A 57328-nucleotide genomic window follows, 5' to 3' on the forward strand; every position below is an offset into this window, starting at 1 on the left:
GGGGGATAGATCACGCCGAAAACCGTGTCGACGCCCTGGTCGCCGAGATTGGTGACCGTGATCGATGGGTCCGACATCTCTGAACTGCGAAGGGACCCGGCGCGGGCGCGCGCGACCAAATCGGTGAGATCACCCATCAGTTCGTCGAGATTCTTCTCCGGGACGTCGTGGATCGCCGGCGCGACAAGACCGCCGCCACGCAAGGAGATCGCCACACCGACATGAACCCCAGCCGCCGGTTCGAATCCTTCGCCACGCCAGAAACCGTTGAATTCGCTAAAGCGTTGAGTCGCAGCCGCGACGGCTTTCAATTGCAGCACGGCCGGCAGCACCCGCTCGGTGATCGACCGCTCCGCGTTGCGTTCGGCCAGCCAGCCCAGCGCCTTGTCCATGGGCATCTCGTCGGCCAGGTAGTAGTGCGGTATCTCGCGCTTGGACCGGCTCATCGCCGCGGCTATCGACTTGCGCATCTCGGTGGCTCGGTCCGCCGCGGTGCGCTTGGGCTCCCGCTTCTTCGCCGGTTCCTTCGCCGAAGCCGCGGCGTGTTCGACATCACTGATCGTGACCGCGCCCTGCGGCCCGGTGCCGGTGACCATTTCCACGTCGATGCCCAGCGACGTCGCGAGACGGCGCGCAGCAGGCGATATCCACCTGCGGTGGTGGGGCCCGAGTTTGGGGCCCGCGGCCGGAGCCGGCTGGTTCGTCGCCTCCCCTTTTGGCTCGACAGCCGCGGGTGTCTCGGATGGTCTGGGTTGTTTCTTGCGGGGTGGTTCTGCGCTCTCGCCCGGCGCCAGCAACGTCGCTAGAGCCGTTCCGACCTGTACGGTTTCGCCGATCGGCACGAGCAGCTCGTGGACGGTGCCCTCGTGCCAGCATTCGATCTCGACCGCGGCCTTGGTGGTCTCGACAACCGCGACCACCTGGCCCCGGGTTACCGGGTCACCCGGTTTGACCAGCCATTCGTCCAGCGTTCCCTCGTCCATGTCGGAGCCGAGGGCGGGCATCTTGAATTCGATCATGACTTCTCGCCCAACAGGTTTCGCACAGCTGAAACGATCTTGTCCGGCTGCGGCAATGCCGCCTGTTCGAGGTGTTTGGCATACGGCATCGGTACCTCAGCGCTACAGACGCGGGCAATCGGTGCGTCAAGTTCGAAAAACGCATTCTCGACGATTCGTGCGGCGATCTCGGCCGCGAGACTGCCTGTGCGCCAAGCCTCATCGATGACTACGGCGCGATGGGTCCTGCCAATCGATTCGATGATCGTGTCGGTGTCCAACGGCCGTAGCACGCGTAGATCGATGACTTCGGCGTCGATGCCCACCAGCGACAGCTCGTTGGCCGCGTCAAGTGCCTTCGGCAGACAGCCTCCATAGGTAATCAACGTGACATCGGAGCCGCTGCGGCGAACGGCAGCGTGCGAAATGTCCGTCGACGTCAGCGAATCAGCGTCGCTCGAGGTGTTGTACAGCTGGACGTGCTCAAAGACGATGACCGGATCGGGGTCGGCCAGCGCGGTGCTCAACATTCCGTACGCGTCCTCTACGGTTGCGGGTGCGACCACCTTGATGCCAGGAATATGGGCGTACCAGCACTCCAGGCTGTGTGAGTGTTGAGCAGCGAGTTGTCGCCCGGCGCCGGTGGCCATTCGCACGACCAGTGGGACGGAGAACTGACCACCCGACATATGCCGCAGTGCCGCAGCGGTATTGACGATCTGGTCGAGTGCAAGCAGGCTGAAGTTCACCGTCATGACTTCGACGATGGGACGCAGGCCGCCCAGCGCAGCGCCAATGCCAACACCGACGAAGCCCAGCTCCGACAGCGGGGTGTCGCGCACCCGCTCTGGGCCGAACTCCTCCAGCAGTCCCTTGGATGCCGCATACGTTCCGCCATAGCGGCCGACGTCCTCGCCCATGAGGACAACTCGCGGGTCATCTCGAAGCGCGTCGCGCATGGCATCGTGAACAGCGGTACGGTAGCTCGTCTTCATCGGGCATCTCCTGATACGGGCGTGAGCACGTCGCGTTCGAGATCCTCAACGCTTTCCCAGGTTCCAGCCTCGGCGAAGGCGACTGCATCGCTCAGTTCCTGGTCGGCCGACGACTCAATCGACGCGATGTCGGCTTCGGTGAGAAGCCCGTCGTTCAGACATTGTTCGCTGAACAGTCGGATCGGGTCGCGTTTGCGCCACTCTTCCACTTCGACCTTTTCGCGATACAACTCCGGGTCGAACATCGAATGTGCGCGGAAGCGGTAGGTGCGGAACTCGATGAAAAATGGTCCGCCGCTGGTTCGGACATGCTCGGCAGCCTGCTTGGCAGCGTCGTGACACGCAACCACGTCCATCCCGTCCACCGCGAGGGTCGGCACCTTGTACGCCGCCGCCTTGACGGTCAGGTCGGTCTGCGATTGAGCGCGCTCCAGCGCGGTACCCATTGCGTACAGGTTGTTCTCACAGCAGAACAGCACCGGCAGTTGCCACAGCGCAGCCATATTCAACGATTCGTGGAAGGCACCTTCGGCTACGGCACCGTCGCCGAAATAGCATGCCGTGACCCGGTTTCGGTGCTGCATCGCGTCGGCCAGCCCCAAACCGACCGCGAGCGGCAAGCCACCGGCAACAATTGCATTGCCGCCGTAAAACCGGGTCGTTGCGTCGAACAAGTGCATCGACCCGCCCCTGCCACGCGAGCAGCCTTCTTGCTTACCGAACATCTCCGCCATGATCGACGTCATGGGTATACCGCGCAGCAGCGCATGCGCGTGCTCGCGGTAAGTGGCCACCACCGCGTCGCCCGGAGTAAGCGCACGTAACGACCCGGCAGCCACCGCCTCCTCGCCGACATACAGATGCAGGAAGCCACGAATCTTGGCCTCCCCGTACAGTTCTGCACATTTTTCTTCCATGTGCCGCACGCGGACCATGTCCGACAGCAGCGCATAAGCGAGGTCATGGTCAATCATGACGGAACCGCCTCTACGCCGCGGTCGCCCGTCGTCTCCACGGTCGAGATGTCACCCTCGGGCAGACCGAGCTCACGCGCCTTCAACAGGCGCCGCATGATCTTCCCGCTGCGCGTGTGCGGCAACGACTCAACCAACTCAATCTCTTTCGGGGCGACGGCCGCACCCAACCGCTTCCGCGCGTGGCCGAGCAGCTCTAAACGCAGATCGTCGTCGGGTGTGAATCCGTCCTTGAGCGTGACGAACGCCTTCACCAGCTCGCCGACGGTAGGGTCGGGCTTGCCGATCACCGCCGCTTCGGCCACCGCCGGGTGATCGGTGAGCGCGTTTTCCACTTCGAACGGTCCGATGAGATGCCCAGCCGACTTGATCACGTCGTCGGCGCGGCCGACGAACCAGAAGTAGCCGTCCGAGTCGCGCTTGACCAGGTCGCCCGTCAGGTAAAGACCGTTGGCGAACGACCTGCGATAGCGCTCTTCTTGATGCAGATACTCCCGGAACATCGAGGGCCAGCCTGGCTTGAGCGCCAATTCTCCCTCGACATCCGGCTCATCGATCACCGAAACGGTGCCATCGTCACGCCGGTGCACCACGTACGCGTCGACGCCCGGCAGCGGCCGCCCCATCGAGCCCGGTTTGATGTCGAACGCCGGCGTGTTCGCGACCATGATGCCGCCAGTTTCGGTCTGCCACCAATTGTCGTGAATCGGCAAGCCCAGCACCCGCTTTCCCCACCACACCGCTTCAGCATTGAGCGGTTCGCCGACGCTGGCGATGAACCGCAGCCGCGGGAAACGGAACCGAGCCGCAAGCTCCGGGCCGGCCTTGATCAGCATGCGGATTGCGGTCGGCGCGGTATACCAGACGGATACTTCCTCGGTTTGCAGGATGCGGTACCACCGTTCGGCGTCAAACTCGGCTTCATCGACGATGGACGTTACACCGTGCAGCAGCGGCGAGATCACGCCATAGGACATCCCGGTGACCCAGCCCGGATCGGCTGTGCACCAGTAGATGTCGTCGGCGTGGAGGTCGAGCGCATACAAACCGGTGAGGTAGTGCATTTGCACGGCGCCGTGGACGTGAAGGGCGCCCTTCGGTGTCCCCGTGGTTCCGCTGGTGAAGTGAAGCAGCGCAGGGTCCTCGGCCGTGGTGGGTTCGATTGGCGCCGTCTCGTCGGCCCCGTCCATCCAGTGCCAGAAGTTCAACGTATCGCGGGAGTCGTCATTGTCCTTGTGATCATCGACGACGAAGATGTACCGAGCCGTCTTCAGCTGCTTGCGAATCTTGGCAATCTTCTTCTGGTAGAGCGTCGCCGTGGTGATGAGCACGTCGGCGTCGCCGAGGTTCATTCGCGTGGCGATCGGTTCCGGGCCGAAGGCCGAGAACAATGGAGATAGCACGCTGCCGTTGCGCAGTGTGCCCAGGATGCTGATGTACAACTCGGGTGATCGACCCATGAGGGTGAAGACCCGGTCGCCCTTGTTGATCCCCAGTGAGCGCAGCACATTGGTGAACCGCCTCGACAATCTCCCGAGTTCCGCGTAGCTGAGATCGCGGGTGGTCACCGCACCGTCCCGGCTCAGGGCTGACACGAATCTCAGTGCGGGGTGTGACCGCTTAGCCCCGTCGGCGTGCCGGTCGACGGCGGCGTACGCGATATTGCATACCCCAGGCCCCATGCCGATGCAGGGGTTGGGCGCAGTCGACCAATCGAATGTCGCGCGGGTTCTTTCGTAGTCAACGAGATTCGGTGCCACGCGCCACTCGTCGGCCGTCTTGTGGATCACCGTCATAGTGGGCTCCTAGTTGTTCGGCGGCGACAGGGTTCCGTCGCGCAGCGCGGGCCCGATGTTCGCCATGATCCGTTCCAGCAGCGCGTTGTACGCAGATCCGTCGTTCATGAGCTCGACTGGCCCGTGATGGAGGAGAAAGGCGTCGACACGCCGGTCGATCGGCCAGTCGGAGTAGGTCTGTTCGGTGAACTCCGAGCGGAGAAACCTCCATGCGACGATCTCGAGTTCCGCCTGGTCCAGCTCCTGACGGTAGGTCGGCGGCATGGTCGCCCCTTTCGGTCAACTGCGATGCCCTCATCGTTTTCCAGCTGGGGCGGGGTCGATAGAGACGAAAGTCACCTACCCGGCCGGCGGTCGTCCCGAGGAGGAGCGCAGCTGCCGTAAGGCCCTTGCTTTGTGGTCGCCTGGCCCTGCCTGAGTACTTCGCCGCGAGCAGGATCAAGACATGACCAATGACACTTTGGCGCCGGTTCGGGACGCCGTGCGCTCGTTCAACAAGCACGTACTCAACCCCGCGATGTTGCACTTCGCTGGACGCAAGCACTTCTACGCGGGGATCGTTCGACACATGGGGCGCCGATCCGGAACGGCTTACGCCACCCCGGCCGTCATCGACCGCGTGACAGATGGGTTCATCCTGCCGCTGCCGTACGGCACACGGGTCGATTGGTTGCGCAACGTGCTCGCTGCGGGCGAGGCGGCGGTGACGGTGGGCGGAGAAAGCTTCGATGTCGTCGAGCCCGAAATCATCGATGCGGCAGCCGCGCTGCCCCAGCTGTCGGAGCGGCGGCGCCGCGCCTTTGCCCGATTCCGCATTGACAACTTTCTCAAAGTGAGGTTGGCGAAATGACTTTCGGCGTCGTGCTCGGTGGTACGGAACGCTTCCGGACGCTTACAACCAAGCAGGGTCCGTTTCTGTCGGTGTATTTCGACGACTCGCGCCAACTGCGCGGATCCTCAAGGGCAGCTTGAGGCGATTTGGCGTGATTTGCGCAAGCAGCTCGAGGACACTGGCGCCGATGAGGACATGATCGCCATGGCACGGAAGGCCGACATCGGGCCCGGCGAGCGAACCCGACGCCCGGGCGTAAAACGCCCCGTTGACTTCTGCGGCATCCGAAGTGACTTGAGACCCTAGGACGCGTCGTCGAGAGGGTGTGCTGTGGGTAGTACGGCGGAAGCAGAAAGGAGGCTGTCGTGCTAACGGTGGAATCAGAAATGACGGTGGACGGCCTGACTGGCCGGGAGGTCACCGATTTCCTGTTGAACTGTGATGACGAGACCTACCACACATGGTGGCCGGGCACGCATCTCGAACTGCATGTGATCAAGCCAGGGCCCGCAGAAGATCATGTCGGCGACGTCGTGCTGATGGATGAATACATCGGATCCCGCCGCGTACGGCTGGTCGGTGAGGTGATCGAGGCGGTGCCGGGCGAAAAGGTCGTATGGCACTTCCGCCTCGGCGGACTGCGGATACCGGTTCTCCTGACCCTCGCGCTGAGGGCCCGCGAGAATGGTGTTCGGCTGCGCCACACCATCACCGCGGGATGGCCAGGCCGGGCGCGTGTGCTTGATCCACTGTGGCGGTTGTACTTCTCCAAGTCGTTCGCGGGCGCGATGGACAGGCATGTGCACACCGAATTCCCATTGATGCGCGACCTGTTGCATCGGGCAGCTGGCGGTGGAACGACCGCGCCTGCCTCAACCGAGACCTCGACCATTACGCCATTGTCATAACGAAAGGGAAAACAACATGAACCGCGAAGTGTGCAAATTCTTCTCCGGGTCGTTCGCCGCGCTCGCCTACGCCCACGCCGCATATGCGGTGGCTACCTCCAGCGGCATCATCGACGAGCCTGTGTTCCTCGGCAGGAGGTGGGGAGTCGGATACATGTGGACGGAAGCCGTTGTCTACTCCGCGGTCAGTGTGGCACTCGGATACATTGGCTGGGCCACGAAACCTCAAGAGCGGCTACAGAAGCCGGTGGTGCCCGCCACGGACGGACAAAGCCCGCAATATGTGGTGGCGGGTGAACAACCTGAGCCCGTATCCGGCTGACTGGTGTCGAATTCCCGAGGGTCAGCGCGGCTGCTGCTCGACCAGCTGCGTGACGAACGCAATCGCCGCGTCATTCTCGTATCGCACTGCTTGTTGAACGAGAACACCCGGTACGCGGGCGGAGCTACCCGTCCCGGGGCAGTGATCGAGATCGTCGATCAACTGATGGCTGCTGGCTATGGCATCCATCAGCTGCCGTGCCCCGAACGGCTGGCCTGGGGTGGCGTGCTCAAGCGCCACAGCCTGTGCCTCTACCATTCCAAGGGCAGTCCACTCTATGCGTTGCGGGGTGTTCTGTTGAGTGCCTTTGTCTGGTGGACCAGGGTCATCTACAGGCGTCTCGCACGGCAGGTCGCACGCGAAGTATCGGACTACGAACAGGCGGGTATCACGGTCGCGGGCATCGTCGGGATTGGTTCGTCGCCGTCGTGCGGGGTTATCACGACGCTTGACCTGCGTGCCTCCCTGGACGTGGTGGCGCCCTGTCCAGCGGCGGCTCTAACTCGCGATGTCATGAATGAGCAGGCGGTCTTGGGTTGCCGCCGCTCGGGTGAGGGTTTGTTCATCAAGGCGCTCGACCGGGAGCTGAAGCGTCGCCGACTTACAGTGCCGGCGCTCGAGCACGACCTCGCCGCCGAACTGCGCGGGCAGCGGCAGGCGGTTCTCGACGCGGGAACGCTCCGAACACTGGGAAAGCGCTCGTGACGACGCGGGCCAGAACCGTGGAGTATTTCGCGATCGCGTGGGACACGTGCCGAACGGCGCAGGAGGGGCAGGCGGGTGTTGCTCGCCGCCAGCAGGCGCGTCTACGCGACATCGTCACCTACGCACGCGCACACTCGCCGTACTACCGCATGCTCTATCGCAATGTGCCCCAGCCGTTTGCGGAGATACGGCAATTGCCGGTCGTCACCAAACCCGAACTGATGAGCCATTTCGATGACTGGGTGACTGACTCCAGGGTGACCAAGGCGGGCGTGGATGCTTTTCTTGCCGATCCACGCAACATCGGACGCGATTATCTCGAGCGCTACGTGGTCTGTACGACCTCTGGAGCGACCGGTACTCCGGCGATCCTGCTGCACGACCACGCCGCATTGGTCATCTACAACGTGTTGGGCTACATCCGTTCCTTACCAGTCGCGCTGCTGTCGCCACGACGCATGTGGGCGATGGTGCGCGGAAAGGCAAGACTGGCCGCAGTTTTCGTCACCGGAGGCCATTTCCTTGGCAACACCATGATGGCCCGACGTATCCGGAAGCTGCCCTGGCGTGCTAAATCCCAGCGCCTCTTCTCCGCCTTGGCGCCGCTAGTCGAACTCGTCGCAGACCTCAACGACTTTCAGCCCGTCGTGCTTGGCGGATATCCGAGCATTCTGGAAACGTTGGCCCATGAGCAGAATGCCGGCCGGCTACATATCCGTCCTGTGCTGATCAACGCCGCCGGGGAAACCCTCACACCTCAGAAGCGTCGGTTAATCGCCACGGCGTTTGGGTGTCGAGTCGGCAACTACTACGGATCTTCCGAAGCCGTTGGCCTAACCTTCGAATGCGCCGCACAGCGGCTGCACGTCAACAGCGACTGGTACATACTCGAGCCGGTGGACGAACATGACCGTCCCGTTGCACCTGGGCGGCTGTCCGACGGTGTGCTACTGACGAACTTGGTCAACAGGATTCAACCGATCATTCGCTACCAGATGGGGGATCGAGTTGCCATCGTCGCCGGGCCCTGTGCGTGTGGGACCCCATTCCCGCAGATCCACGTCGTCGGTCGTACGGACGACGTCCTGACGTTGGCCACACCACTTGGTGAGCCGATACGCATCCTGCCGCTGGCGATCGCCACGGTGGCTGAGGAGACCCAGGGCGTTGGGAGCTGCCAAATCATTCAGCGCACGCCAGCCAGTCTCACCGTTCGCCTCAGCGTCGAGAACGGCAGCGAAGAGCGGCCTGTGTGGGCTGCACTAAGCAAGCGGCTCACGGACTTTCTGTCAACACACGGAATAACCACGGTCACGATCGACAAGGCGGACGAACCGCCCGCGCCACATTCGCGCAGCGGAAAGTTTCGGCAGGTTTACACGGAGCCCACCGCACCACACCAGTGGGCCGACGGGCCATTAGAACCGACCCGCGAACTCGGCTCCTGACCTCGAGCGCATCGTCCCGGCCGATGTGTTAGTCGCGTCACGCCGTGCTACGTCGGAGTCTTCGAGGGAGGAAAGCGCGGAGATAGTCCACTGGCTGATTGCTCGGTGGTTGAGGTACCCAATCCGATGACCGTTACCTCCATGAAGTCTGGTGGCAGCTCGCCGGGCGGTCCCGGCTCGATCGGTAGTAAGCATCAGATGACCATCGTTGTCAGCAAGTCGATCGACGTCACACTGGACTACTCTGGGGATATTCGGCCGTTTAGCCCGATTGCGATTTATCTTCGGTAAGCGTGAAGTAGTTCTCTTCCTCCTGTAGGAAGTGCAGGCGCAGGACTGCGTAGAGCCCATACAGGCACGCCAGCAGATCCTCTACCTGGTCCTGCTGTAATCCGTTGCTGGCCTTTGCAAGGGCGATGTGGGTGGCGATGCGATCCGACAGTCGCTGGATCTCAGCATGGGTGCGGCTCATCGTTGCCGTCGCTTCACCGCTGCCGAGCGGGCGGGCCAACGCGGGATAGAGCTGCGTTTCCTCGGCCTTTTCGTGCGGCAGGATCTGATCAGTCAGAAATGTGTTCGCGCGTGTCAACGCCTCCAGTGCGGCAGGGTCGGGGCCGTCGACCAGCCGATCGGCGGCATCGCGCAGCAGTGCGATGGTGTCGCGTAGTTCATCGTGTTCGGATGCGAAACGCCGCAACATGTCTTCGGTTTCGACGGGCAGCCGAATTTCGACGTCCGGATTGCCTTTCAACGCGCGTAGCGCGTTGAGTATCACGGCGACGTCGATGCCCTCCTGTAGCAATGCACCTGCGGCTGGTGGCAGCCAGCCCAGCGCCGCGATCACCATCGCGATCAACGACAACGTCATACCGATCGTCGCACTCTGCACGGCAATACGCCGCGACCATCGTGCGATGTCCATTGCGTCCGCAAGCCGGTCCAGGCGATCGGTGGTCAACACGATGTCGGCGGCTTCCGACGACGCCGTCGTGCCGCGCGCACCCATCGCGACACCGACCGTTGCCGCGGCCAGCGCGGGCGCGTCGTTGACTCCGTCACCGACCATCACGGTGGTCGCGCTATTGCGTTCCGTACGTACCGCCGCCACCTTGTCCGCGGGGCTTTGTTGGGCATACACCTCGTCCAGCCCGAGCACAGCGGCCACCTCGTGCGCAGGCTCGGCGCGGTCGCCGGTCAGCATCACGATCCGGTTCAGCCCTGCTGTTCGTAATCGGCGGATGGTGCGAGGAGCATGGCGGCGCAACGGGTCTCGAAGCAATATGGCACCGACTGGCTCATTGTCGATCGCTACCCACGCGATCGCGGCCGAGTCGAGGCTCGCTCGGTTCATCGCCGCACGGGCCCAGTCGGCGTCGATCTGAGGGGCGACGAACTTGCCGACCTGAACCCGGTGATCCTCGATCGAGGCGGTGACGCCCCGGCCCGCTTCCTCGCTGACGTCCGTCGGCAGGGACAACCCCAACCCCCGCGTGAGTGCCTCGGTGACAATCGCTTCAGCCAGCACATGTGGGGATATCTGGTCCACCGACGCGGCAAGCCGCAGTATTTCGGTCCCGTCATACCGTGGTGCGGCCAGGATCTCGACCACGATCGGACGTCCCATTGTGAGCGTGCCGGTCTTGTCCATCACGAGAGTCGTTGCGTGACCGAGGTTCTCCAACGCCCCGCCGCTGCGGATCACTACACCCTGACGCGACGCGCGGGACAACCCGGAAACGATCGCCACTGGAGCAGCCAGCAGTAGGGGACAGGGAGTGGCCACTACGAGTACCGCAACCGCTCGCACGGGGGAACCACTTGCCAGCCATGCGCCACCCGCGATCAGAAGCGCCAACGGCAAGAACCACGCGGCATAGCGGTCCGCCAGTCGGACGATCGGGGCGCTCTCCGCGCCCGCTTGCTCGGCCAGGCGCACGATGCCGGCATACGTGCTGTCTTCTGCGGTTGCCGTAGCGCGCAGCTCGAAAGCGTTGCCTGCGTTGACCACACCGCTGCGGACCGGCTCGCCGGTGGCGCGCTCCACCTGAAGCGGTTCGCCGGTGAGCACCGATTCGTCCAGCACCGCGACAGAATCGTCGATGCGCCCGTCGACGGGAACCACCTCGCCCGGACCGACGATCAGCAGATCGCCCACAGCGACCTGATCGAGAGGTATGACGCTTATGTCTTCACCGGCGCGCCGACGAGCGAATCGTGGCGCGTGCTCGAGCAGAGCGCGCAGGTCATGGCTGGCTCGGCGTTCGGCCGCCGCTTCGAGCGCGCGCCCACCCGCGAGCATCACCGCGATCAAGGCGCCTGCCAAGTACTCACCGACGAGCAGCGTCCCAACGAGAGACAGGACCGCGATGAGGTCCACTCCCGCCCGGCCGCGCCGCAGTGCCGTAAAAACCCACAGCACGGCGGGCGCCAGCGCCAGCAATGTGCCGGCTATCCAGCACCAGTCGGCCACCCCGTGCCATCCGGCGAGCCACGCGATCCCACCCGCTGCCAGTGCACCCACCGTGAGCGCGACCAGCGCTGGCTCGGCCATCGATCGCCAGTGAACCGGCTCAGACATTTCACTCCTCAGGTAGGTGATGGCAGGCGGCCGGGGTGACTGAACCGGGCCGCGCGGCGGTGGACGCGATGCTCGCGTCCACGTGTGCGGTGCGGCTGGCCTGCCACTCGCATCGGTTCGGCATAGAACACTGTCTTGGTCACCTCCACCAGCACCAGATAGGCAATTGTGAGACCCACCAGAGCAGCGAAGAATTCCCAGGGCAGCGGTGTGAAACCGAGCCCGCGGGATAGCGGTGACACCGTCAGTACGATGCCGACCGCGACGACCGCGAGGGTTGCCAGGGTCAGCACAATGCCGGGCCTGCTGCGAAGGAACGGCACCCGGCGCGTCCGGATCGCGAAAATGATCAGTGTCTGTGTAGCAAGCGATTCCACGAACCACCCGGTACGAAACTGGATGGGACCCGCGTGCAGGACGCCGAGCATCAGACCGAAGGTGAGAAAGTCGAACAGTGAACTGATCGGGCCGAAGGTCAGCATGAAGCGTCGAATGAAGGCGATGTTCCAATGCGATGGGGCGTGGAGCTGTTCATCGTCGACGCGGTCGGTCGGAATCGACAGCTGGGAGCTGTCGTACAGCAGGTTGTTCAGGAGAATCTGGCTGGGCAGCATCGGTAGGAAGGTGAGAACCGCTGACGCGGCCGCCGCGCTGAACATGTTGCCGAAGTTGCTTGAGGTGCCCATCAATACGTACTTGATGGTGTTGGCGAAGATGCGTCGTCCCTCGGCAACACCGGTCGCGAGCACACCCAGATCTTTCTCGAGCAGCACGACGTCGGCGGCATCCTTGGCGACATCTGTCGCGGTATCCACCGAGATTCCAACGTCTGCTGAGTGCAGTGCCAATGCATCGTTAACACCGTCGCCGAGAAAGCCGACCGATCGGCCGGTCCGACGCAGGGACGAGATCAACCGCGCCTTCTGCTCGGGTGAGATCCGGGCGAATATCGTCCGGTCACGTGCCGCGGCGTCGAGCTCCGCGTCGTCCATTCGCTCCAGCTCAGCGCCGGTCAGGGTTCCTTTCGAAGCCAAACCTATGTCGTTGCAGACCTTCTCGGCGACCGTAGGGTTGTCGCCAGTGGCGACCTTCACCTCGATACCCAGGGCGGCTAGCTGGGCAAGCGAATCGCGTGCTGCCTTCTTCGGGTTGTCAGCGAACACCAGGAAGCCGTCGAGTGTCAGCCCACATTCGTCGCTGGCCGTGAGTTCCGTCAGATCGGCTGCCGGCCTGCTGGCCACGGCGACGACGCGCCTGCCGTCGGCGAACAACGTTGCAAGCATGCGCCGAGCACCGCTGGGTAACGCGCTGCAGCGGGCCATCACTTGCTCGGGTGCGCCCTTGACAATCAGAGATCTGCCACCGGGTTGGTCGACGACCACGGAGGTGGCCCTGCGGGTGTGGTCGAACGGCAACATCGCGACCCGGGTAACACCCTCGATGCTCGGTCGACCCTCCCACAGTGCCGAGTCCATCTCATTGGCGCTCGTACCACCGGTCGCCGGGTCAACGTCGGTTGCCAGGAGGCCGCACCGGAGCACCGACTCCGAGTGGTGGCCGGCTGGGTCGATCGCGTCGATGAGCCTGATCTGTCCCTCAGTCAAAGTGCCGGTCTTGTCGGTGATCAAGATGTCGATATCGCCGAGATCCTCGATGCACACCAGCCGCTTCACCAGCACCTTTAGCCGCGCGAGCCGCCGTGAGCCCGCGGCCAGGCTGGCGCTCACGACCGCAGGAAGAAGCTGAGGGGTGATACCCACGGCGATGGCCAGGCCGAACAACGCGGAATCGATGACGGGCCTTCCCAACAGCAGGTTGATGGCGATGATGACGACCGTCAGGGTGAGGGCCACGCGCAGCAGCAGATACGAGAAGCGGCGAAGCCCTGCCTGAAACTCCGTCTCCGGTTGGCGCTCACCCAATCCGGCGGCGATACGGCCGAACTCGGCGTTGGCGCCGGTCGCGTAGACGACTGCGGTCGCTTCACCAGCGCTGACCACGGTGCCCATGAACGCCAAGTTGTCTGCGTCGGCAAGGGCAACATCACCCGGTGCCGGTTCGGCCGATTTCTCGCTGGCAGTCGACTCGCCGGTCAGAATGCTCTCGTTGCACTCGAGGCCGTTGACGTCGATCAGCCGAACATCGGCGGGTATCAGTTGGCCCAGTTCGAGTTGGATGACGTCGCCCGGCACCAGGGCGTTGACATCCACCTTGGTCGGGCGTCCGTCACGGCGCACAACCACGTTGTGGTGCACCCGTGAATGCAAGGCCGCGGTCGCACGTTCCGCGCGGTATTCGTTGACGAAGCTCAGTGCGACGCTGACCAACAAAATGATGCAGATGATGATGGCCTGCGTGCTATCGCCGAGGAAGAATGACAGCACCGCGGTCACCGCGAGCAGCCCGAGCACCGCGTTGTTGAGTTGGCGAAGTAGCACTGCCGCGGCGCTGACCCTATGGCTACGAAGGGAATTCGGACCGACGCGTGCGAACCGCGCATCAGCCTCAGCAGTCGAAAGCCCCTCCACCGTAGTGTTCAGCCAGCCCATCACATCGGCAAGCGGGGCGCCGGCGACGTGCTGTTGGTCCAGTGTCTTGTCGTCGAGGATCGTAGTCACGGTGAGTTACCGCGCCGATTCCAACAGCACGCGCCGTTCGGCGGCTGCGATAGTGCGCCGGGCTGCTCCGAGCGCGTCAGGGTTCACCGAGACCGACGTGATGCCCATCCGGACCAGATGCTCAGCGAACGCCGGATTGGTCGACGGCGCCTGCCCGCACAGCGATGACGTGATACCGAATTTCCGCGCGGTGCTGATTATCTGGCCAATCGCGTCGAGCACGGCGGGGTCGGACTCCTCGAACAGTTCGGCGCAGATGTCGGAATCGCGATCGACACCGAGCACCAGCTGCGTCAGGTCGTTGCTGCCGATGGAGACACCGTCGATACCCATGCCGATGTACTCCGGCAGCCAATGCACCACCGAGGGCACTTCGGCCATCACCCAGCGATGCAGTCCGCGTTGGCGGCCCAGCGGGCTCGCGTCGATCAACGACAGGCATTCCTCGAGTTCCCATCGGGTCCGCACAAACGGGATCATCACGTGCACGTTCGGTGATTGTTCGCGTACGCGGGCCAGGGCTTGCAATTCGAGGGCGAACAAGTCGGGTTCTTTGATGTATCGGTAGCAGCCGCGATAGCCGATCATGGGGTTGTGTTCGATCGGCTCGTATGCCTCGCCGCCCGCCAAACCGCGAAACTCGTTGGTGCGGAAGTCTGTTGCGCGGTAGATGACGGGGCGGGGAGCGAAGGCCGCACCGATCCGGCCGACCGTCGCGACCATGCCGTCAACGAGCTTGCTCTGCTCGCCGTGTGCGATCAGGTCACGAGGATGGCGCCCACCGAGCGCTTCGGTCAGCATGAATTCGGCGCGCAACAGGCCGACCCCATCCGGTCCCTGGGCGGCGACGGTTTCCGCGGTGTCTGCCATGGCCAGGTTCACGTAGACCTTGGTGCCCGTTACTTCCGGCGCCGGCTCAAAGGGTGTCTGTCGTTCTGTCACGGCCACCGTGGGCGTAGGTTCAACAACGCCCGCAAGGACGCGACCGTGAGTGCCATCGACAGTCACGGTCGTGCCGTCGTGCAAATCATCAGTGGCACTGCGTGTTCCAACGACACACGGGACGCCCAACTCGCGAGCCACGATTGCGGCATGGCAGGTCATCCCGCCGGTGTTGGTCACCAGCGCGGCGGCGCGGCGGATGGTGGGCAGCCAATCCGGGTTCGTCATCTGAGCGACGAGGATCTCGCCCTCCAGCAACCGGTTTCCCTCTTCGGGGCTCACCAGGACACGGACCTTGCCCGACGCCGTGCCGGGCGCGGCGGCGAGTCCGCGCGCCAGTACCGCGTGCTTGTCGGACGACGGAGCCGTGGTATGGCGCAGGGTCGTGATCGGCCGCGCCTGAACCAAGTATGTGTTGCCCTGCGAGATCGCCCATTCCGTATCCTGCGGGCACGCGTTGTGCTGCTCGGTCGCGATCGCCAGTTCGGCGATGCGTCGAATCTCGTCGTCATCGAGCACACGCGCGTCGGCCTGTGCGTCGTCGAGGTCGACGGACTCGTCGTGACCGCCGGCGCCGCGGACGATCTTGAACGCCTTGTGCCCCAACCGAACATCGAGGACTTCCAGGGTCTCTTTCGAAACGATGTAGGTGTCAGGCTCGACCTCTCCGGATACCACGACCTCGCCGAGGCCAAATGCGCCTTCAATGACTACCCGATCCTGCGCGCCGTTGCTCGGGTCGGCGGTGAACGCGACACCGGCTTTCTCGGAGTTGACCATCAGTTGGATCACGACTGCCATTGCGGGGTCGGCGGTGAAGTCGCGGCTGGCGCGGTAGGTGATGACTCGCGGGCTGAACAGCGACATCCAGCAGCGAAGCACCGCGTCCAAGAGCTCGTCATCGCCGCTGACGTTTGTGATCGTGGCGTTCATGCCGGCGAACGAGGCGTCCCGACCGTCCTCTCCGGTTGCCGACGACCGCACTGCGACCACGGCATCGGAGCCGAGTCCGTGATAGGTCGCGAGGATCAGGTCTCGCACGGTATCGGTGACCCCGGCCTTGTGAACAAGACCTTGCATCCTCTCGCACAGCTCGGTGAGACGTGTTGTGTCGGCGACGTTGTCAATCGCCTCGCGATGAAGTGCGCTGAGCTCCGCATCGACTCCGCCCGCCCGCATCGAATCGCGGTAGCTATCCCGTAGAAGTACGAAGCCGGGTGGAACGGGCAGCTTGGCGGCGACCATTTCGCCCATGTTCGCGCCCTTGCCGCCTGCTTCCTCGGCATCTGCGATTCGCAGCGTCGAGATGTCACGGATATACGCGTCGCTTCCCATGAGACCAGCCTTTTGCACGATGCTCACGCGGCGTAGCGTCCGAGGACCACAGCTGACCCGCTGAAGGTCACGAATGCCTAGGGCATTAAGTCCCTACCTTCGGACGTGGGACTTCTGTCCCTACCGTCGACCGCGCTCGCGTAGTCGGATCAACACTATGCAGCAGACGGCCGGAGCAACGATCGTCACCTTGACGATGAACCCTGCGCTCGACATCAGCACCAATGCCGATGTGGTACGCCCGACCGACAAGATCCGATGCGGGACTGCTCGCTACGACGCTGGTGGCGGAGGCATCAACGTGGCGAAGATCGCCCACGTATTGGGGGAGCCGGTGACGGCGGTGTACCCCACGGGTGGGCCGACCGGTGACGTGCTGACCGATCTCCTCGTCCAGGGCGGGGTGCCGATCAGACCCATCAAGATTGCGGCTTCGACGCGGGAAAGCTTCACAGTCAAGGAGATCAGTACCGGCGTGCAGTACCGGTTTGTCCTTCCGGGACCGAATGTCTCGTTTGTTGAACAACAGCAATGCCTTGGCGAGCTTCGACGCGCCGCGGCATCAGCCCGGTTTGTGGTGGCAAGCGGTAGCCTGCCGCCGGGGGTGCCGGTGAACTTCTATCAGCAGGTGGCGCTGATCTGTCGCGATCTTGGCGTTCGGCTGGTCCTGGACACCTCGGGCGGTGGGCTCAAGCACATCACATCGGGCGTCTATTTGCTCAAGGCGAGTGTGCGCGAACTACGCGAATGTGCCGGGCGTGAACTCGTAACCGAATCTGAACAACTGGACGCCGCTCACGAGATCATCGACTGCGGGCGAGCGCAGGTCGTAGTGGTGTCGCTCGGGTCCGATGGCGCCTTGCTTGCCACAGCACAGGAGAGCCTGCGGTTCCCGGCCATCCCGATGCGAGCAGTCAGCGGCGTCGGCGCGGGCGACGCGATGGTCGCGGCCATAACGGTGGGCTTGAGTCGCGACTGGTCGCTGCGCAACGCGATGCGTTTTGGAATCGCCGCGGGCGCGGCCATGCTGATGACGCCGGGAACGCAGCCGTGCACACGGGCCGATGCAGAACGCCTTTTCGAGGTTGCCGAAGCGCCTGTTGAGGTCGTCGGTGACCGTGCGGTCGAGGAGGCTTTGGTCAGATGACCACATCGGTCACGATTGACCCGCGCCTGCATGACGCCGTCATCTTCGACCTGGACGGTGTGGTCACCGACACCGCATCGATACACGCCGCGGCATGGGCCGCCATGTTCAACGACTTCCTCGAGCGCCGTCCTGCGCACGATGAGGAGAACCACTCACCGTTCACCGACGAGGACTACAGGCACTTCGTGGACGGCAAACCGCGCTATGACGGTGTGGCGGACTTCCTTGCGTCGCGGGGGATTTCGCTGCCGCTTGGTGGCCCGTTCGACCGCACCCAGGAAACGGTATGCGGTCTTGGCAACCGCAAGCAACAACTGTTCCTCGAGCGGATCGATGCCGGGGTGCCCGTGTTCGAGTCGACTGTCGCGCTGGTGCGCAGGCTGACCGAAGCCGGGGTTGCCACCGCCGTGTATTCGGCGAGCCGCAACTGCGAGCAGATCCTCAAAGCGGCCGGGCTGGCAGATCTTTTCGCCGTGCGCGTCGACGGCGTGGTCGCCGATGCTCTCGCGCTGACCGGTAAGCCGAACCCGGCTGTACTGTTGGAAGCCACTCAGCGGCTCGGCGCAACTCCTGAGCGATCCGTAGTTGCGGAGGACGCCGAGGCCGGGGTGGAAGCAGGGCGCAACGGCGGATTCGCGCTGGTCATCGGCATCGACCGGACAGGGCATGCCGACGATTTGATGCGCCATGGGGCCGATGTCGTGGTAGCCGACCTCTCCGCTGTCGTCGTCCGTGTCGGCGACAAACGATTGTCGGTACTGCCGAATGCACTGGACTCCTACGGTCAACTGATCGGCGTGGTCAGCGACCGCAAACCATTGGTATGCCTGGATTTTGACGGCACTCTTTCTGAAATCGTTTCGGATCCAGACGCAGCTGTGCTGGTCGATGGTGCAGCCGAGGCTCTTGAGAAGCTTGCCGCGCAGTGCCCAGTCGCTATCCTTAGCGGCCGCGATCTCGCGGACATACGTACGCGTGTTGGCCTGCCCGGTCTCTGGTATGCCGGTAGCCACGGATTTGAACTAATCGGTCCGGACGGTCGCCGCCACGACAATGAGGCGGCTGCCGCCGCTTTGCCGGTGTTGGAACTCGCGGCCGAAGCCCTCCGTCATGAGCTGAGCAACATCCCGGGTGCGCGAGTGGAAAACAAGCGCTATGCCGTTGCAGTTCACCATCGCAACGTTAGTCCAGAACATGTCGGCGAGGTCATCGCGGCCACGCATAGGTACGGACAGCAGGTTGGCTTGCGGATCACCGGCGGTCGCAGGGTTGTTGAGCTGCGACCGGACGTCGAGTGGGACAAGGGCACAGCATTGTCATGGCTCCGCGACCAGGTCCAGCCGCTAGGCCGCCTACTCTCGATCTATGTCGGCGACGACCTCACCGACGAAGATGCCTTCGATGCGGTCGCATTCAATGGCGTGGGAATCGCTGTCCGCAACGACGAGGACCGCGACAGGCCAACGGCAGCCCATTACACGCTCAACAACCCAACAGAGGTCCGGGAGTTCCTGCGTCGCGGCGGAAACTGGTTAGCGTACGAGCAGCAGACCTCGGATGAGGCGTGGACTCTGACTTTCGAGGGTTACGACCCGTCCGCCGAAAAGCTGCGCGAAGCGTTGTGTACGGTCGGCAACGGCTACTTCGCGACGCGGGGCGCAGCACCCGAAGCGACGGCGGATCAGGTTCATTACCCGGCCACTTACGCCGCCGGCGTGTACAACCGGCTGGGCGACTTGGTGGCCGGGACGAAGGTCGAAAACGAAAGCCTGGTTAATCTGCCCAACTGGCTGCCGCTGACGTTCCGCATCGAGGGCGGTGACTGGTTCGACATCGACGCGGTCGAGTTGCAGGATTACCGCCAGAGTCTCAACATTCGCGAGGCGGTCTTAACTCGCAAGCTGCGCTTCACTGACGACGCCGGACGGATCACCTCAGTGACACAGCGCCGATTCGTGGCGATGAATCAGGCGCATGTCGCCGCGCTCGAAACGACGATCGTCGCCGAGAACTGGTCCGGCACCGTTGAGGTTCGTTCGACACTGGATGGGAGCGTGTGCAACGCCGGGGTGGAGCGTTATCGGGAGCTGGCCGGAAACCATCTTCAGCTCCTGCAAAAGCGTGAACTCACCCAAGACTCAGTGCTTCTCACGGCCTTGACACGCCAATCACGGATCCCCGTGGCGCTCGCCTCGCGAACGACTGTGTGGAACCGCCAGACTCCGGCTGCCGCGAAGTATCGGCTTGTCGATGAGGAGTTCGAGATCGGCCACGAGATTTTCGTCGACCTCTCAGAAGGGCAATCGCTGAGCATCGAGAAGGTCGTCACAATGGTGACGGGTCGCGACGTCGCCACCTCGGAACCGGATGCGGGAGCCGAACGCCAGCTCGGCCGCCAGGGGCGATTCAGCGAAATACGCAACTTGCACACCGTCTCCTGGGCTCACCTATGGGAGCGGTTGTCCATCGAATTCGCGGGGCATGCAGACGAATTGCAAATCTTGCGACTGCATTTGATGCATTTGCTGCAAACAGTTTCCTACCACAGCGAGGACCTGGACGTCGGCATACCGGCGCGCGGTCTCCACGGAGAGGCGTATCGCGGCCACGTCTTCTGGGACGAGCTGTTCATCTTCCCGGTGCTGAACTTTCGCTTCCCGACTATCACGCGAGCATTGTTGCGATATCGGTACCGGCGTCTCATCGAGGCGCGGCGTGCCGCGAAGCTCGCCGGTTACTCCGGCGCCATGTTCCCCTGGCAGTCGGGCAGCGACGGGCGCGAAGAGAGTCCAGATTTGCATCTCAATCCGCGCTCCGGCCGATGGAATCCCGACCCCAGCCATCGTGCGCATCATATCGGCATCGCCGTCGCCTACAACGTATGGCAGTTCTACCAAGTCACCGGGGACCTGGCCTACCTGATCGACTACGGAGCGGAGATGCTGGTCGAAATCGCTCGATTCTGGGTCAGCAGAACGGTTTACAACGAAACAACAGACCGTTACGACATCCACGGCGTGATTGGACCTGACGAATTCCACTCGGGCTATCCGGATCGGCCGTATGAGGGTATCGACAACAACGCGTACACGAATGTCATGGCGGCCTGGGTGATTCTGCGCGCCATCGATGTCCTCAAGGTGGTGCCGCTGCCGAATCGGATCGACTTGCGCGAAAAGCTGCAACTGACCGATGACGAACTCGCCCGTTGGGAGCACGTGAGCCGCCGGATGTTCGTGCCGTTCCACGACGGTCTGATCAGCCAGTTCGAAGGTTATGATTTATTGGCAGAACTTGATTGGGATGCCTACCGATCGCGGTACGGCAACATCCAGCGCCTCGACCGCATCCTCGAGGCCGAGGACGACGACATCAACCGGTACAAGGCTTCCAAGCAGGCCGACGTGTTGATGTTGCTCTATCTGCTCTCGTCGGATGAGTTGTCAGAGTTGCTCGATCGGCTGGGCTACCAATTCAAGACCGATCAGATTCCGGGCATGGTCGACTACTACCTGGCACGCACATCGCACGGCTCGACGCTCAGCGCTGTGGTGCATTCCTGGGTGCTGGCACGCGCCAACCGCGATCGCGCCATGGAATTTTTCCATGACGTGCTCAAGTCCGACGTCGACGACATCCAGGGCGGTACCACCTCTGAAGGGATTCATCTCGCCGCGATGGTAGGCAGCGTCGACCTGGTGCAGCGATGCTTCACCGGGCTGGAAATCCGTGGCGACCGCCTCGTGCTGTCGCCACACTGGCCTGAATCGCTTGGTGCACTGGGCTTTCCGATTCACTATCGCGGCCACCATCTGCACGTGCGGGTTAGCGGACGTGGTGCCGAGGTCAGCGTCGGTCCCCAGGATGTGCCGCCGGTCCTGATCGAATGCCGCGGTCATGTCGAACAGGTCGTCGCAGGGCGGACGATCCGCTTTCCCGGCGGTCCCGAGGAACGCCCGGCGGCTCGGCATGACGAGTCGTTGACAGGAAAGATCCGGAGTCAGTGAGCGCCGTCAGTTGGCCCTGCAACTCGACCGTGGTATCGATCAGATCGGGCATGGCACGAGGGTCGGCTGTCACTGTGACGGCGAGCGTTCCGGCATAGGAGAGCGCGGCAAATGTCACGCTGACATTGCCGCCGCCACCGACCGCCAAAGGCAGCACATCGGTGATCGCGGTGCCGCAGAAGGTCATCGGGCGGGCTGGGCCGAGCAGATTGGTGACGACGATGTGCAGATAGCGTTGACGGCGCATATACCAGCTGTAGATACCAACGGCCGCAAGCGCGCGAACGGCCTGACTGGCCGCCGTCAGGCGCATCGCCGTCTGCTTACTGGCCCGCATCACTTCCGCTACCCGTTCGAGTCGCCGTAGGGGATCGCCCATCGTGGGTATCGCCGCCCGCGCCTCGCCGAGTTGGTTGCCCAGCTCGCGCATGGTCGCAGCGCGACGGATCGCGACGGGAACGCCGACGATGATGGCCTCAACGTGCTCGCCGCGCCGTTCGAGACAGGTATGCAGCGCACCGCTGATCGCTGATAGCACAACGTCGTTGACCGTTGCGCCGTGTCTGTGTGCGACAGCCCTGATGGCGTCCACTCGCGCTCTCGCGACAGCTACCCGACGCTCAGCGCCGGTCGGCGCGAGAAGTGAACAGGGCGCGGCGCGGCCGATTCGTGGCCCACGAGTTTTGCGTATTTCGTTGACTGCGGCGCGGATTCGTTGTGGCATGTGGCGCGCTGCGCTCACACGACTGCGTAGTGCATCGGCCGCCAGTTGCCGCAACGATGGCGGGGGTACGGGAAATGGCCGTGGTATCGCCGGCGGTGCTCCGTCAACCAGGGCACCGAGAACCGCCAGGCCGCCGATCCCGTCGGCGAGCGCATGTTGGACCACTAAGATGAGCGCAATCCTGCCGTCGGCCAGATCCGTCACGACCCACGCGTGCCACAGCGGGCGGTCCATTCGCAGCTTGTGTGTAACCAGCCTGGCTGCGACATCCAATAGTGCAGGTTCGTCACCTGGCGACGGACAAGGGAGGCAATCGATGTGCTGATGGATCGCGAAGCTAGGGTCGTCGACCCAAATCGGCCGTCCGCACGCTAGAGGCAGTCTCATCAGGCGCTGCCGTAGTCGAGGGATGCGCTGGATACGGTCCGCCAGGACGGTGGTCAACACCGAAGCGTCGAAGCACTCGCCCGGCTCCAGGACAAGGACCGCCCCGAACTGTTGGGGTGCGCTGCGCTGGAGGGCGACGAACATCAGGTCGGCTGAGGACGCTCGCTCCACTGCACTAGGCCTGGCGCGCGACGATTACGGGGGTACGGGCGGATTGAACCACCGCAGCGCTCACCGAGCCCAGAAGCATCCCCGCGAATCCGCCACGACCATGGCTGCCCACCACGACGAGCTGCGCCGCTTCCGATCGGTCAACGAGCTGCTGTGCCGGACGATCGCAGACGACGTGGCGATGAACAGTCACGTCGGGGTAGCGCTCCTGCCACCCTGCTAGGCGCTCGGCCAAGACCTCGTGCTCAGAGGTTTTCATCATCGACCAATCGACATCGGGGAACTCCAACGGTGTGTCGCTCCACGCATGTAGCGCAATCAGATCCACATGCCGACGCGACGCTTCGTCGAACGCGATCGCGGTGGCCAACTCCGAGACCGGTGAGCCGTCGACGCCGAGAAGGATGGGTGCCTGTGTCGGGTCCAGCATCGTCGAATCGTCGTGATGGATGACCGCGACCGGGCAGTGCGCATGTTGAACGAGACCGGAGCTCACCGAACCCAGGAGCGATCCGAACACCCCGACACCACGGCGGCCCACCACTATCATCTCGGCTCCTTTTGACATGTCGACGAGGGTGGGAATGACAGCCGAGTAATACATTTCGGTTTTGACCTGCTCGGTGTCGGTTTCCGGCGCGGCGTCCTCCACGATGCTCATCGCGTCGACGATGAGCTCGCGGCCGTGTCGTTGTTGCCATTCCCCGAAGCCCACCGGCGGCGGCGTAACTGGCCAGGTGCCGCCGAGGCCGGCAGCGACATGGACCAGGGTGAGCGAGATGTTCCGCATTGCCGCATCGCGTGCGGCCCAGGCGATGGCGGCCCGCGACGCGGCCGACCCGTCGACGCCGACCACGATGCCGGGACAGTTGCTCGAAGTGGTCATAGGGCGACGTTAGGGCCATCGGCGGGGGAGGAGCAGGGGCCGTTGGTCCCATCCCATACAGACATTGGGCCCCAGCGGCGAGGGACCTGAGCCGGGCATTGGAAACACGAAACCCGGGACAAAAGCAGCGCCGGACGGATCCTTTGCCCCTACGTCGTCGACCGGCCCGACTGGTCTGATCAAGAGGTACGACTCAATGAGGAGGCAGCCATGAGGTCATTAACCAGCCTGGTACATCATCGGCAGCGGTCGGCACTGACCTACCAGGTCACGGACTGTCTTCACGACGGACGCATAGTGCGCGTGTCTGCTGATGGCATCGCCTGCACAGTGTCGGCGTGGCTGGCAGAGCTCGGCGCTTACAGCCCCATGGTTGAGGATCTCGCCCGAACCGTGCGTGACGGTGACTGGACGACCGCGTACGCCATTGCGGACCTGCTGTCCGTCGATGTGGCCGTCGCTGCTTAGACCGAGTTGGAATGACCGTATTTCTCAGCAACAGTGACGCGTTCATTTGGTCGATCGAGAGCGACCCGCGGCTCCGGTCGACAATCGTCACGCTGGTTCTGTTGGACCGGTCACCTGACTGGACCACACTCCTCAACCGCTTCGAGCTACTGAGCCGGACGGTCCCGATGTTCCGGCAGCGGGTCGTGCCCACAGCGTTTCCTACGCCGCCACGCTGGAATATCGATCCCGACTTCGACCTTGCGTTCCACTTGCGCAGGGTGATTGCCCCAGCGCCCGCCAACCTCGACACCCTCCTTGAAATGGCTCGCGTTGCAGCCATGGCGGATTTCGACCGAGCCCGACCCCTATGGGAGGCCACGCTGATCGAAGGTCTGTCCGATGGTGGCGCGGCCTTGCTGTGCAAGGTGAACCACGCTCTTACCGACGGCATCGGTGCCGTCCAGCTCGCGATGACGCTGTATGACCGCACTGAGAGATCGGACGAGCGGCAGTTGCCGAACGCGCCCGCTCCCGTGGCAATGAGACCCATGGCCGGAATACGGGACATGCTTGCTTACGCAGCCGGACTCACGACTCCACTTGGGGCGATGCCGGCGTTCGTCGCCCGTGGCGTTCGCCACCCGGTCGGCACATTGACCAATGCTGGTCTGGCGGCGGGGTCGATACTGAGAACGGCCCGTCCGATTCGTCGGCCGGGATCGCCAATCATGCGAGAGCGCACCAAGATTCGTCGACTTGGCGTACATCACGTGCCGAAAGAGGTATTGCACCGCGCAGGCAAGATTGCGGGAGGCTCGCTGAACGACGCCTTCATCGCCGGGGTCGCGGGAGGCTTGCGGCGATATCACGACAAGCACGGCGCAGCCGTTGATGACCTCGTCGTGACGATGCCGATCAGTATTCGAACCGCAGCCGATCCTATCGGCGGCAACCGCGCGACTTTGATGCGATTCGACGTACCAGCGGGCGTTGCGGATCCGGCGCACCGGATTCGCCTTATCCATGACCGAACCAGCAGGCAGCGCAGCGAGAAGTCGTTGGCCTACACCCAATTCATTGCAGGTGCGTTGAACCTCGCACCGCGCTGGTACGTCGGTTCGGCCTTGCGGAACGTCGATTTCGTGGCCAGCGATGTCCCAGGTTTACCGACGCCGGTATACCTGGCCGGAGCGAAAGTGCGAATGCAGTATGCGTTCTCGCCGACCATCGGAGCGGCTTTGAACGTAACCCTGCTGTCCTATGTTGACACGTGCGCACTCGGGATCAATGCGGATGCCGGCGCGATCCCAGACTTCGACGTCTTCTACGACTGCTTGGTCGCGGGCTTCGACGACGTGCTGAGGTTGGCAACCTGATAGTGAGTGTCCGACGCGTCGAGGGTCTTTCGGCTGCCCTTTCGGGACCAATGTCTCCAGTCGCGGTCGCAGACCGGCTCCTAATGTCATCGATAGTTCTCAATCGCTGAGGAGGCTCAGGAAATGTCGGATCAGATCTCACATAACGGCATTGTGGTAGGCGTCGACGGCTCTCCGTCGTCACACACCGCGCTCCGATGGGCCGCCCGCGAGGCGGCGATACGCCACGTCCCACTGGCAATTGTTCATGTCGCGCCCTCGTTGCCGGCCGGGTCGTCAACGCTGATGTGGCCAGCCGGGCGCGTCCCGCAGGAGGTACTCGAGATTCAAGAGAACGACGCCCGCAACGTCGTTGCAGACGCGATCAAGATCGCCGAGGAAATCTCGCAGGGCGGCGATCATCCAGAGTTCACCAGCGAACTGTTTTTCGGAGGGCCGGTGCCGACGCTCGTCGACCTGTCCAAGGAAGCCCAGATGGTTGTGGTCGGGTGCCACGGGCGAACCGGGAAACATCGCCGCCTGCTCGGATCGGTCGGCACTGGCTTGATTCATCACGCTCATGGGCCCGTCGCCGTTGTCCACGACGAGAGCCCGCTGTCGCAACAGCCGTATCGTCCGGTACTCGTGGGCATTGACGGCTCGCGGGCGTCGGAGTTGGCAATCGAAATCGCCTTTGACGAGGCCTCCGCGCGCGGTGCTGATTTGGTGGCGCTGCACGTTTGGAACGATGCCGATATGTCGACCGTGTTCGGTATCGATGCTTCGGTTGTGCAAACCGCTGCCGAAAAGGCCCTCGCCGCAAGCCTAGCTGGGTGGCAGGAACGGTATCCCGAGGTCACGGTCCACCGTGTGGTGGAATTCGAACGCCCAGTCCGCCATATCCTCGCCCAGTCCGAGCGCGCTCAGCTCGTCGTTCTCGGCAGCCATGGCCGCGGCGGCTTCGCTGGCATGCTGCTCGGTTCGGTCGGCACTGCGGTTGCGCAGGAAGCGCGCGTACCGGTCATTATCGCCCGTCGGCATTAGCGACCAGCAGCTCTCAACTCTTCACACGGGTGCCGGCATTGCCAACGACGATGTTGGCGATGTCGGCCAGAGACCCGATGACGGCTTCGTTGCTGGTGGTTCTGGCGAACCCACACGCGGCTTGAACCTTGGGACCCATTGACCCCGTGGGGAACTCGTAGCTGGCGAGCTCATCGGGGGTCACCTCGGTGAGTCGCGCCTGATTTGGTGTTCCCCAGTCGGTGTAGACAGCGTCGACATCGGTGGCGATGACCAGAAGGTCGGCTTCGAGTTGCTCAGCCAAAAGGGCGGCGGCGAGGTCCTTGTCGATGACGGCCTCGACGCCGCGCAGGTGGCCGTGTTCGTCGTACATCGTCGGGATGCCGCCGCCGCCGGCGCAGATCACGATTGTGCCCTGGTCTACCAGGCTGCGGATGGGCCGTATCTCGAAGATCCGTTTGGGTTTTGGGCTGGCGACGACTCGTCGGAACTTGTCTCCGTCAGCGGCGATCGCCCAACCGCTGGTGGCCTTGAGTCGCTCCGCGGTTTCCCTGTCGTAAACCGGGCCGATCGGTTTGGTGGGATGGCCGAACGCTGGGTCGTCACGGTCCACCTCGATCATCGTCAGGACTGTCGCGAGCTGTTGTTCTGGGGGCAGCAGGTTGCCGAGTTCCTGTTCGATGACGTAGCCGATCATCGCCTCGGTCTGGGCGCCGAGCACGTCGAGCGGATAAGGCGCGACATCGTGGTATGCCGCCGCCTGCAGCGCCAGCAGCCCAACTTGTGGACCGTTTCCGTGAGCGATCACGACCTCGTTTCCGTGCGCGACTTCGGCGATTCGCTCTGCCGCCAAGCGTATGTTGGTTCGCTGGTTTTCGGCTGTCATCGGCTGGCCGCGCTGCAGTAATGCGTTGCCGCCCAGAGCGATCACGATCCGCATGACGGTTAGGCGAGCGCTGCCACGAGGACAGCTTTGATGGTGTGCATGCGGTTCTCTGCCTGATCGAAGGAGACGTTGACAGGACTTTCGAAGACGTCCTCGGTGACCTCGATGCCGTTGGCAAGATTCGGATACTGCGCCGCGATCATGGCGCCGACCTTCGTTTCGGAATTGTGGAATGCCGGCAGGCAGTGCATGAATTTCACTCTCGGATCGCCCGTCATCGTGAGCAATTCGGAATTGACCTGGTAGGGGAGCAGCTGGTCGATGCGCTCGCCCCACGTCTCGATCGGTTCACCCATTGACACCCACACGTCGGTGTAGATGAAGTCGACACCGCTCACCGCCTTGTGCGGATCATCGGTGATTGTGAGGCGTGCCCCCGATGCCGCTGCGAACTCACGACACATTGTCACGTGGTCATCGCTGGGCCATAGGTCTTGCGGTGCGCCGATCCGGACATCCATGCCGAGTTTCGCGCCCACCAGTAACAGTGAGTTGGCCACATTGTTGCGGCCGTCGCCGACGAATGTGAAAGTGATGTCGGTCAGCGGCTTTGGGCAATGTTCGGTCATTGTGAGCACGTCGGCCAGCATCTGTGTGGGGTGGAATTCATCGGTGAGACCGTTGAACACTGGCACGCCCGCGTATTCGGCGAGTTCCTCAACGACATCTTGACCGGCGCCGCGGTACTCGATCGCGTCATACATCCGGCCGAGTACCCGTGCGGTGTCTTTCATCGACTCCTTGTGCCCGATCTGTGATGATGCTGGGTCGATGTATGTCACGTGTGCGCCCTCGTCGTGTGCCGCGACTTCGAATGCACACCGGGTGCGGGTGGACGATTTTTCGAAAATGAGTGCGATGTTCTTGCCCGCCAGGCTCTGTCGTTTCAGCCCGGAGTATTTTGCACGCTTGAGATCTCGGGACAGGTCCAGGAGGTAAAGCAGGTCGCGATCGCTGTGATGGACCAGGCTGAGCAGACTTCTGTTTCGAATATTGAGTGCCATCGCCGTTCTCTCGTCAGGTGTAGATCGGATCACGCCAGATGGGGCACGTCATGCAGCGGCCGCCACCTCGGCCGCGGCCGAGTTCGCTGGCGGTGATGGTGACGACCTCGACTCCGGCTTTGCGTAATGCCGTGTTGGTGAGGATGTTTCGGTCGTAGCCGATGACAACGCCGGGTTCGAGTGCCACTACATTGTTTCCGTCGTCCCACTGCTCGCGCTGAATGCCGTAGATATCGCCGGCGGTCGCGACAACCCGGAAGTCGACGCCGACGGCTTCGCTGATCGTCGGGATGAGCCCCTTTGGCTCGCGGCGGATGTCGAGGCCTGATGGCGCGCTGTCGTCCGGGCGCAGGCTGAACGGCACGATGCCGTCGACGATCGGCGCATATTCAGTGACAAGGTCGTAGTCACAGAACGTGAACACAGTGTCCAAGTGCATTGCCGCACGGGACTTTGGCAGGCTTGCGATGATCACCCGTTCGGCCGCCCCAGCCGCAAACAAACTGCGCGCCACCTGGCTGATGGCCTGATGTGACGAGCGTTCGCCCATGCCGATCACCACGGTGCCCTTCCCGATCGGCATCACGTCTCCACCCTCCAGAGTGGCTGCTCCATGGTCATGTGCGACGCCGTCGGCGTCACCGAGCCAGATATCGAACTTCTCGTCGGCGAAAGCGGGATGGAACTTGTACACGGCCGCAGTGAGCAGGGTCTCCTGCCTGCGGGCGGGCCAGTACATCGGGTTCAGCGTGACACCCTGGAAAATCCACGACGAGTTGTCGCGCATGAATTGCGTATTCGGAAGCGGCCGCAACGCGAAACCTGCCGGATCGAGCTCACGGAAGGCCGACAGGAAGCTGCCGCCGACGTCGTTGGGCACGTCCTGGTAGGCCACGCCGCCGATGAGGAACTCCGCAAGTCGTTCGGCAGGTAAATCGCCCAGCCATGCCCGTATCTCGTGGGTCAGCCCCGAGCCGACCAGGTCGTCGGTGACCTTGCGGTCCAGCACCCACTGGCGCCCTTCTGGCACGGCCACGACCTCAGCGAGGAGGTCCTGCAGTTCGAGGACCTCCACGCCGCGATCGACCATCTTGGCGACGAAATCGAAATGATCGCGTCGGGCTTGCTGCAGCCAGATGACGTCGTCGAACAGCAGCTCGTTGCAATTCTCCGGTGTCAGGCGTTGGTGGGCGAGCCCGGGTGCGCACACCATGACCCGTCGCAATCGGCCCGCCTCTGACCAGACTCCCAGTCGGGAGGTGTTCTCGCTCATGGTTTTCGGTCGCTCACAGCACGGTCAGGTTGCCGGTGGCCATCAGCACGACCGCCGCTACCGATGTCAGGGTGACCACGGTGACCACGGCGAGTTCGGACTTGCTGAACACGGGCAACCGGTTCTCCCGACGCGCCCAGATGTACAGGCCGGTACCCGCCAGGTAGAACAGGGCCGCGATCAGCAGGTACTGCCAGCCTCCGGCGTAGACCAGCCACACCGCGTACCCCAACGCGACGACCCCGATGATCAGATCACGAGTCCTGCCGCGGCCCGATTCGTACGTCTCACCGCGCACCGCCAGCAACACCTGATAAGCCGCCGACCACAGATAGGGAAGCAGGATGAGAGACGTCGCAAGGTAGACGAGGTTGGTGTAGGTGCTCGAGTTGGCCAGAGTCCACAGGAGAAGCGCCTGCACACACAGGTTTGTCAGCCACAGCGCAGTTGCCGGCGCACCGTGCTTGTTCTCTCGGGCAAGCGCTTTCGGCATCACCTGTTCATTGGCGGGCAGGCGGAGGATCTCGACGCACAACATCACCCACGCGATCAGCGCACCGAGCAGAGAGACGACTAGGCCTATCGAGATGAATGCCGCGCCCCAGCTTCCGACCTCGTTCTCGAGCACACCCGCCATGGACGGATCGGCCACGCCGGCCAACTTCGCCTGAGCCATCAGGCCATACGATAAAAGGTTGACCAGAAGCAGCAAGGCCAGTACACCCGCGAAGCCCAGCACTGTGGCCCGACCGACGTCACTGCGCTTGGCCGCCCGTTGGGAGTAGATCGCGGCTCCCTCGATGCCGATGAAGACCCACACCGTGACCAGCATCATGTTCTTGACCTGAGTCATGGTGTCGCCCAGTGGTGCTCCGTCGATCTGCGTTGTTTTTCCCCAGAAGTCGGCGGTGAACAGCCCGGCCTTGAACCCGACGGCCGCGATCGCGATGAAGACGATGATTGGCACAACCTTGGCGATCGTGACGATGACGTTCACGAAAGCGGCGGTTTGGATGCCTCGCAGTGTCATCGCGTGCACAATCCACAGCACCACAGAGGCGCCGATGATGGCGGGCACCGTCGCGCCGCCCTCGAACTGAGGGAAGAAGTATCCCAACGTCGAAAACAGCAGCACCAGGTAGGCGACGTTGCCCACCCACGCGGACATCCAGTATCCGAACGCCGATGTGAAGCCGATGTAGTTACCGAAACCGGCACGGGCATAGCCATACACGCCGCCGTCGACCCCGGGCTTGCGCGAAGCCAGTGTTTGAAAGACGAAGGCCAGCATCAGCATGCCGACGCCTGTGACCGCCCAGCCGATCAATAGCGGACCGGGGGCGGCGCTTGCGGCCATCTGTGAGGGCAGCGCGAAGATACCGCTGCCGATCATCGATCCGACGACGATGGCCGTCAGCGCTGCCAACCCAAGACCTGCCTTGGGAACAAGAGGGCGAGTGGTGGGGGGCGGTGGGACAAGTGTTTCCGACATCGTTGTCTCCCAGGTCGGTTGGTTCGAGACCGCTGCGGCCTCGTGTGTTGGACGCTATGAGGATGGCTTCAGGCCGTGAGGAGTCTTTGGTCCTTGATCATTCGCCGGAAGTCCCGGCCCGAAGCTCCGGTCAGGACAGCTGCAGCACGTCAGCGATCGGACGCCGCCGCGTGTAGACCGGTGATGGGCTGACGTCAGGGACACGGCCGACGCGGATCAGCAACTGCGGTTCGGCGCGGCGACCTGTGAGACGGCGCACGATCTCGCGGCTCTCATGTAGCTCGATCATGTGAGTCAACGTGCAGGTCGCAAAACCCGCTGCGGTGCACTCCAAGAGCGTGCGCGACAACGCCTCACCGCAGTGCAGTGTGTTCTCGCGGCCGTCGTCATAGGTCGACAGCACAAGTATCTTCGAGTGATCGCGCTCAACCTGCGGGCGTCGGTCACCGCTTCCGTATGCGGGGAACTCACGTGCGATGTCGACGTGTGATGCCTCGACGGTCGAGGGCAGCGCGCTCGACGGAACACCGCCCTCGGAACTGGAATGCCCAGTCCACCAGAGCAATTCATAACGATACGAGGCGTCGTCGCGACGGTGCTCCTCGCTGCGCCGTGATGCATCGGCAAGGATGGGCCTGCCGTCCTCGTCGATCACGTCTAGGAAGGTGGCTGTGCCACGCAGGAGCGCGCGCAGTTGTCGTTCCATCTCTTCCCACGGTTCTGGGGCGGCGAATGCCAACCGATCGGTGTGCCGGTGTGCGATCGCTTCGGCCAGAGTGCGTACGTGGTCGTCTATGTAGTCTGACCGGCGGAAGATGGCTGATGCGAGATGATCGTGATTGTGGGGGTCGGGATACCTCTCGACGCTGACAACCCAGCCCGCTGCGGCCGCCGCAACCTGCAGATGATCGAGTACTGCGCCACAGCTGAGAATCACTTCCCGGCCGGTGCTGTCCGTGTGAACCCCGACCCGCGAATGATCGGCGAACAAGCGCAGAGTGCCGGTGTTGAATGCCCATCGCCAAGGCTGACTGTTGTGTAGCGACGGCGCTCGGCATGCCAGCTCGAGGATGGCGGTTACTTGTTCGGCGGTGATCGCGTCGGCTGAAGTGACTGACTCGGCCATGGTGTCCTCCGTATGGCGTAGCCAAGACGGTCGGCGGCTACTCGTCGAACGTTATTGCGAGAAGCGCACCCCCGATACGCCCATTGGTCCCCTCGCGACGACCATTGGGCCTCCGATCCTGGGACCTTGGCCTCTGCGCCGAGCATGCTGTGGCCGACCACCATCGATAACAGTCGGCGACTGGCCCGGCGGGATCGAGGAGGCGGCATGCAAACCTTCACCCTGACGCTGGGTAGTTGGTCGCGGCGCCTGCTCGCAGGCAATGCCCTGGTGCGCACCAGCGACCGCGTTGAAGCCGTCGCCATGCTTCTGGCTCTTCTGTTTGCAATTCTCGCCGTCCCCGTTGCGGGGGCACTGGGTACAGCCGTCTACGACAACCGCATCCATGTGTTCGCTGACGAACGGATGGCTCGCCATGAAGTGCAGGCGACCGCGACACACGACAGCTCAGTCACAGCGTTGCCGTACCAATCCTCGTATGTGTCAGAGGTGCATTGGGAATTCGCGGGCCAACTTCACACCGGTGTCGCGAGTACCCGAAATCGAATGAAGGTCGGGGATCAGACCTCGGTCTGGGTCGACGCGGCCGGCGAATTCACCCCTCCGCCGCGAGGGGACAAAGATGCTGCCGCCGAGGCGGTGATGACTGCTCTTGGCCTATGGGTGGCGGTGGCGGGGGCTGCCGCGGCAGCCTACGCATTGCTGCGCTCGCGTCTGAACCACCTGCGGCACGCTGCCTGGGACCGCGAGCTAGACGATCTCGCTGACAATGGCGGTCGGACCAACCACAACACTTAACGCATAGAGACCAATCAGTTCAGCAATTGGAGAGGGCGAATTATCGTGGAGTCCAACGGTTTTCACACGGCACACAGCATGGCCGACAAAGCAGTGGAGGTGGTGTCGTGGGACCCGGCCGATCATGTTGACCTGCCGGGATTTGCTCATGGCCTGACCCGCTACGGCGGACATTGGATGGACGTGGGGATTTCCGTCATTCCCGTGGATGTCGATCCGTTGGAGGCCCTCGATGCGGTTTTTCTTCGGCTACGCGAGATAGTGGCCCGAGAGACACCCGATGTGGAGTACTTCACCGTCGATGTGCGTGTCGCATCCCGCACCGCGCCACGACGCCCTGACGTCAGGCCCCGCGCCATCACACCGGTGGCGAACTGATTGCTGAGGTTCGCGTTCGGGCCACGGAAAGCCGGCGTGATCATGATAAGTAACGGTGTATGGGGCGGCTTCACACCGGGACTTGCCCAGTTTCGGAACTATCGATCGTCTTGGCTACGCGGTGACATTACGGCCGGCCTCACTGTGGCCGCCTACCTAGTGCCACAGGTGATGGCCTATGCGACATTGGCAGGACTATCCGCCAGCACCGGGCTGTGGGCATCTGTCATCGCCATGGCCGTATACGTCGTATTCGGCTCGTCGCGGCAGCTATCGGTCGGGCCGGAATCGACCACAGCGCTGATGACGGCCGCGGTACTCGCTCCCATTGCGACAGGTCAACCGTCGCGTTATGCCGTGCTTGCGGCCCTTCTGGCCGTTCTGGTCGGCGCCATGTGTCTGGTGGGTGCGCTAGCACGGTTGGGATTCCTGTCGAACCTCTTGTCGCGCCCGGTTCTGGTCGGGTACATGACGGGGATAGCAATCGTGATGGTCGCCGGCCAGCTCGGAAGGATCACCGGCGCGCCGGTATCAGGAGATCGATTCGTCGACCTCTTGAAGACTTTGGCGCGCGATGGCAGCCACGTGCACTGGCCGACGATCGTCGTGGCCGCGTCGGTTCTCGCATTGATGATGGCGCTGGATCGGTGGGCGCCGAAGCTGCCGGGGCCTCTTATCGCACTACTTGCGGCAACCCTTGCGGTGTACGCATTGGCGTTGAACCACAGGGGTATTGATGTCGTCGGAACAATCCCAGCCGGCTTGCCCACCCTCGGCATGCCGCATGTCACACCGGCCGAAACCGCAGCGCTGATTCTGCCGGCGCTCGGTATCTCGATTGTGGCGTTCTCGGACAACGTCTTGACCGGCCGCGCTTTCGCCGCAGAAAGCCGTGCCGAGATCGATGCGAACGCCGAGCTGCGCGCATTGGGCGTTGCCAACATCGCGACCGGCCTCAGCCGGGGTTTCGCGGTGAGCTCCAGCGGATCACGGACGGCATTGGCCCACTCTGTCGGTGGACGCACCCAGATGTATTCACTCGTCGCGTTGACTTTGGTTGGGGCAACGATGTTGTGGGGGCGCGGTGTGTTGGCGAACTTTCCGACCGCTGCGTTGGGGGCATTGGTTGTGTACGCCGCACTCCGCCTGATCAGCGTCGCCGAATATCGTCGGCTCGCCCGATTCAGAAGAAGTGAGCTGGTACTGGCGGTGGGCACTGCGACGGCCGTGCTTGGCCTCGGCGTGCTCTACGGAGTACTGGCCGCAGTCGCGCTGTCGATCCTGGATCTGTTGCGCCGCATTGCGCACGCTCACGACAGTGTCCTCGGCTTTGTGCCCGGAGTCGCCGGTATGCACGACGTCGAGGACTACCCGGACGCCGTCCCGGTGCCCGGTCTGCTCATCTATCGCTACGACGCACCTCTGTGCTTTGCAAATGCCGAGGACTTCCGCCGCCGCGCGCTGGCGGCCGTAGACCAGAACGCCGAACGAGTGGAGTGGTTCGTGCTGAACGCCGAGGCAAACGTGGAGGTTGATCTCACGGCGCTCGATGCACTCGATCGACTCAGGAAAGAGTTGTCCCGCAGCGGAATAACGTTCGGGATGGCCCGCGTCAAGCAGGACCTGCGTGCTTCGCTGGCGGCGGCTGGGCTGCTATCTCAGATCGGTGAAGAGCGGATCTTCATGACGTTGCCGACGGCTGTCGAGGCGTTCAAACAGCGCCTATGATCAGCGTCGGTTGAGGTACCAGACGTGAGTGGCCAAGACTGTCGCAAACGAGCACCACGCGGCGTACAGCGCCAGCGGGGCTGCGCGCTTGCCCTGTGCTGTCACCGCACGGCGGGTCAAATCGATACTGCTGGCCGCCAATACCGCCGCAACAGCCGCCGCGGTGCCCAGCCGCCGACGATTGAAGAACAACCACGACCAACCTCCGTTGAGCGCGAGATTCAATCCCAGCGCGCAGACGTAGCGGCGCCGCTCTGTCGTCTGCCCTGGGCGTGCCATATCGCCGATGACGTTCGATGAGACGATGGCGATGTCGGCATAGAGCATGGGCCACACGACCGGAAATACCTGCGGTGGCGGCTGATAGAACGGCTTGCGCAGAGCTCGATACCACGCTGAGTCGGCGGGCCGACTGGCTAGACTGCCGGCGAGCGCTGTAACCGTCACCGCGGCTGCGGTTGGGATCAATGTTTTTGCCCTCATAAGCGTTGGTCATGCCTTCGATCAGTCGTGCCGCGCGACAATCACCGGTGTGTGAATCGCATGCACCACAGCGGAACTGACGGAACCCAAGAGCATGCCCGCGAAGCCTCCGCGACCGTGACTGCCCAACACAAGCAATTGCGCCGTTTCGGCCAACGCGAGCAGATTCTGGGCTGGATGGTCTCGGACGACAACTCGCCTGACGACCACCTCAGGATATTGCTCCTGCCAGCCAGCCAGGCGTTCGGCCAACACCTCCTCAGCGTCGGCAGAGATATCAGACCACGGAATCGGCGCTATCTCGGGCCAATCCGCGTCACTCCAAGCGTGCAGCGCCACCAATTCGGTCTTGCGTAGCGACGCCTCCTCGAACGCGAGTGCCGTGGCGCGCTCGGATGCTGTCGAGCCGTCCACGCCGAGCACGATCGGTGCATCCGCGCGTTCGGCCGGCGCCGCCCCGTGAAGGACGGCGACGGGACAATGCGCATGATGAATGAGCGCAGTGCTGGCCGACCCCAAAACGGCTCGGCCGAACGCGCCCATGCCCCGACATCCGACCACGATCATCTGAGCGTGCTTCGTCATATCGACCAACGTCGGTACGAGGAGGCCGAACGGAGTCTGGGTGCGGATCCGCACCGCGGCGCCGCCAGCGCTGTCGCGCGCAATGCGTACAGCGTCCCTGTTGAGGCGGCGCGCCTGTTGTTCCTGCCAGGGGCCGAAGTCATCGGGCAGCGGAGCACCCCATGCTCCCTCCCAGCCGCCGACCAGCGGGCTGATCACGTTGACAATGTTGAGCTGATGATTACGCATCACCGCCTCGCCGACGGCCCATCGCACAGCCGCATCGGAGTACGGAGAACCGTCGACACCAACGACGATTCCATTCGCCGGCTCACTCGTAGACATATCCGCTCCTGTTCCGGTTAAGCCGCGCGTGGCAGATCGGCAGTTGTGTTGGCCGTCGTCCCAGTCGACCTGCGCCGCGTCGGCGCCCAGCCCACGTAGGTCAGATACAACCCGGCCAACGTCGAAATCACCATGACTACACGCCACCACCAGTTGCCGTTGTCAATGGCCACCGCGCCGGCCGAAAGGTAAGGCTCGGGAAAGGCGAGAAGGACTAGTCCTTTCAGGACGGTCATCCAGCCAACGAGTGACACGATGATCGCGGCGGCGCCTCGCCAATTCTGGTGCAGGGCAACAATCACCAAGCCGCTCAGCAGCACGAACGCGCCGGACACCCAGGGCCACGCCGCGTTTGAACCGAAGTCTTTAAGCAAAGCTGGCATCTGCGAAGCGCGCGCCAACGCGGTGATCGTGACGACGACGAGATACGGCCCGAGCACTCGGGAGAACATCCGAGTTCTGGCATCAACCTGTCGTATCGAGTTCATCGGTGTACCTCTGTCTGGAGTCGCTCGTTCATTGAGACGAGATCCCCTTGATCTGATCATTTGCGTCAAACTGCGGATAGGGACGTAAGTCCCCTACGCGCAGCGACTTACGTCCAGTCGCGAATCTCGAGGACATCGATCAGGGGCCGACGTGGAGTCTCGGCGACCGAGCCCGACGTTCCCGTTGGTGTCTTGCCGACCCTGACCAGCACCTGTGGCAGGCCGTGCTGACCCGTGAGCTGGCGGACGATCTCCCTGCTCGAAGCAAGCTCTGTCATATGAGTCAAGGTGCATGTGGCCAGACCCGCGGCCGTGCACTCGAGCAGTAGGCTCGACAATGCTTCGCCGCAACGGAGAACGTCTAGCCTGGCATCTTCATGATGCGTGGACAACACCACGATTTTGGCTCGGTCTACGCCGTCATCATTCGCCTTTTCGCTTATCGCTGTGGTAGGGAATTCACGAGCCACGTCGATGCGCGCCGCCTCGGTTGCGGAGACCAGAGCGCTCTGCGGAATACCTTCATCGCGGACAAAAGGCGATGTCCACCAGCTCAACTCGGCGTCATAGGTCGGATCGTTCTGTCGGATCTCTTCGGTGACCCTGGATGCTTCTGCCAACCGGAGGCGTGCATCGTCGAGGACCACGTCAAACATCACCTGATACGGAATCATCGCCTGCCGCAGTACGATCTCGAACCGCTGCCAGTCATCGGGTGGCCCGAACGGCCGGCGGTCCGTGCGGCGCCGCCGGATCGCGTCGGCACGGACCATGCCAACCGCATTGATGCCACTTGTGGCCGGACGGAAGTCCATCGCTGCCACGTGGAAGGGTTCGTATTGATCGGGAAACCGTCTCACCGCCGTGTGCCAACCGACGGCAGCCATGGCGGCGACGAGATGGTCGAGGGCGGCCCCACAGCTCAGAATGATTTCGCGGCCAAGGGGGTCTGCGGCCGACATGAGCCGACCCACGTCGGCGAAGAGGTGAAGGGTCGATCCGTCGACAACCCATCGCCATGGCTGGCTGTTGTGCAAGGACGGTGCGCGGCAGGCTAGCTCGACCGCGTCTCGGATGACCTTGATTCCGGGTGTTCGTATCGTCATGGTCGGCTCCACTCATCAATGGATTGGAAGCTACCGCCCCCTTTCCTGCCGACAAAGGAGCCATTGGTCCCCAGGGCGGGAGTAGTTCGGCATATCGGCGTCGGTAGCGATGAGCCATCAACGAACGACCCAGGCAATGGTGACTTTCAGCCCTGCCATCGCCTTCCGGTACGTGGTCGGATTCGAAATCAGCAGCTGACGATACTCACCCAATGTCGGGAGGCCCCAATGCCGCTCAGCACATCTTCACCCGTCGAAACGGACTGGACGGTAACCATTTCAGTTCGCGAATGTGAAGGGCAGACACGAGCGACGGCCCGGTTGCAATACGGTGACCATGAGTCGGTGGGTGTCGGGCTAGCCAGACTGAGTCCGGCCGAGCACGGCTTCGCCGGTGTAGGCAGTCAGCTCGCGGTGGCCCGGGCATTATCGGACCTGGCGCGCCATCTAGCCGCCTGACTTCGAGTCGCTACTGCGTCAGTTCAGAAACGATGGCCTCGGCCACCATTGGGACCGCGTTGGCGACGGCTGCCGTAAGTCCGATGCCGTGGCCCACGTCGTCGACGTCGACGGTGAAAACGACCAACTTGTTGGGAATCTGACCGAGGGCCTGGCCCAAGGCGTAGGTCTGGGGAATCCCAAGCGCATGTGAGCTCACGATCACCGTCTCGACATCCGCATCTGGCGTCCAGCGGCGGATTGTGCCTGGCGTGCCATCTTTGCCCATTGCTGCGTCCACTGCGATTGCCACCGGCACGCCGGTCCAGGCCTCCAGTATCGACCCAGGTTCACCGATGGCCGTCATGACGCGAACACCCGGCAGTTTTCTCTCGGAGACCGCGGCCGCGACGACGAGTCCCACTCCGTCGTCTCGACGGAATTCGTTGCCAACGCCGATGACGAGCGCTTCGTCGCTCATTTGCGATCGACGGTCAGGGTCAGGAAATGTGCTGAGCACGAGATGCAGGGGTCGTGGTTACGGATCGCCTTCTCGCACAAAGACGTCAGTGTCGCGTCGTCGATTGTCAGATTCGCTGCGACCAGTTCAGCCATCTCGTGCTCGATGGCGGCCTGATTCTGCGCAGTTGGCGGAACGATCGTGGCTGACCGGATCAGGTTGTCGTCGCCGATTTCGTACCGATGGTAGAGCAGGCCTCGTGGTGCCTCGCTCACGCCGTGACCGATGCCTGCGCGGGCCGGCACGTCGACGAAGGGCCGTGTGGGGCGCTCGTATTCGGCGATGATGCGCAGTGATTCCTCGATCGCGTAGATGACTTCGACAGCGCGGATGAGGATGCTGCGGAATGGATTCCGACATTGCGCGCCCAGTCCCGCTGCGGTGGCCGCTTCGCGCGCGATGGGGGACAGTGCGGCGGAATTGAGCGAGTACCTGGCCAGCGGACCGGTCAGGTAGCGTGCGCCGTCAAGGGTCGCGTGCAAGGCGGTCGAGTGTTTGACCTGTGTCTCGACGACATGCTCGCTGAAATCAGCAACCTGGAAGGGCTGTCCGGCGCTGCGCTTGATCGTGCCGTTCTCGATGGGATACCGCTCACCATCGGTCAATGACAGCAGCTCGTGATCGAATTCGGCATCTGGGAACTCGAACTGCGCCACCAATTGCAGGACGTCGATCGCCTGGTCGAGGCTACGGCGCAGCATCTCGGCGAGCGGATCGAGATCGTGCTTGTGGGGCACCGAGTAGAAGCCGCCGAGCCGCACGTTGATGGGATGGATTGCCCGCCCGCCGATCTGTTCCATCAACCGGTTGCCGGTCTTCTTGATCGCAAGGCCGCGTTCAATCAGATCCGGACGGTCCTTGGCCAGGCTGATGCCATCGGGATATCCGAGGAAATCCGGCGTATGCAATAGAAAGATGTGCAACGCGTGGCTGTGGATCCACTCACCGCAGTACAGCAGTCGGCGCAAGGCCACCAGTTCTTCGGGAACGGTGACGCCGCAAGCGTCTTCGATCGCGTTTGATGCGCTGATCTGATAGGCGACCGGGCAGATGCCGCAGACCCGCGCGGTGATGTCCGGCGGCTCGGTGTAAGCCCGACCGCGAAGGAAGGCTTCGAAGAATCGTGGCGGCTCGTAGATGTTGAGCTCAACACTTTCGACAACGCCGCCACTCAACGTGACACGGAGCGCACCTTCACCTTCGACGCGTGTCAACGCACCGATCGCGATCGTGCGGGTTTCAGGATTCACGTGTCGTTCCGCTCTGCGGCGAAATTCGCGACGTTAAACGTCGAGAACACCCGGTCGACGCCGTCGGCGGGTATTCCGTCGCGGCGCAACACCGGGATCAATGCCGCGGTGTTGGGCGTCGCAGCTGGGCCGAAGCAGCCGTAGCAGCCGCGGTGATACGTGGGGCATAGTGCGCCGCATCCGGCATGCGTTACCGGTCCCAGACAGGGGATGCCTTCTGCCACAACGACACACGTCACGCCGCGCAATTTGCATTCGGTACACACCGTCTTGGCCGGTAGCCGGGGTTTACGGCCAACCAACAAGGCAGCGAGGGTTTCAAGTAATTGCCCGCGGTCGATCGGGCAGCCTTGCAGTTGATAATCGACTTTTACGTGTGCGGCCGCCGGCGTTGAGGTCGCCAAAGTGTCGATGTACTCGGGCTTGGCGTAAACGACGGATGCGAACTCTTCGACGTCGGCGAAGTTGCGCAGGGCCTGGATGCCGCCGGCGGTGGCGCATGCGCCGATAGTCACCAAGGTCTTCGACTGTTCGCGGATCTCCCTGATTCGGCGTTCGTCGGCGGCAGTGGTGATCGAACCTTCGACAAGCGACACATCGTAGGGGCCGGCGACGATAGCACTGGATGCTTCGAGGAACGTCGCGATCCGCACCTGGCTGGCGAGAGCCAGCAGTTCGTCCTCGCAGTCCAGCAGTGTCAGCTGACATCCGTCGCACGAGGCGAACTTCCACACGGCCAATGTCGGTGTGCTCATCTACAGCTCCTTGACCGCAAGTAAGGGCTCAGCGACGTCATAGCCGACGACCGGCCCATCTCGACAGAGCAATAGCGGACCCAACTGACAGTGTCCGCACCAGCCGATCCCGCACTGCATGTTGCGTTCAAGAGAGACACGGATATCGCTGGCGGCCACGCCCTTTCGCAGAAGCTCGATGGCTGCGTTGCGCATCATCGGCTCGGGGCCGCAGAGAAGCGCGGTGGTGTTCTGAGGCCGCAGCGACAGTCGGCGCAGTGGTTCTGTGACGAAGCCGACCTCCCCGGGCCAGCCCTGAATAGGCACGTCGACCGTCATGTGCACCTCGATCGTTGCGTCCTGCACCCAGTCGGCCAGCTCCTCGCTGAACAAGAAGTCATCGCGCGAACGAGCGCCCGCGATCAGCGTCACTCTGCCGTAGGAGTCGCGGGTGGCCAACGCGCCGAGCACGACTGGCCGAAGCGGCGCCAGCCCAACTCCGCCGGCGACGATGACGAGGTCACGGCCCACAGCTTCACGCAGACCCCAGTTCGTGCCGAATGGACCGCGCATCCCGATTACGGTGCCCGGTTCCGCATGGTGCAGCGCGCGGCTCACCGCGCCCACTGACCGGATCGTGTGGGTGATAGTGCTGTCGGAGCCGGACGGAACGCCACTGACGGAAATGGCGACCTCTCCGATGCCGAACGCGTACATCATCATGAACTCGCCGGGCAGCGGTGCCTCAAGTGCATCGCGTAGCGGTTCGAGCTGTAGCGTCGACGAATCTCGGTTCTCCGCAACGCGGCTGCGGACCTGGTATGGCACGGGTGTCATCGGTGTGTTCGCCGTGCCGGGCCACGTCGCGGTGTCAGTCATCGCGGTGCTCCGCCAGGGCGGCCAGGACGTTCATCTCCTCGGTGATGTCAATTCCGGTGGGACACCAGGCAATACACCGTCCGCATCCCACGCAGCCGGAACTGCCGAATTGGTCGTGCCAGGTGCCGAGCTTGTGGGTGATCCAGTGTCGATAACGTGACGGGCCCGATTGCCGGACGCTGCCTTCGTGTACGAACGTGAAATCGAACTCGAAGCACGAGGCCCAATCCATCCACCGCTCGGCATGCTCGCCCGTGAGATCGGTGACGTCCTCGACGCTGGTGCAGAAGCAGGTGGGGCAGGCCATGGTGCAGTTGCCGCATGTCAGGCACCGACTGGCGACCTCGTCCCAATGTGACGACTCACGGGACTCGATCAACAGCTCGCGCAAGTCACCTGTGGGCATGCTTCGGCCCATGTGGTGGGCCGCCTCCGCCACATCGGCTCGCGCTGAATCAATTTCGGCTCCGCGTGCCTCGCGATGCGGCAGCGTCGCCAGCACTTGGGTACCGACGTCGCTGCCGGCATCGACCACGTACCAGCGGCCGTCGTCGTCGATTCGCTCAGTCAGGGCCAGGTCATAACCCGGGCCTACCTCGGGCCCGGTTCCCATGGATGCGCAGAAGCACAGGCCCCCTGGCTCGGTGCAGTTGACCGCGACCACGAATATGCGCGCCAGCCGTCCAACGAAGCCCCCGTCGGGATGGGCACCCTTGCCGAGAACACCGTTGAGCATCGCGATAGCGGCGAGATCGCAGGCACGCACACCCAGAAAGGCATAGCGCGGGGGATCCTCCGGTGGCACACCGTCCGAGGACCACAATCGTTGCCGCGGAGGGTGCAGGAACTCCTTCCACGACTGCGGACCGGCCGAGTGGCCGAATGCGGCCTCGTCGTCGCGGCGGCGCAGCCGATAGTGACCGGGTGCTACGTCGACACCCCAGCCCACGGGAAGGTCGTCGGCCGACGTCAGCTCGCCCAGCACGATCGCGTTATCCGACAGGGTCGGACCGATCACCCGGTAGCCACGGTCGATCAGCGTGGATACGAGTTGCTGTAGTCCCGCGGCGTCGATCACCGCACTGCTCATCGGCCCATCGTGCGCCTTTCGGGGGCACGATGCACGGCCCTTCGGTCCCATTGCCCACGCCAAAGGTCCCTACGTCGGCCGAAGGATCCGATGGTTGTTCATTTGAGGGACTTCCGGCCGTATTGCTAGGTCTGCGGACTCACTAGCGTCGGTTCCATGTCCATACAATCGCAGCCAATCTCCATCCTCTCGGAGACCGAATGCTGGCAATTGCTGTCGAGCGTCACATTGGGGCGGCTCGTCACGAGCGTCGACGGTGAACCCGCGATCTTCCCGGTCAACTTCGTCGTCCAACACCACACTGTCCTGTTCCGTACGGCGGAGGGCACCAAACTGGTCAGCGCGGCGATCAACGACCGGGTGCTATTCGAGGCTGACGACCATGGAGTCATGGAAGGCTGGAGCGTGATCGTCAAGGGACAGGCTCGCATTCTTCGCACCAATGACGAGATCGACGAAGCCGAGCGCGCTCAGCTACTCCCTTGGACAGCGACGGTCAAACAGCACTATGTGCGCATTCGTCCGCTCAGCGTTACGGGTAGGCGATTCGCCTTCGGCTCCGAGCCCGACCGTGAGTTCACTGTCGTTTGACACGCACCCTCATCCCGCTGGGTGAAGTCGGCTGCTGGCCCGCGCGGCGGCTGCCTCGCCCTGTATCTGGCCCTCTGCCCGACGTTTCACACCAAGCAGTATTCCCCGGGTGAGCAGGGCCTTCGCGGCTCCTGCGAGTTCGGTCACCAGCACTTCGCCGGGATGGCGCAATCGTGTTCGGGCACGAATCATCAACCGGCAGCGGTCCTCCCAGTGTGGAATGACGTGAAAGGACCAGACAGTGTCGCCAGACTGATTCCGCGATGGGGACCTCAATACGATCGACTGCTGTTCAACGATATCGATGACGCGCATCGTGAATCCTTCGCGCAGGCCCAGCCAGCCTTTCGGCACCAGCCGCATCTCATCGCCGACAGCCAGATGTTGCCATTCCGGATAGATGTGGTCGGCGTTGTGATAGTTCAGGCCGACGAAGTTCTCCAATGTCTCATAGCTGTACAGACCGCCGCGGTCCTGACCCATCTGAGTCAGCCACGGCCACACCGCGCTGGCCGGGGCATTGATCCATACCGCCTCTGTCGTTTGATCGCCGGGACCGCCGACAAATTCGTCGCCGGGCAGGCGCATGCGGCACTCCTCCTTCGTGGTGCCCCAATTGCGGTAGTACCGCCTCGCCGCGTAAAGCACTGCGGCGGCTGCTGCGACGTGCGCCAGTTTGCTTGCCATTTGCCCAGTGTGTGACGAGATGACGGCCTGACCTAGAGCCGGAAGTCCCTGACGTGACCGCGGCGCAACCGCCGTCGACGAGGGGAGCCCGCCGACCAATGGCCTCACCGACCGGGACTTCCGTCCCTAGTTGGCGTCACTTGGCAGGTGGTCGGATTCTCTCGTGGAAGTCAAACCACTTGAGGAGAAATCATGAGCAAACTTCCGGTGCAACATCGACCCCGATCGTTCTTCCCAGAGCTGGCGGAGATCTTCGACGGCTTCCCGTCCTGGGCGTCGCTTCGACCGGTTTTCGGCAATCACCTGATTCGAGTCGAGGACGAGATGAACGACGGCACCTACGAGCTTCGGGCCGAGATTCCGGGTGTCGACCCTGAAAAGGATGTCGATATCACGGTGCGTGACGGTCTGTTGACGATCAAGGCCGAACGATCCGAGAAGAAGGAATCCAACGGGCACTCCGAGTTCTCGTATGGATCCTTCATGCGTTCGGTGACCCTGCCTTCAGGCGCGGACGAAGATGCGGTCAACGCCAGCTATGACAAGGGCATTCTGACCGTGTCGGTGCCTGTCAACGCCGTTGCCGCAACGGAAAAGCATGTCGCCGTGGAAGCGTCGAAGAAATAACCGGGCTTGGGTGGTCCTAGGTCGCGGGGTCTGGGATCACCCGCCCAGCAACAAATGTCATTGAAAACACAGGAGCTGCAATGAAAAACGACGGCACGCAACATATGGGTAAGAAATGGACCGTCACCGTGTCGATCGACGAACATGGCGCCGAGACGCGGGCGACCGCGCGCCTCCATTGGCGCGATCAGGAAGTCGTGGGTGTCGGCATCGCGAAACTCAATCCGTCGGACCGTTACTTCGCAGCGATCGGCGATGAACTTGCCGCTGCGCGAGCACTTTTCGATGCAGCGAAACAAGTAATGGCGGTCACCGAGCATGACATCGAATACGTCACTGACGAACCTGTGACATTTGAGCGCTGGAGGGGTGCCGGACTGTCGGTGGGGGCGAAGCAATGACCCGAGCTCGTGGTCTGATGCGAAACGCGCCAAGGCAAATCTTTCGTGACAGGCGGGAAGCAGGAAAGGTCCTTGCAGGTCTGCTGAGTGCGTATCGCGGTCGTGAAGGCGTCGTGGTGCTCGGGCTACCCCGCGGAGGGATCCCGGTTGCATGGGAAGTGGCCGCGGCCCTTGCCGCGCCATTGGATGCATTCGTCGTACGCAAGCTCGGTGCGCCCGGCCACGAGGAGTTCGCCATGGGAGCCTTGGCCACTGGCGGACGCGTGGTGGTCAACGACGATCTCCTGCGTGCACTACGTGTAACACCGCAACAACTTCGGGATGTCGCCGAACGTGAAGGGCGCGAGCTGGTCCGGCGCGAGGCAGCGTACCGGGGTGGCCGCCCACCCATCGACGTGGCCGGCAAGACGGTGATCCTCGTCGATGACGGGTTGGCCACAGGTGCCAGCATGTTCGCCGCGATTCAAGCGCTACGCGAGCAGGATCCGGCCGAGATTGTGGTCGCGGTCCCAGCCGCGCCTGAGTCAACCTGTCGGGAATTGGCCGGCGTCGTCGATGACGTCGTCTGCGCATCGATGCCCACCCCATTCATGGCTGTTGGGGAATCGTTCTGGGATTTCCGCCAGGTCAGCGACGAAGAGGTGCGTGAGCTTCTGGCGACGCCGACCACGGGCATCGGAACCGCGACGATTCGATTCGCCGAGACAGCTGCAGAGATCGTCGATCGCACAGCCGTCGACGCGCCCAGCGGCGTGCCGCCGCGGGAAGCGCTCGAGGAGATCATCGGCGACGCACGGATCGTGTTGATCGGCGAAAGTTCGCACGGCACACACGAGTTCTACCAAGCACGCGCCGAGATCACAAAGTGGCTCATTGAGGAGAAAGGGTTCTGCGCCGTCGCCGCCGAAGCGGACTGGCCTGACGCCTATAGAGTCAACCGATACGTGCGCGGACTCGGCGCAGACCGATCCGCGACCCAGGCGTTGAATGGATTCGAACGATTCCCTGCCTGGATGTGGCGCAACGTCGTCGTGCGGGATTTCGTGGAGTGGCTGTACGCGGACAACGAACATCGAAGAGAGCGCGCTGAGCGCCAAACTGGCTTCTACGGTTTGGATTTGTACAGCCTGCATCGATCCATGCAGGAAGTCATCTCCTACCTCGAGAACGTCGACCCCGTGGCTGCGGCGCGAGCGCGCAAGCGCTATGCCTGCTTCGACCACACGTCGGCCGACGACGGTCAAGCGTACGGATTCGCCGCCGCATTCGGCGCAGGGCTGTCCTGCGAACGTCAGGCCGTCCAACAATTGGTCGAGATGCAACGCAGCGCGCTGGAGTATGCCCGTCGCGACGGCCTGATTGCCGAAGACGAGCAGTTCTACGCGCAGCAGAATGCGCAGACCGTGCGCAACGCGGAGGTGTACTACCGCGCGATGTTCAGCGGCCGAGTCACGTCGTGGAATCTTCGCGACCAACACATGGCCCAGACGCTGAACGCGTTGCTTGCGCACCTCGACCGGCAAGGAGGACACGAGCCGGCCCGAATAGTGGTCTGGGCGCACAACTCTCACGTGGGAGATGCGCGAGCAACCGAAGTCGGCACTGACGGCCAGCTGACGCTGGGACAGTTGGCGCGTGAACGCTACGGCGAGGATGCTCGATTGATCGGCTTCACCACCTTTTCGGGCAGCGTGACCGCGGCAAGCGAATGGGGTGGAATCGCCGAACGCAAGAACATCAGACCAGCCTTGAACGGAAGCGTGGAAGAGCTGTTCCACGAGACGCAAAGGCCTGAGTTCCTCGTGTCGCCGATGATCAGCCGGGCTGCGGCCGAACCTCTTGACGTTGTTCGGCTGGGTCGGGCTATCGGTGTCATCTACCTGCCCGCCACGGAACGGCAAAGTCACTACTACCATGTCCGCCCGGGCGAGCAGTTCGACGCGATCATCCACATCGACCGGACGCGCGCATTGGAGCCGCTCGAGGTGACCAGCCTGTGGACCGCCGGCGAAAACCCGGAGACTTATCCCACCGGCTTGTGACCTTGTGACCTCGTCTAGCCCTGCTGGGACGGAACGCGGTACAGCGCAGCACCCGCGACGATTCCAGCGCCTGCGGCGATCAGTAGAACGCGGTCGCCGGGGCGCGCTCGGTCTGCGGCCTGAACGAACGCCGCCAGCATTGATGCCGTGTGGACGTTGTTGTCGGACATGATGATTCGATCCTCGGAAACGCCGAGGTGTGCCGCGAGTTCAGTCCGAAAGCGGAACCGGTTGGGAGCGGCGATGATCGCGTCGACGTCATCGAGTTCCAGCTCGGCTTCGCGCAGGCACTCGTTGACGGCCCGGCTGGCTGCTACCGCGAATTGACTGTCGACGGTGTCCGATTCGATGAAACGAAGTACGTTGTGTCCATCGACGAGACCGACTGTGGCATTGGAGCTTTCACCTTCATCGAGGCTGCTGATCCAGTGAACTCTTTGCAGGCCGCAGTCGTCGTCTGTCCAGCCGCAGAGCATCGCCGCTCCTGCCGGCGCGAACGGAAACCGCTCGCTCATCCCGCGTCCGGGGTTGGCGTCACTGGCCACGACAAGGGCGCAGTCAATGGCGTGCGACTTCAGGAATCCGTCAACGATCTGTAGGGCCGTGAGCGGCCCACACGTTCCGTTTGAAATGTCGAATGAGAATGTTCCGTGGGTCTGTGCATGGGGGTTCTCGGGGTTAGCGCCGATGTCCTTCTGGATCAGCGCCGCGAGTGCAGGCTCTCCGAGATTGCGGTCACGATATATTCCTGCATTGACAAGTAGGTCAACGTCGTCGGGGTGTTTGCCCGCGATGTCCAAGCAGTTTCTGGCAGCCTTCACCGCAATGCGCAGGGCACTGTGGTGGTCGCGCCAGCCGCCGTGGCTGAGGCAGACCTGATCAATCAATGTGCCCATAGCGATTCACCAATTCCTCATCGAGGTTCAGAAGCACGACACCGATCTCCAGTCCTGATGCCAATGCGATCAGCGCCACGGTTTCGCCGGCCTTGATATGACCGGCGTCGAGCTCTTCGACAAGAGCCACGGTATGGGTGGTGGACGCGGTGTTGCCGTATCGGTCAACGGTGATCACCGCGTCGTGGCGGGGCATTTCGCCGAAGGACGCGGCCATCTTTGCCATTCCCTTGCGTATTGCGCGGGCCGACGTTTGATGAGTGATCACGTGATCGATGTCGTGTATCGAAATCCCTACTGCATCAAGCACTTCGTGCAATAACAATGGAGTATTCGACATTGCCGCCTTGTGAATCCCTCGAGCGTCGGTGAACATTCGGGCCGCAGGTTCGTGCCCCTTCGGATAGGCAAGGCACAGCCGGCTGTAATCAGCGACGGTCGTGAAGCCGGCCATGGTGATGCCACCGGATCCGGGTTCGGCCCGTTCGAGGAGAAGCGCCGCGCCGGCGTCGCCGAGGGTCAGCGAGGCGAGCTCTTTGCTCATGATGTTGCGGATATGGCGGGCCGCATTCTGGCCCAGTTGCGAGATGTATTCACCGCTCACTACGAGCACGCGCTCGACGGTTCCCTGCCGAATCCAGTTGTTGGCCACCGTGACACCGGTGAGCATTCCAGCGCATGCGTTGGACACGTCGAACGTCATCGCGTGTGTCGCGCCGATGGCGCCTGCGACGAAGCTGCTCATCGACGGCTCGAGCCATTGCGTCAGACCACCGCGAAACTTTGTGATGCTGCAGCTGATTACGACGTCGATCGATTCAGGGCTTCGGCTCGCCCTGTCGAGGCAGTCCAGCGCCGCCGAGGCGGCCAGGCTGTAGGAGTCCTCGTCGCCGACGGAGACGCGGCGCTCGTGGATGCCTGTCAGCCGTTCGAGATCGATGTGGGTGTGGTGCCGCGTCGTTGCCATCAACTCGGCGGTGGTGAGGTGTGTGGCTGGCAGATGTCGTCCCGCCCCGGCCACGCGCGTGCGGAACGGCGTCGGCGGGCCTCCTGCCGCCGGGTCCATCACGAGCCACTGGGTGCGCATGGACCCATGGTCCGGCGTTGAGGCGAAGGTAATAAGAGCGCTTTGGGCCCCACCGGCGGGGACCTTGGACCCTTAGCGCTTCCGCTAGCCGGTTCTACCGTCGGCGTATGGGCAAGCAACGAGTCTGTCTAGCCGGATTGATGGCGGCGATCGGCGTTTTCACGCTGTACCGAGGCAGGTTGCGGCCGCGGATGTACCGGTGGGGCGCTACCGATGACGAAGTCATGGCCGAGCTCCCGGGCGACGAGCTGATCGCGGCGACCACGCCCACGACCACGCGAGCCCTGACCATCGACGCGCCAATCGCGGACGTGTGGCCATGGCTTGCCCAGATCGGCGAGGGCAGGGGCGGCTTCTACAGCTACTCCTGGTTGGAGCGAGCCGTCGGCGCGGCCATCCACAACGCCGACACCATCCACCCCGACTGGCAGGACGTCCACGTGGGCGACACCGTATGGCTGGCCCGGCGCTATGGTGAGTCTGCTCGGCTCCTTGTAGCGGCGATCGAGCCGAACTCCTATCTCTTGCTGATGTCGCCAGACGATTTCAAGCGCGTGCAAATCAGCTCGAAGGCGAAGGGTGTCTGGGGTTTCTACCTGCGTGAACAAGACGGATGGACGCGGCTTCTGGTGCGCGGCAGCGGCGGCGCCGTCGGCCACGCGGCGTTCGACATCCCGCATTTCGTCATGGAGCGCAAGATGATGCACGGTATTCGTCACCGCGCCGAACAAGTGAGCCGCGACGAGCTGAACGCCTTTGTGCGGCGTCAGTATCGAGGGGTTCGACAGACCAGCAGCCTCGTCAAATAAGGGCGGAAACCATCGCTTACCGGCTAGCCGGTGCGACACTGGTGGGGTGACCACTCCGGTCGAACCGGGGGCTGATAACAGCATGCCCCCGCTCCGCGACACCCTGTCCCAATTGCGGCTTCGCGAGCTGCTCGTTGAGGTTCAGGATCGGGTCGAACAGATCGTGGAGGGCCGCGACCGGCTCGATGGTCTGCTCGATGCGATGCTCGTCGTCACCTCAGGGTTGGAGCTGGACGAAACGCTACGCACGATCGTCCACACCGCCATTCAGCTGGTAGACGCCCGCTATGGCGCGGTCGGCGTGCGTGGTCATGATCATGAACTCGTCGAGTTCATCTACGAGGGCATCGACGAACAGATGCGCGAAAAGATCGGTCACCTGCCGGAAGGCCGTGGCGTCCTGGGCGTCTTGATCGACGACCCCAAGGCCATTCGGCTGGACAACATCTCGCACCACGCCGCATCGGTGGGCTTCCCGCCCAACCACCCGCCGATGCGAACCTTCCTGGGCGTGCCGGTGCGGATTCGCGATGAGGTGTTCGGCAACCTGTACCTCACCGAGAAGGCGAACGGCCAGCCGTTCAGCGAGGATGACGAGGTTTTGGTGTACGCCCTCGCCGCCGCGGCGGGCATCGCGATCGACAATGCGCGGCTGTACGAGGCGTCGAAGATGCGACAGGCCTGGATCGAGGCCACCCGCGACATCGGCACCGAGCTGCTGTCGGGTACCGATCCGGCCAGGGTGTTCCGGTTGGTTGCCGACGAATCGCGGGTGCTCAGCGGCGCCGAGCAGACGTTCGTCGCGGTACCCGAGGATCCCGAGCTTTCTGCGAATGAGGTCGATGAGCTCGTCGTGACCGCCGTGGCGGGCGACGGAACGGTGGCGGAGCTGCGGACGATTCCGGTGGAAGGAACCTTGGTCGGGGAAGCGTATGTCCAGCGCGCGCCCGGACGTTTCGACCGATTCGAGTTGGACGCGGGGGAGACAACCGTTCGCGGTCCCGCGCTCGTCTTGCCCCTGCGCGCGACCGATACGGTCGCCGGCGTTCTCGTCGCGCTCCGCCCAAAAGGTGCCCAACCCTTCACCAGCGAAGAACTCGACATGATGGCCGCGTTCGCAGACCAGGCCGCGCTGGCTTGGCAGCTGGCCAGTGCACAACGTCGGATGCGGGAGTTCAGCATCCTGACGGACCGCGACCGCATCGCACGCGACCTGCATGACCACGTGATCCAGCGCCTGTTTGCGGTCGGACTCGCACTGCAGGGAACGATCCCGCGGGCGCGGATGCCCGAAGTCAAGGAGCGCCTCAACGCCTGCGTGGACGACCTTCAGGAAGTCATCCAGGAGATCCGGACCGCGATCTTCGATCTGCACGGCGCCTCGTCGGGAACCACCCGGCTGCGTCAGCGCGTGGATGAGGCGATCGCGCAGTTCGCGAGCGCGGAAGTGCGCACTACAACGCAGTTCGTCGGGCCTCTTTCGGTGGTCGACCCCACTCTGGCCGATCATGCCGAAGCGGTTGTTCGCGAGGCGGTCAGCAACGCGATCCGGCACGGCGGGGCCACCACGCTCTCGGTAAGCGTCACAGTGGGAGACGACCTCCTCATCGAAGTCGTTGACAACGGTGCGGGCATCTCCGGTGAGATCACCGGTAGCGGTCTAGTGAACTTGGAGAAACGTGCCCGCGACGCCGGGGGCACGTTTGCGATCGACAGTGCCCCAACCGGCGGAACCACACTGCGGTGGTCTGCACCGCTGCAGTCATAGGCCTTCCGAACTCAGCGCCGACGACCAATGGCCCTAACTGGGCTGTGCGCCGAGTCGATAGCGTTTAGCCATGTCAGGTGGCTCACCCACAGAACGCAAGCCGATCGTCGTTGGCATCGACGGCTCGCCTGCATCACTCAACGCCGCCAAATGGGCCGTCGCCGAGGCGGTTGCGCGCGACGCTCCGCTTCGGCTGATCCATGCCGTGCGCGACCACAATACGGCGTGCGAGGCGGACCCCCTGTTGCTCACCGCGGCGGACGTCATCGACGAGGCGGGACACCCTGTCTGCCTGGAGGTCAAGCGTGTTGTTGGCGACCCCGGTGAAGTTCTCATCGCCGAGTCCTGCCACGCCGCGATGGTGTGTCTCGGCGAGCCAGCGCCGGACCCGTCGAGTGAAAAGTTGTTCGGTGCCACCGCCATCGCGCTGCTCGAACATGCACGCTGCCCGGTGGCCGTCATTCGTAGCGACTCCGAGGGGCTTCCGCGCGACCGCGGCGTCGTCTCAGTCGTTCTCGACGACGAACCGGACAACGACGCTGTAGTCCATTTAGCGATGCAGGAAGGTCGGCTGCGCAAAGCGACTGTGCGACAGATAGATCGACGAGTCGGCAGTTGGATTCGTCGTTATCCGGACGTGCACGTCGAAGTCGTTGCTTCCGGTACCGGGTGGCGATACGGGCGCACGGGTAATGAAGCCGATGGCACGCAGCTTGCCGTTGTCGGCGATTCGGATGCGGATCAGATAGGAACACTCGCCGTTCCGAACTGTCATCCAATCCTTGACTATCCGGATTGTTCGGTGTTGATGGTTCGCAACTAGCGTCGCCGATTCATCACCATCCCCGCCGCTGGGTCGCGACGCCACGAGTTGATGATCCTCGTCGTCGCGGCTGCGGTACACGATGTAGGGCCCGGAACAGATATCCGATCGGCGCGCTGAACGCATGCGCAGGATTGGCGAGCGTGCCAGGTGGGACGACACTATTCAAACATTATCGGTGGTGGCCACGGGGACGGGCGTACGTACTGGCTACGAGTGGCGAGTGTGTGGCTTGATTCGAAATGTTGGTCGTTTGCCGATAGCCAGATCAAGGACCGGCGGAGGTCGGGGTATTGATTCCAATTCATGGATAATAGAGATTATCCATCACGCGGCGGATGCGAAAACTCGTGCGGCACAGCACAATAGCACCCGCGCTGAAACACATGGCGACGTTATCGGCGCGCTAATGCGGTTCGCTGGTTACTGCCTCGGGCGAACTCGTAACCGCCGCGATCGATATTCTCAGCCGCCCTCCACTTCTTACACTCTATTTGCTCCGCGCCCGTCGCCGGTTGGCACGCCTCCATGACGCAGATCGTTTGTGGTGCATTCCGGCCGGCGACGTCTGATGTGGTAGCTCGCCGGGCGGTCAACCCGAAATGGCGCGACACGCCAGCTGGTGTCGTGCCACGCTCGAAACTGTGGACGAGGAATCGGAGATCTACGTGTTCGATTTCTCCGATTCTCCCGGCGCGGCAGAGTACCGGGAGCGGTTAGAACGCGCCCGTATGGAGGCGCGCCAGCGATACCGCGACCACCTAGCGGCGGTGTTCGACTTGCACGGCAGCCCAGATCCCGACGCGCTCGCGGGCACCGCGCTCGACGCTCTCACGGCCTGGAGGTATGTCGACAGCGGCGAACCTTGCCGGTGCTCGTGCCACCCGCGACTACCGGAGAGCGACTTCCACGACTACGGATTCGGGTGCGTATGCGCGCAGGCACCGGAGGATCGTCGCCGCGCATTTGCTGCGTGGCGCAGCGACATCCGGGCGTTCTGGCAGTCACCCGAAGGCGAACAGATCAGGGCCGCGGAGCGCGCCGCAGAAGCCGAACTCGAAGCGTGGCTAGCCGCACAGCCCGGCGTCGTCGTGCACAGCCATGGCGGGCTGGCCCCGGAACAGTGGCGCGGAGAAGTAGACGGTCGCGCCTTTTACTTCCGTGAACGCCACGACGAATGGCGCATCGAGCTCAATCTTCGGCCCAGTGGTCGCTTCGCCCGTGTCCTGGTCGGTACGGATAGTGGCGGGGAGGCGTGTTACGAGGAGCGCGAGCTGGACGAGGGCGATGTGATCGCCGATGGCACCACTGCTGTCGACGGGTACGGTAACACTCCGGTCGAGCGGGCGAAGTTCATCGTGGACACGATCCGGGTGCATCTTTCCCGCGAGGCGTGCACGCTACACGTCGACGATCTGTCATCCATTGCGGCGCTGCTCGGGTGCAAGGTCCGCTGGTGCCCATCCTGCGGCATCCGCCTGTCCACCGACTAACGAAGGGCGGCGCAATTCTCGGCGCGGCCGCTCATGCACACGTAATGGTTAGCCGAGACGCATTCGGCTGTTATCGGTAGTAGTTGCTCCCGCATAGTGGACTGGCGCTGGTCAAGGCTGACAGAGCGGATCATTCTCGGCGCGGTGGTTGCACATGCCGTCAAAAGGCGACCTTGTGTTCCTGTACAGGTGATGCTCGGCCGGATCGTGGACACCGGCGCGCACCGATTTCGCGCCGTCGGGGTAGGCCGGGGCGCTGGATGGGTGTCGCACCAGGGGTGCATCATCGAACCGGACGAGCGGGCCTGTGAGGTAGCGGAGGGTAACGGGATGGCCGAAGACGTCGAGGAGTTGCGGCGCCTAGAGGGGGAGGTGCGCGCGACGGTCAAGGCGCGCACCGATCTCGAGCAGCGTCTCGCCAACCCGGAGGCACTGCGATCGGCCACGGCGCGCGCCTACCGGGACCGCGACGCGGTGACCAGCCCCCTGTTGGAGGAGGCGCGCGGCAAGGTTGCCGCCGACATCGCCGCCTTCCATGAGGAGTGGCATCAGCCTGATCAGATCGCCCGCAACATTGAGCGGCTCGGCGCCGTGCTGGACGAGGCGCCGGCGCACATCCGGGAGCATCGCGACGCGATCGTCGATGAGCTGCCCGAGGCGTATCGGGGTCGTGCTCGAATCGCCGAACGTCTCAGATCGGCCGGTTTGGAAAGCATCCTTCCGGAGGAGCGTGAGTGGTATGACCAAGGGTAAGTACAAGTCGCGCAAGCAGAATCGTGATGCGTCTAAGCTCGGCGAAGATTTGGTGCGGGTGCGCGACCAACTGGTCGAGGAACAGCGGCGGTTGGCCGAGATGCGCGAACGCGCCGAATTGGATGCTCGACTGCGTGCCGATCTCGCGGAGGCGATCGCGGCACGCGACGCCGTGTGTGCACCGCAGTTGCAGCGGATCGCGGACGACCGCGAAGTGATCCGGGCCGTCACGCGTGACCGGGCCGCGGCGAATCGGTCGATCCGGCGGCATTCGCAGAAGGTCACTGAGTGGGGGTTGCGGGAACTGGGTGCGGAGTACTTCTACGCCCTGGTTACCGGGAATCGGATGCGCTTTCTGGAGGGTGTCTATTCCACCAACCTCAAAGGTGAAGCGGTGGAGACGATTCAGCGGGCGCGTGGGTTGCGGACGCGGCCACAGTTGGACTTCACCGCCGAACAAAAGAAGGCCCTGACCGATGTGGCCGCCGCGGCGGCGGGGATCGCATTGCCCGACGATGTGACGGACGTCGACGACTCGGCGTGGGACCGATATACCGAGATGGTTGCTGCGGATTCCGCCGCCTTGATCGCGTTCAGAACACCGGTGCCGTGGCTGGACATCGCCGAAGACCATGAGCATTCGGCGAGCAGGATTCTCGGCGCCAATCCGGTGACGTCGGCTGTGACCGTGACCGCGCCTGAGTCGGTGCCGACCATCACGGAGTTGTCCACTGGCTCCGCGGCGCAGCGAGACGCTGCGACGGCCGCCGGCGCGACCAAGGTTGCGGACGCTTTCATTGAAACCCTGCAGCGCAACGTGTTTCTTGCCGCGGAATCGTCGATTCCGTCTCCGGTGGCAGGTGGTCCTGCCTACCCTGCCCCGGCGGACGCGGCGTCGATGCAGGCCTGGTATGCGGCCTCTGCGATCGGCGCGTGGGGTCGTCACCGCACCGAGGTGAACGGACGTGTGGCGGTCGCCTCGGCTGCAGCAGTGCCGTTCTGGCTACCACCTGGTCACACCATCGCCTACCTGGATTCCGAGCCGCTCTCGGGTGAGGACATCGAGGATTTGCGCATGCCGTTCCCGCAGGTCCTCGTCACATTTGCCGAGCCCGCACGGCTTCCAGCCATTGACCCGAGCGTTCTCGACGGCGACCCGCGGATGCGCTGGATCGACCATCTGGCGGCGACCAGCAAGGTGTTGCCCGACGGCCGAGACATGTTCATCGGTGCCACCAACAGCTTTCAAGCGCCGTTGCCGACGTTGTGGGATGCGATCGCTTCCCGCGGCGCGCACATCGAGGCCGTCTTGCTGCTCGCCGATGCCCACGGCCACCTGGACGACCTTTTCGCCTGGTGCGTCGCCGTTCCCTCGGCGGCCGCGGGCCGCGTCCTCGGGCGTTGGGTGATTCCGGCGTCTCGGCAAGCCACCAGTTACGGCAATCTCGTCGCTAACGCCGCAGCGGTGGCAGCATGGGCGGACTGGCATCGTCCTGGCCATTCCCGCAGCGCCGAGGAGCAGCGTGAGGAGCCGGCAGGCAGCGACGCAGGCGCCGCACGCAAGCGCGAAGACACCGTGCATGTCCTCAACGTCACCGCAACCACCCCGGTGGAGGAGCAGCCGGCGGTCAAAGGTGAGCCCACGGGTCGCACGACGGCCCCGCACCGCCGGCGCGGGCACTGGCGCCGCCAGCACTTCGGTCCCGGCCGCACCCAGACCCGCCGCGTCCGGATCGCGCCGGTGATGGTCAACGCAGGCCGCCTCGGTGCTGACCGACCTCAAATCTATCGGCTGCCGGCACCCAAGCTGTCGGAGTCTGCGGCCATCAGTTCATAACCGCATCAGCGGGTTTGAACAAGACTGCTCGCCCACCCCAGCGCCTGCGCAGACTCGTAATCCGGACTGCGCATAAGCTGCTGCTACTTCCGGCGGACGCCGGCAGCGACGGCCAACGCGGCGACCACGACCGACAGCAGCGTGGTGTTGCCGATGTCGGCCAGGCCTTCGACGCTGCCCGTGCGGTGCACGACGTAGAAGCACAGCGCCAGGAAAGTGCCCGCCACTGCGGCGAGCATGATGACGATCGCGATCTTCACGAACTTCG

The 57328-nt window shown here is 63.3% G+C and carries 51 protein-coding genes and 2 pseudogenes (2 of these 53 only partly in view); 24 read left to right on the plus strand and 29 right to left on the minus strand.

The annotated features are described in order from the left end of the window. The 5 genes in view from ACGFK1_RS08460 to ACGFK1_RS08480 are tightly spaced (at most 9 nt apart) and all read right to left on the minus strand, a layout consistent with a single transcriptional unit that may run on beyond the window. On the minus strand, positions 1-1019 hold the 5' portion of the coding sequence (locus ACGFK1_RS08460) for a dihydrolipoamide acetyltransferase family protein (RefSeq protein ID WP_393427775.1). 190 nt of this gene lie to the left of the window's left edge; only the first 1019 of its 1209 coding nucleotides appear in the window; its start codon is at positions 1017-1019; its stop codon lies beyond the left edge, outside the window. Further along, on the minus strand, positions 1016-1993 hold the full coding sequence (locus tag ACGFK1_RS08465; RefSeq protein ID WP_393427776.1) for an alpha-ketoacid dehydrogenase subunit beta: 978 nt from the start codon (positions 1991-1993) through the stop codon (positions 1016-1018). The genes ACGFK1_RS08460 and ACGFK1_RS08465 overlap by 4 nt, the downstream gene beginning before the upstream one ends. Beyond that, on the minus strand, positions 1990-2967 hold the full coding sequence (gene pdhA, locus ACGFK1_RS08470) for a pyruvate dehydrogenase (acetyl-transferring) E1 component subunit alpha (protein ID WP_393427777.1): 978 nt from the start codon (positions 2965-2967) through the stop codon (positions 1990-1992). Before pdhA ends, ACGFK1_RS08465 begins: the two co-directional genes overlap by 4 nt. Next, entirely contained in the window at positions 2964-4763 is a 1800-nt protein-coding gene (gene acsA, locus ACGFK1_RS08475) for an acetate--CoA ligase (protein ID WP_393427778.1), read from the minus strand. The genes pdhA and acsA overlap by 4 nt, the downstream gene beginning before the upstream one ends. 9 nt (positions 4764-4772) lie before the next feature. Beyond that, entirely contained in the window at positions 4773-5027 is a 255-nt protein-coding gene (locus ACGFK1_RS08480; protein ID WP_393427779.1) for a hypothetical protein, read from the minus strand. Between the two features lie 181 nt (positions 5028-5208). On the opposite strand from ACGFK1_RS08480, the gene ACGFK1_RS08485 reads away from it, so the two are divergent. From ACGFK1_RS08485 to ACGFK1_RS08505, 5 genes are all read left to right on the plus strand, one after another. After that, the gene (locus ACGFK1_RS08485; protein ID WP_393427780.1) at positions 5209-5613 is read left to right on the plus strand and encodes a nitroreductase; all 405 of its coding nucleotides are present in this window, start codon (positions 5209-5211) and stop codon (positions 5611-5613) included. 368 nt (positions 5614-5981) lie between these two features. Beyond that, positions 5982-6503 (plus strand): hypothetical protein, encoded by a 522-nt coding sequence (locus ACGFK1_RS08490; RefSeq protein WP_393427781.1) that lies wholly within the window; start codon positions 5982-5984, stop codon positions 6501-6503. Positions 6504-6519: 16 nt separating this feature from the next. After that, on the plus strand, positions 6520-6825 hold the full coding sequence (locus ACGFK1_RS08495; protein ID WP_393427782.1) for a hypothetical protein: 306 nt from the start codon (positions 6520-6522) through the stop codon (positions 6823-6825). 141 nt (positions 6826-6966) lie between these two features. After that, positions 6967-7530 carry a hypothetical protein gene (locus ACGFK1_RS08500; protein WP_393427783.1) on the plus strand — a complete coding sequence of 188 codons (564 nt, stop codon included), beginning with the start codon at positions 6967-6969 and terminating at the stop codon, positions 7528-7530. After that, entirely contained in the window at positions 7527-8978 is a 1452-nt protein-coding gene (locus ACGFK1_RS08505; RefSeq protein ID WP_393427784.1) for a phenylacetate--CoA ligase family protein, read from the plus strand. Before ACGFK1_RS08500 ends, ACGFK1_RS08505 begins: the two co-directional genes overlap by 4 nt. 262 nt (positions 8979-9240) lie before the next feature. On the opposite strand, the gene ACGFK1_RS08510 is transcribed toward ACGFK1_RS08505, so the two are convergent. The 3 genes from ACGFK1_RS08510 to ppsA are packed head-to-tail and all read right to left on the minus strand — an operon-like array spanning position 9241 to position 16451. Further along, complete coding sequence (locus ACGFK1_RS08510; RefSeq protein WP_393427785.1) at positions 9241-11529, minus strand: heavy metal translocating P-type ATPase; 2289 nt, start codon at positions 11527-11529, stop codon at positions 9241-9243. A gap of 35 nt (positions 11530-11564) precedes the next feature. After that, positions 11565-14147, minus strand: a complete 2583-nt coding sequence (mgtA, locus tag ACGFK1_RS08515) for a magnesium-translocating P-type ATPase (RefSeq protein WP_393427893.1) — start codon at positions 14145-14147, stop codon at positions 11565-11567. A 33-nt stretch (positions 14148-14180) separates the two neighbouring features. Next, positions 14181-16451: a phosphoenolpyruvate synthase gene (gene ppsA, locus ACGFK1_RS08520; RefSeq protein WP_393427894.1), complete on the minus strand. Its 2271-nt coding sequence runs from the start codon at positions 16449-16451 to the stop codon at positions 14181-14183. Positions 16452-16608: 157 nt separating this feature from the next. Here ppsA and ACGFK1_RS08525 point away from each other — a divergent pair, with 157 nt between their 5' ends. Next, positions 16609-17598, plus strand: coding sequence for a 1-phosphofructokinase family hexose kinase (locus tag ACGFK1_RS08525; protein WP_393427786.1), 990 nt, complete (start codon positions 16609-16611; stop codon positions 17596-17598). Next, positions 17595-21608: a trehalose-phosphatase gene (gene otsB / locus ACGFK1_RS08530; protein WP_393427787.1), complete on the plus strand. Its 4014-nt coding sequence runs from the start codon at positions 17595-17597 to the stop codon at positions 21606-21608. The genes ACGFK1_RS08525 and otsB overlap by 4 nt, the downstream gene beginning before the upstream one ends. A 13-nt stretch (positions 21609-21621) precedes the next feature. On the opposite strand, the pseudogene ACGFK1_RS08535 reads toward otsB, so the two are convergent. Then, positions 21622-22863, minus strand: a pseudogene (locus tag ACGFK1_RS08535) (wax ester/triacylglycerol synthase domain-containing protein); the annotation flags it as partial. Between the two features lie 31 nt (positions 22864-22894). After that, on the minus strand, positions 22895-23776 hold the full coding sequence (locus ACGFK1_RS08540; RefSeq protein WP_393427788.1) for a universal stress protein: 882 nt from the start codon (positions 23774-23776) through the stop codon (positions 22895-22897). A 210-nt stretch (positions 23777-23986) separates the two neighbouring features. Between ACGFK1_RS08540 and ACGFK1_RS08545 the strand changes: the two genes are divergently transcribed. From ACGFK1_RS08545 to ACGFK1_RS08555, 3 genes are all read left to right on the plus strand, one after another. Further along, the gene (locus ACGFK1_RS08545) at positions 23987-24244 is read left to right on the plus strand and encodes a hypothetical protein (RefSeq protein ID WP_393427789.1); all 258 of its coding nucleotides are present in this window, start codon (positions 23987-23989) and stop codon (positions 24242-24244) included. An 11-nt stretch (positions 24245-24255) separates the two neighbouring features. After that, on the plus strand, positions 24256-25602 hold the full coding sequence (locus tag ACGFK1_RS08550; RefSeq protein WP_393427790.1) for a wax ester/triacylglycerol synthase domain-containing protein: 1347 nt from the start codon (positions 24256-24258) through the stop codon (positions 25600-25602). Between the two features lie 123 nt (positions 25603-25725). After that, a complete protein-coding gene (locus tag ACGFK1_RS08555; RefSeq protein WP_393427791.1) occupies positions 25726-26625 on the plus strand; it encodes a universal stress protein in 900 nt (299 codons plus the stop codon). A gap of 13 nt (positions 26626-26638) precedes the next feature. Here the strand turns inward: ACGFK1_RS08555 and arcC are convergent, their stop codons facing one another. From arcC to ACGFK1_RS08580, 5 genes are all read right to left on the minus strand, one after another. Then, on the minus strand, positions 26639-27544 hold the full coding sequence (gene arcC, locus ACGFK1_RS08560) for a carbamate kinase (protein WP_393427792.1): 906 nt from the start codon (positions 27542-27544) through the stop codon (positions 26639-26641). A gap of 5 nt (positions 27545-27549) precedes the next feature. After that, on the minus strand, positions 27550-28554 hold the full coding sequence (locus ACGFK1_RS08565) for an ornithine carbamoyltransferase (RefSeq protein ID WP_393427793.1): 1005 nt from the start codon (positions 28552-28554) through the stop codon (positions 27550-27552). Positions 28555-28567: 13 nt separating this feature from the next. Continuing rightward, positions 28568-29827, minus strand: coding sequence for an arginine deiminase (locus ACGFK1_RS08570; protein WP_393427794.1), 1260 nt, complete (start codon positions 29825-29827; stop codon positions 28568-28570). Between the two features lie 13 nt (positions 29828-29840). Beyond that, complete coding sequence (arcD, locus tag ACGFK1_RS08575; protein WP_393427795.1) at positions 29841-31319, minus strand: arginine-ornithine antiporter; 1479 nt, start codon at positions 31317-31319, stop codon at positions 29841-29843. Positions 31320-31449: 130 nt separating this feature from the next. After that, entirely contained in the window at positions 31450-32445 is a 996-nt protein-coding gene (locus ACGFK1_RS08580) for an Acg family FMN-binding oxidoreductase (protein WP_393427796.1), read from the minus strand. A gap of 207 nt (positions 32446-32652) precedes the next feature. Between ACGFK1_RS08580 and ACGFK1_RS08585 the strand changes: the two genes are divergently transcribed. From ACGFK1_RS08585 to ACGFK1_RS08595, 3 genes are all read left to right on the plus strand, one after another. Continuing rightward, positions 32653-33243 (plus strand): hypothetical protein, encoded by a 591-nt coding sequence (locus ACGFK1_RS08585; protein ID WP_393427797.1) that lies wholly within the window; start codon positions 32653-32655, stop codon positions 33241-33243. 78 nt (positions 33244-33321) lie between these two features. Next, complete coding sequence (locus ACGFK1_RS08590; RefSeq protein ID WP_393427798.1) at positions 33322-33621, plus strand: hypothetical protein; 300 nt, start codon at positions 33322-33324, stop codon at positions 33619-33621. A 42-nt stretch (positions 33622-33663) separates the two neighbouring features. Continuing rightward, complete coding sequence (locus ACGFK1_RS08595) at positions 33664-35349, plus strand: SulP family inorganic anion transporter (RefSeq protein ID WP_393427895.1); 1686 nt, start codon at positions 33664-33666, stop codon at positions 35347-35349. Here ACGFK1_RS08595 and ACGFK1_RS08600 read toward each other — a convergent pair whose 3' ends face one another. The 4 genes from ACGFK1_RS08600 to ACGFK1_RS08615 all read right to left on the minus strand — a co-directional run bounded on the left by ACGFK1_RS08600 (position 35350) and on the right by ACGFK1_RS08615 (position 38335). After that, positions 35350-35832, minus strand: a complete 483-nt coding sequence (locus ACGFK1_RS08600) for a TspO/MBR family protein (protein WP_393427799.1) — start codon at positions 35830-35832, stop codon at positions 35350-35352. Between the two features lie 21 nt (positions 35833-35853). After that, positions 35854-36741 (minus strand): universal stress protein, encoded by an 888-nt coding sequence (locus tag ACGFK1_RS08605; protein WP_393427800.1) that lies wholly within the window; start codon positions 36739-36741, stop codon positions 35854-35856. 17 nt (positions 36742-36758) lie between these two features. Beyond that, complete coding sequence (locus ACGFK1_RS08610) at positions 36759-37229, minus strand: hypothetical protein (RefSeq protein ID WP_393427801.1); 471 nt, start codon at positions 37227-37229, stop codon at positions 36759-36761. A gap of 107 nt (positions 37230-37336) precedes the next feature. Continuing rightward, the gene (locus ACGFK1_RS08615) at positions 37337-38335 is read right to left on the minus strand and encodes an Acg family FMN-binding oxidoreductase (protein WP_393427802.1); all 999 of its coding nucleotides are present in this window, start codon (positions 38333-38335) and stop codon (positions 37337-37339) included. A gap of 228 nt (positions 38336-38563) precedes the next feature. On the opposite strand from ACGFK1_RS08615, the gene ACGFK1_RS08620 reads away from it, so the two are divergent. Then, positions 38564-38794 (plus strand): dsRBD fold-containing protein, encoded by a 231-nt coding sequence (locus ACGFK1_RS08620; protein ID WP_393427803.1) that lies wholly within the window; start codon positions 38564-38566, stop codon positions 38792-38794. 10 nt (positions 38795-38804) lie between these two features. Here ACGFK1_RS08620 and ACGFK1_RS08625 read toward each other — a convergent pair whose 3' ends face one another. Genes ACGFK1_RS08625 through ACGFK1_RS08645 form a run of 5 tightly spaced genes read right to left on the minus strand, consistent with a single transcriptional unit; the run spans position 38805 to position 43246 of the window. Beyond that, a complete protein-coding gene (locus ACGFK1_RS08625) occupies positions 38805-39254 on the minus strand; it encodes a hydrogenase maturation protease (RefSeq protein ID WP_393427804.1) in 450 nt (149 codons plus the stop codon). Then, positions 39251-40543: a Ni/Fe hydrogenase subunit alpha gene (locus ACGFK1_RS08630; protein WP_393427805.1), complete on the minus strand. Its 1293-nt coding sequence runs from the start codon at positions 40541-40543 to the stop codon at positions 39251-39253. Before ACGFK1_RS08630 ends, ACGFK1_RS08625 begins: the two co-directional genes overlap by 4 nt. Beyond that, positions 40540-41298, minus strand: coding sequence for an oxidoreductase (locus ACGFK1_RS08635; protein WP_393427806.1), 759 nt, complete (start codon positions 41296-41298; stop codon positions 40540-40542). The genes ACGFK1_RS08630 and ACGFK1_RS08635 overlap by 4 nt, the downstream gene beginning before the upstream one ends. Next, positions 41299-42156, minus strand: coding sequence for an FAD/NAD(P)-binding protein (locus tag ACGFK1_RS08640; RefSeq protein ID WP_393427807.1), 858 nt, complete (start codon positions 42154-42156; stop codon positions 41299-41301). Beyond that, complete coding sequence (locus tag ACGFK1_RS08645) at positions 42149-43246, minus strand: 4Fe-4S dicluster domain-containing protein (protein ID WP_393427808.1); 1098 nt, start codon at positions 43244-43246, stop codon at positions 42149-42151. The genes ACGFK1_RS08640 and ACGFK1_RS08645 overlap by 8 nt, the downstream gene beginning before the upstream one ends. A 156-nt stretch (positions 43247-43402) precedes the next feature. On the opposite strand from ACGFK1_RS08645, the gene ACGFK1_RS08650 reads away from it, so the two are divergent. Then, positions 43403-43837 carry a pyridoxamine 5'-phosphate oxidase family protein gene (locus tag ACGFK1_RS08650; protein WP_393427809.1) on the plus strand — a complete coding sequence of 145 codons (435 nt, stop codon included), beginning with the start codon at positions 43403-43405 and terminating at the stop codon, positions 43835-43837. Positions 43838-43846: 9 nt separating this feature from the next. On the opposite strand, the gene ACGFK1_RS08655 is transcribed toward ACGFK1_RS08650, so the two are convergent. Further along, positions 43847-44524 (minus strand): SRPBCC family protein, encoded by a 678-nt coding sequence (locus ACGFK1_RS08655; protein ID WP_393427810.1) that lies wholly within the window; start codon positions 44522-44524, stop codon positions 43847-43849. A gap of 189 nt (positions 44525-44713) precedes the next feature. Here ACGFK1_RS08655 and ACGFK1_RS08660 point away from each other — a divergent pair, with 189 nt between their 5' ends. The 3 genes from ACGFK1_RS08660 (at position 44714) to ACGFK1_RS08670 (ending at position 47594) form a co-directional block, all read left to right on the plus strand. After that, a complete protein-coding gene (locus tag ACGFK1_RS08660) occupies positions 44714-45151 on the plus strand; it encodes an Hsp20/alpha crystallin family protein (protein WP_393427896.1) in 438 nt (145 codons plus the stop codon). An 80-nt stretch (positions 45152-45231) separates the two neighbouring features. Next, positions 45232-45552 carry a dsRBD fold-containing protein gene (locus tag ACGFK1_RS08665; protein WP_393427811.1) on the plus strand — a complete coding sequence of 107 codons (321 nt, stop codon included), beginning with the start codon at positions 45232-45234 and terminating at the stop codon, positions 45550-45552. Continuing rightward, on the plus strand, positions 45549-47594 hold the full coding sequence (locus ACGFK1_RS08670; protein ID WP_393427812.1) for an erythromycin esterase family protein: 2046 nt from the start codon (positions 45549-45551) through the stop codon (positions 47592-47594). Before ACGFK1_RS08665 ends, ACGFK1_RS08670 begins: the two co-directional genes overlap by 4 nt. A gap of 14 nt (positions 47595-47608) precedes the next feature. Here ACGFK1_RS08670 and ACGFK1_RS08675 read toward each other — a convergent pair whose 3' ends face one another. Both ACGFK1_RS08675 and ACGFK1_RS08680 read right to left on the minus strand, forming a co-directional pair. Then, positions 47609-48490 carry a 3-oxoacyl-[acyl-carrier-protein] synthase III C-terminal domain-containing protein gene (locus tag ACGFK1_RS08675; RefSeq protein ID WP_393427813.1) on the minus strand — a complete coding sequence of 294 codons (882 nt, stop codon included), beginning with the start codon at positions 48488-48490 and terminating at the stop codon, positions 47609-47611. After that, the gene (locus ACGFK1_RS08680) at positions 48474-49577 is read right to left on the minus strand and encodes a 3-oxoacyl-ACP synthase III family protein (protein WP_393427814.1); all 1104 of its coding nucleotides are present in this window, start codon (positions 49575-49577) and stop codon (positions 48474-48476) included. Before ACGFK1_RS08680 ends, ACGFK1_RS08675 begins: the two co-directional genes overlap by 17 nt. A 140-nt stretch (positions 49578-49717) precedes the next feature. Here ACGFK1_RS08680 and ACGFK1_RS08685 point away from each other — a divergent pair, with 140 nt between their 5' ends. The 3 genes from ACGFK1_RS08685 to ACGFK1_RS08695 all read left to right on the plus strand — a co-directional run bounded on the left by ACGFK1_RS08685 (position 49718) and on the right by ACGFK1_RS08695 (position 52977). Then, complete coding sequence (locus tag ACGFK1_RS08685; protein ID WP_393427815.1) at positions 49718-50386, plus strand: hypothetical protein; 669 nt, start codon at positions 49718-49720, stop codon at positions 50384-50386. A gap of 82 nt (positions 50387-50468) precedes the next feature. After that, positions 50469-52154, plus strand: a complete 1686-nt coding sequence (locus ACGFK1_RS08690) for a GAF domain-containing protein (RefSeq protein ID WP_393427897.1) — start codon at positions 50469-50471, stop codon at positions 52152-52154. Between the two features lie 70 nt (positions 52155-52224). Further along, positions 52225-52977 (plus strand): universal stress protein, encoded by a 753-nt coding sequence (locus tag ACGFK1_RS08695; protein ID WP_393427816.1) that lies wholly within the window; start codon positions 52225-52227, stop codon positions 52975-52977. 13 nt (positions 52978-52990) lie between these two features. On the opposite strand, the pseudogene ACGFK1_RS08700 reads toward ACGFK1_RS08695, so the two are convergent. Next, positions 52991-53104, minus strand: a pseudogene (locus ACGFK1_RS08700) (respiratory nitrate reductase subunit gamma); the annotation flags it as partial. 517 nt (positions 53105-53621) lie between these two features. Between ACGFK1_RS08700 and ACGFK1_RS08705 the strand changes: the two are divergent. The 3 genes from ACGFK1_RS08705 to ACGFK1_RS08715 all read left to right on the plus strand — a co-directional run bounded on the left by ACGFK1_RS08705 (position 53622) and on the right by ACGFK1_RS08715 (position 57060). Next, a complete protein-coding gene (locus tag ACGFK1_RS08705; protein WP_393427817.1) occupies positions 53622-54470 on the plus strand; it encodes a hypothetical protein in 849 nt (282 codons plus the stop codon). 330 nt (positions 54471-54800) lie between these two features. After that, entirely contained in the window at positions 54801-55223 is a 423-nt protein-coding gene (locus ACGFK1_RS08710) for a hypothetical protein (protein WP_393427818.1), read from the plus strand. After that, complete coding sequence (locus tag ACGFK1_RS08715) at positions 55210-57060, plus strand: hypothetical protein (protein ID WP_393427819.1); 1851 nt, start codon at positions 55210-55212, stop codon at positions 57058-57060. Before ACGFK1_RS08710 ends, ACGFK1_RS08715 begins: the two co-directional genes overlap by 14 nt. A gap of 83 nt (positions 57061-57143) precedes the next feature. On the opposite strand, the gene ACGFK1_RS08720 is transcribed toward ACGFK1_RS08715, so the two are convergent. Continuing rightward, positions 57144-57328, minus strand: partial view of a hypothetical protein gene (locus ACGFK1_RS08720; protein ID WP_393427820.1) — the 3' portion only. It continues 103 nt past the right edge of the window; only the last 185 of its 288 coding nucleotides appear in the window; the start codon falls outside the window, past its right edge; the stop codon is at positions 57144-57146.

This window comes from Mycobacterium sp. NPDC048908 (assembly GCF_043197955.1).
GTDB lineage: Bacteria > Actinomycetota > Actinomycetes > Mycobacteriales > Mycobacteriaceae > Mycobacterium.

Coding starts and splice junctions, on each gene's coding strand:
- ACGFK1_RS08610 (WP_393427801.1), bottom strand. CDS start 37,229: ATGAACTCGATACGACAGGTTGATGCCAGAACTCGGATGTTCTCCCGA.
- ACGFK1_RS08555 (WP_393427791.1), top strand. CDS start 25,726: ATGTCGGATCAGATCTCACATAACGGCATTGTGGTAGGCGTCGACGGC.
- ACGFK1_RS08685 (WP_393427815.1), top strand. CDS start 49,718: ATGGCGGCGATCGGCGTTTTCACGCTGTACCGAGGCAGGTTGCGGCCG.
- ACGFK1_RS08485 (WP_393427780.1), top strand. CDS start 5,209: ATGACCAATGACACTTTGGCGCCGGTTCGGGACGCCGTGCGCTCGTTC.
- ACGFK1_RS08620 (WP_393427803.1), top strand. CDS start 38,564: ATGCCGCTCAGCACATCTTCACCCGTCGAAACGGACTGGACGGTAACC.
- ACGFK1_RS08580 (WP_393427796.1), bottom strand. CDS start 32,445: ATGGCCGAGTCAGTCACTTCAGCCGACGCGATCACCGCCGAACAAGTA.
- arcC (WP_393427792.1), bottom strand. CDS start 27,544: ATGCGGATCGTGATCGCTCTGGGCGGCAACGCATTACTGCAGCGCGGC.
- ACGFK1_RS08665 (WP_393427811.1), top strand. CDS start 45,232: ATGAAAAACGACGGCACGCAACATATGGGTAAGAAATGGACCGTCACC.
- ACGFK1_RS08570 (WP_393427794.1), bottom strand. CDS start 29,827: ATGAGCGAGAACACCTCCCGACTGGGAGTCTGGTCAGAGGCGGGCCGA.
- ACGFK1_RS08590 (WP_393427798.1), top strand. CDS start 33,322: ATGGCCGACAAAGCAGTGGAGGTGGTGTCGTGGGACCCGGCCGATCAT.
- acsA (WP_393427778.1), bottom strand. CDS start 4,763: ATGACGGTGATCCACAAGACGGCCGACGAGTGGCGCGTGGCACCGAAT.
- ACGFK1_RS08540 (WP_393427788.1), bottom strand. CDS start 23,776: ATGACCACTTCGAGCAACTGTCCCGGCATCGTGGTCGGCGTCGACGGG.
- ACGFK1_RS08545 (WP_393427789.1), top strand. CDS start 23,987: ATGAGGTCATTAACCAGCCTGGTACATCATCGGCAGCGGTCGGCACTG.
- ACGFK1_RS08510 (WP_393427785.1), bottom strand. CDS start 11,529: ATGGCCGAGCCAGCGCTGGTCGCGCTCACGGTGGGTGCACTGGCAGCG.
- ACGFK1_RS08550 (WP_393427790.1), top strand. CDS start 24,256: ATGACCGTATTTCTCAGCAACAGTGACGCGTTCATTTGGTCGATCGAG.
- ACGFK1_RS08640 (WP_393427807.1), bottom strand. CDS start 42,156: ATGACTGACACCGCGACGTGGCCCGGCACGGCGAACACACCGATGACA.
- ACGFK1_RS08525 (WP_393427786.1), top strand. CDS start 16,609: ATGCAGCAGACGGCCGGAGCAACGATCGTCACCTTGACGATGAACCCT.
- ACGFK1_RS08600 (WP_393427799.1), bottom strand. CDS start 35,832: ATGAGGGCAAAAACATTGATCCCAACCGCAGCCGCGGTGACGGTTACA.
- ACGFK1_RS08605 (WP_393427800.1), bottom strand. CDS start 36,741: ATGTCTACGAGTGAGCCGGCGAATGGAATCGTCGTTGGTGTCGACGGT.
- ACGFK1_RS08690 (WP_393427897.1), top strand. CDS start 50,469: ATGCCCCCGCTCCGCGACACCCTGTCCCAATTGCGGCTTCGCGAGCTG.
- ACGFK1_RS08645 (WP_393427808.1), bottom strand. CDS start 43,246: ATGAGCAGTGCGGTGATCGACGCCGCGGGACTACAGCAACTCGTATCC.
- ACGFK1_RS08595 (WP_393427895.1), top strand. CDS start 33,664: ATGATAAGTAACGGTGTATGGGGCGGCTTCACACCGGGACTTGCCCAG.
- ACGFK1_RS08490 (WP_393427781.1), top strand. CDS start 5,982: ATGACGGTGGACGGCCTGACTGGCCGGGAGGTCACCGATTTCCTGTTG.
- ACGFK1_RS08650 (WP_393427809.1), top strand. CDS start 43,403: ATGTCCATACAATCGCAGCCAATCTCCATCCTCTCGGAGACCGAATGC.
- ACGFK1_RS08635 (WP_393427806.1), bottom strand. CDS start 41,298: ATGAGCACACCGACATTGGCCGTGTGGAAGTTCGCCTCGTGCGACGGA.
- ACGFK1_RS08675 (WP_393427813.1), bottom strand. CDS start 48,490: ATGGGCACATTGATTGATCAGGTCTGCCTCAGCCACGGCGGCTGGCGC.
- ACGFK1_RS08615 (WP_393427802.1), bottom strand. CDS start 38,335: ATGACGATACGAACACCCGGAATCAAGGTCATCCGAGACGCGGTCGAG.
- ACGFK1_RS08670 (WP_393427812.1), top strand. CDS start 45,549: ATGACCCGAGCTCGTGGTCTGATGCGAAACGCGCCAAGGCAAATCTTT.
- ACGFK1_RS08680 (WP_393427814.1), bottom strand. CDS start 49,577: ATGCGCACCCAGTGGCTCGTGATGGACCCGGCGGCAGGAGGCCCGCCG.
- ppsA (WP_393427894.1), bottom strand. CDS start 16,451: ATGGGAAGCGACGCGTATATCCGTGACATCTCGACGCTGCGAATCGCA.
- ACGFK1_RS08480 (WP_393427779.1), bottom strand. CDS start 5,027: ATGCCGCCGACCTACCGTCAGGAGCTGGACCAGGCGGAACTCGAGATC.
- ACGFK1_RS08585 (WP_393427797.1), top strand. CDS start 32,653: ATGCAAACCTTCACCCTGACGCTGGGTAGTTGGTCGCGGCGCCTGCTC.
- arcD (WP_393427795.1), bottom strand. CDS start 31,319: ATGTCGGAAACACTTGTCCCACCGCCCCCCACCACTCGCCCTCTTGTT.
- ACGFK1_RS08655 (WP_393427810.1), bottom strand. CDS start 44,524: ATGGCAAGCAAACTGGCGCACGTCGCAGCAGCCGCCGCAGTGCTTTAC.
- otsB (WP_393427787.1), top strand. CDS start 17,595: ATGACCACATCGGTCACGATTGACCCGCGCCTGCATGACGCCGTCATC.
- ACGFK1_RS08710 (WP_393427818.1), top strand. CDS start 54,801: ATGGCCGAAGACGTCGAGGAGTTGCGGCGCCTAGAGGGGGAGGTGCGC.
- ACGFK1_RS08625 (WP_393427804.1), bottom strand. CDS start 39,254: ATGAGCGACGAAGCGCTCGTCATCGGCGTTGGCAACGAATTCCGTCGA.
- ACGFK1_RS08695 (WP_393427816.1), top strand. CDS start 52,225: ATGTCAGGTGGCTCACCCACAGAACGCAAGCCGATCGTCGTTGGCATC.
- ACGFK1_RS08565 (WP_393427793.1), bottom strand. CDS start 28,554: ATGGCACTCAATATTCGAAACAGAAGTCTGCTCAGCCTGGTCCATCAC.
- ACGFK1_RS08715 (WP_393427819.1), top strand. CDS start 55,210: ATGACCAAGGGTAAGTACAAGTCGCGCAAGCAGAATCGTGATGCGTCT.
- ACGFK1_RS08465 (WP_393427776.1), bottom strand. CDS start 1,993: ATGAAGACGAGCTACCGTACCGCTGTTCACGATGCCATGCGCGACGCG.
- ACGFK1_RS08495 (WP_393427782.1), top strand. CDS start 6,520: ATGAACCGCGAAGTGTGCAAATTCTTCTCCGGGTCGTTCGCCGCGCTC.
- pdhA (WP_393427777.1), bottom strand. CDS start 2,967: ATGATTGACCATGACCTCGCTTATGCGCTGCTGTCGGACATGGTCCGC.